The sequence below is a fragment of the Ferruginibacter sp. HRS2-29 genome, assembly GCF_024343615.1.
Lineage (GTDB): Bacteria > Bacteroidota > Bacteroidia > Chitinophagales > Chitinophagaceae > Ferruginibacter.
In genome coordinates this window covers 1-57,671 of sequence record NZ_RJUB01000006.1, presented here as the reverse complement: position 1 = coordinate 57,671, position 57,671 = coordinate 1, and the positions used below count along the sequence as shown (strand labels likewise).

The 57,671-nt window shown below is 43.3% G+C and carries 45 protein-coding genes (1 of these 45 running past the window's edge); 12 read left to right on the top strand and 33 right to left on the bottom strand.

Features of this window, described 5'->3' with window-relative positions; translation table 11 throughout:
• Both EGI32_RS03570 and EGI32_RS03565 read left to right on the top strand, forming a co-directional pair.
• A protein-coding gene (locus EGI32_RS03570) for an alpha/beta fold hydrolase (protein WP_255153996.1) crosses the window boundary here: on the top strand, positions 1 to 784 show its 3' portion. 38 nt of this gene lie to the left of the window's left edge; only the last 784 of its 822 coding nucleotides appear in the window; its start codon lies beyond the left edge, outside the window; its stop codon occupies positions 782 to 784.
• 154 nt (positions 785 to 938) lie between these two features.
• Positions 939 to 1,919: a GNAT family N-acetyltransferase gene (locus EGI32_RS03565; protein ID WP_255153995.1), complete on the top strand. Its 981-nt coding sequence runs from the start codon at positions 939 to 941 to the stop codon at positions 1,917 to 1,919.
• A 224-nt stretch (positions 1,920 to 2,143) separates the two neighbouring features.
• Here the strand turns inward: EGI32_RS03565 and EGI32_RS03560 are convergent, their stop codons facing one another.
• Complete coding sequence (locus EGI32_RS03560) at positions 2,144 to 2,542, bottom strand: hypothetical protein (protein WP_255153994.1); 399 nt, start codon at positions 2,540 to 2,542, stop codon at positions 2,144 to 2,146.
• A 149-nt stretch (positions 2,543 to 2,691) separates the two neighbouring features.
• Here EGI32_RS03560 and EGI32_RS03555 point away from each other — a divergent pair, with 149 nt between their 5' ends.
• Complete coding sequence (locus EGI32_RS03555; protein ID WP_255153993.1) at positions 2,692 to 4,794, top strand: dipeptidyl peptidase 3; 2,103 nt, start codon at positions 2,692 to 2,694, stop codon at positions 4,792 to 4,794.
• 566 nt (positions 4,795 to 5,360) lie between these two features.
• On the opposite strand, the gene EGI32_RS03550 is transcribed toward EGI32_RS03555, so the two are convergent.
• The 6 genes from EGI32_RS03550 to EGI32_RS03525 form a co-directional block, all read right to left on the bottom strand.
• Positions 5,361 to 5,636, bottom strand: coding sequence for a hypothetical protein (locus EGI32_RS03550; protein ID WP_255153992.1), 276 nt, complete (start codon positions 5,634 to 5,636; stop codon positions 5,361 to 5,363).
• Between the two features lie 2 nt (positions 5,637 to 5,638).
• Positions 5,639 to 7,861: a hypothetical protein gene (locus tag EGI32_RS03545; RefSeq protein ID WP_255153991.1), complete on the bottom strand. Its 2,223-nt coding sequence runs from the start codon at positions 7,859 to 7,861 to the stop codon at positions 5,639 to 5,641.
• Positions 7,862 to 8,345: 484 nt separating this feature from the next.
• Positions 8,346 to 8,897: a hypothetical protein gene (locus EGI32_RS03540; RefSeq protein ID WP_255153990.1), complete on the bottom strand. Its 552-nt coding sequence runs from the start codon at positions 8,895 to 8,897 to the stop codon at positions 8,346 to 8,348.
• A gap of 11 nt (positions 8,898 to 8,908) precedes the next feature.
• Positions 8,909 to 10,366, bottom strand: coding sequence for an RHS repeat-associated core domain-containing protein (locus tag EGI32_RS03535; protein WP_255153989.1), 1,458 nt, complete (start codon positions 10,364 to 10,366; stop codon positions 8,909 to 8,911).
• Between the two features lie 290 nt (positions 10,367 to 10,656).
• Positions 10,657 to 11,268, bottom strand: coding sequence for a hypothetical protein (locus EGI32_RS03530; RefSeq protein WP_255153988.1), 612 nt, complete (start codon positions 11,266 to 11,268; stop codon positions 10,657 to 10,659).
• Position 11,269: 1 nt separating this feature from the next.
• Positions 11,270 to 12,862: an RHS repeat-associated core domain-containing protein gene (locus EGI32_RS03525; protein WP_255153987.1), complete on the bottom strand. Its 1,593-nt coding sequence runs from the start codon at positions 12,860 to 12,862 to the stop codon at positions 11,270 to 11,272.
• Between the two features lie 108 nt (positions 12,863 to 12,970).
• Here EGI32_RS03525 and EGI32_RS03520 point away from each other — a divergent pair, with 108 nt between their 5' ends.
• Positions 12,971 to 13,297: a hypothetical protein gene (locus EGI32_RS03520; RefSeq protein WP_255153986.1), complete on the top strand. Its 327-nt coding sequence runs from the start codon at positions 12,971 to 12,973 to the stop codon at positions 13,295 to 13,297.
• A gap of 68 nt (positions 13,298 to 13,365) precedes the next feature.
• On the opposite strand, the gene EGI32_RS03515 is transcribed toward EGI32_RS03520, so the two are convergent.
• The 6 genes from EGI32_RS03515 to EGI32_RS03490 form a co-directional block, all read right to left on the bottom strand.
• Positions 13,366 to 13,752: a hypothetical protein gene (locus EGI32_RS03515; protein WP_255153985.1), complete on the bottom strand. Its 387-nt coding sequence runs from the start codon at positions 13,750 to 13,752 to the stop codon at positions 13,366 to 13,368.
• Positions 13,753 to 13,910: 158 nt separating this feature from the next.
• Positions 13,911 to 14,315, bottom strand: a complete 405-nt coding sequence (locus EGI32_RS03510; protein WP_255153984.1) for a hypothetical protein — start codon at positions 14,313 to 14,315, stop codon at positions 13,911 to 13,913.
• An 11-nt stretch (positions 14,316 to 14,326) separates the two neighbouring features.
• Positions 14,327 to 18,820: a DUF6443 domain-containing protein gene (locus EGI32_RS03505; RefSeq protein WP_255153983.1), complete on the bottom strand. Its 4,494-nt coding sequence runs from the start codon at positions 18,818 to 18,820 to the stop codon at positions 14,327 to 14,329.
• Positions 18,821 to 18,847: 27 nt separating this feature from the next.
• Complete coding sequence (locus EGI32_RS03500; RefSeq protein ID WP_255153982.1) at positions 18,848 to 19,378, bottom strand: hypothetical protein; 531 nt, start codon at positions 19,376 to 19,378, stop codon at positions 18,848 to 18,850.
• An 11-nt stretch (positions 19,379 to 19,389) separates the two neighbouring features.
• Positions 19,390 to 23,055 carry a hypothetical protein gene (locus tag EGI32_RS03495; protein WP_255153981.1) on the bottom strand — a complete coding sequence of 1,222 codons (3,666 nt, stop codon included), beginning with the start codon at positions 23,053 to 23,055 and terminating at the stop codon, positions 19,390 to 19,392.
• A gap of 542 nt (positions 23,056 to 23,597) precedes the next feature.
• Positions 23,598 to 25,055 (bottom strand): hypothetical protein, encoded by a 1,458-nt coding sequence (locus EGI32_RS03490; protein WP_255153980.1) that lies wholly within the window; start codon positions 25,053 to 25,055, stop codon positions 23,598 to 23,600.
• Positions 25,056 to 25,440: 385 nt separating this feature from the next.
• On the opposite strand from EGI32_RS03490, the gene EGI32_RS21260 reads away from it, so the two are divergent.
• Positions 25,441 to 25,668 (top strand): GxxExxY protein, encoded by a 228-nt coding sequence (locus EGI32_RS21260; RefSeq protein ID WP_369681621.1) that lies wholly within the window; start codon positions 25,441 to 25,443, stop codon positions 25,666 to 25,668.
• 85 nt (positions 25,669 to 25,753) lie between these two features.
• Here the strand turns inward: EGI32_RS21260 and EGI32_RS03485 are convergent, their stop codons facing one another.
• The 5 genes from EGI32_RS03485 to rimO form a co-directional block, all read right to left on the bottom strand.
• On the bottom strand, positions 25,754 to 26,680 hold the full coding sequence (locus EGI32_RS03485; protein WP_255153979.1) for a hypothetical protein: 927 nt from the start codon (positions 26,678 to 26,680) through the stop codon (positions 25,754 to 25,756).
• Between the two features lie 117 nt (positions 26,681 to 26,797).
• Entirely contained in the window at positions 26,798 to 27,376 is a 579-nt protein-coding gene (gene def, locus EGI32_RS03480; RefSeq protein ID WP_255153978.1) for a peptide deformylase, read from the bottom strand.
• A 111-nt stretch (positions 27,377 to 27,487) separates the two neighbouring features.
• Complete coding sequence (ruvX, locus tag EGI32_RS03475) at positions 27,488 to 27,898, bottom strand: Holliday junction resolvase RuvX (protein WP_255153977.1); 411 nt, start codon at positions 27,896 to 27,898, stop codon at positions 27,488 to 27,490.
• A 20-nt stretch (positions 27,899 to 27,918) separates the two neighbouring features.
• Complete coding sequence (bshC, locus tag EGI32_RS03470; protein ID WP_255153976.1) at positions 27,919 to 29,517, bottom strand: bacillithiol biosynthesis cysteine-adding enzyme BshC; 1,599 nt, start codon at positions 29,515 to 29,517, stop codon at positions 27,919 to 27,921.
• Positions 29,518 to 29,636: 119 nt separating this feature from the next.
• Positions 29,637 to 30,947, bottom strand: coding sequence for a 30S ribosomal protein S12 methylthiotransferase RimO (gene rimO, locus EGI32_RS03465; RefSeq protein ID WP_255153975.1), 1,311 nt, complete (start codon positions 30,945 to 30,947; stop codon positions 29,637 to 29,639).
• A gap of 247 nt (positions 30,948 to 31,194) precedes the next feature.
• On the opposite strand from rimO, the gene EGI32_RS03460 reads away from it, so the two are divergent.
• The 3 genes from EGI32_RS03460 to EGI32_RS03450 all read left to right on the top strand — a co-directional run bounded on the left by EGI32_RS03460 (position 31,195) and on the right by EGI32_RS03450 (position 34,633).
• A complete protein-coding gene (locus tag EGI32_RS03460; protein WP_255153974.1) occupies positions 31,195 to 32,040 on the top strand; it encodes a type 1 glutamine amidotransferase in 846 nt (281 codons plus the stop codon).
• Positions 32,041 to 32,264: 224 nt separating this feature from the next.
• Positions 32,265 to 33,392 (top strand): hypothetical protein, encoded by a 1,128-nt coding sequence (locus tag EGI32_RS03455; RefSeq protein WP_255153973.1) that lies wholly within the window; start codon positions 32,265 to 32,267, stop codon positions 33,390 to 33,392.
• Positions 33,393 to 33,643: 251 nt separating this feature from the next.
• Positions 33,644 to 34,633: a hypothetical protein gene (locus EGI32_RS03450; RefSeq protein WP_255153972.1), complete on the top strand. Its 990-nt coding sequence runs from the start codon at positions 33,644 to 33,646 to the stop codon at positions 34,631 to 34,633.
• A 187-nt stretch (positions 34,634 to 34,820) separates the two neighbouring features.
• Here EGI32_RS03450 and EGI32_RS03445 read toward each other — a convergent pair whose 3' ends face one another.
• From EGI32_RS03445 to EGI32_RS03425, 5 genes are all read right to left on the bottom strand, one after another.
• Positions 34,821 to 35,648 carry a hypothetical protein gene (locus EGI32_RS03445; protein WP_255153971.1) on the bottom strand — a complete coding sequence of 276 codons (828 nt, stop codon included), beginning with the start codon at positions 35,646 to 35,648 and terminating at the stop codon, positions 34,821 to 34,823.
• 143 nt (positions 35,649 to 35,791) lie between these two features.
• A complete protein-coding gene (locus EGI32_RS03440) occupies positions 35,792 to 36,334 on the bottom strand; it encodes a heavy-metal-associated domain-containing protein (RefSeq protein WP_255153970.1) in 543 nt (180 codons plus the stop codon).
• Positions 36,335 to 36,420: 86 nt separating this feature from the next.
• Positions 36,421 to 36,813 carry a hypothetical protein gene (locus EGI32_RS03435; protein WP_255153969.1) on the bottom strand — a complete coding sequence of 131 codons (393 nt, stop codon included), beginning with the start codon at positions 36,811 to 36,813 and terminating at the stop codon, positions 36,421 to 36,423.
• Between the two features lie 244 nt (positions 36,814 to 37,057).
• Positions 37,058 to 39,052 (bottom strand): putative porin, encoded by a 1,995-nt coding sequence (locus EGI32_RS03430; RefSeq protein WP_255153968.1) that lies wholly within the window; start codon positions 39,050 to 39,052, stop codon positions 37,058 to 37,060.
• A 7-nt stretch (positions 39,053 to 39,059) separates the two neighbouring features.
• Positions 39,060 to 39,872, bottom strand: coding sequence for a purine-nucleoside phosphorylase (locus EGI32_RS03425; RefSeq protein ID WP_369681619.1), 813 nt, complete (start codon positions 39,870 to 39,872; stop codon positions 39,060 to 39,062).
• Between the two features lie 210 nt (positions 39,873 to 40,082).
• Between EGI32_RS03425 and sucC the strand changes: the two genes are divergently transcribed.
• Positions 40,083 to 41,294, top strand: coding sequence for an ADP-forming succinate--CoA ligase subunit beta (sucC, locus tag EGI32_RS03420; RefSeq protein WP_255153967.1), 1,212 nt, complete (start codon positions 40,083 to 40,085; stop codon positions 41,292 to 41,294).
• A gap of 213 nt (positions 41,295 to 41,507) precedes the next feature.
• Positions 41,508 to 41,792, top strand: coding sequence for an RNA-binding protein (locus tag EGI32_RS03415; RefSeq protein WP_255153966.1), 285 nt, complete (start codon positions 41,508 to 41,510; stop codon positions 41,790 to 41,792).
• Between the two features lie 174 nt (positions 41,793 to 41,966).
• On the opposite strand, the gene EGI32_RS03410 is transcribed toward EGI32_RS03415, so the two are convergent.
• The gene (locus EGI32_RS03410) at positions 41,967 to 43,535 is read right to left on the bottom strand and encodes a serine hydrolase (protein ID WP_255153965.1); all 1,569 of its coding nucleotides are present in this window, start codon (positions 43,533 to 43,535) and stop codon (positions 41,967 to 41,969) included.
• A gap of 115 nt (positions 43,536 to 43,650) precedes the next feature.
• On the opposite strand from EGI32_RS03410, the gene EGI32_RS03405 reads away from it, so the two are divergent.
• Positions 43,651 to 44,121 (top strand): DUF4251 domain-containing protein, encoded by a 471-nt coding sequence (locus EGI32_RS03405; RefSeq protein ID WP_255153964.1) that lies wholly within the window; start codon positions 43,651 to 43,653, stop codon positions 44,119 to 44,121.
• Between the two features lie 180 nt (positions 44,122 to 44,301).
• Here the strand turns inward: EGI32_RS03405 and EGI32_RS03400 are convergent, their stop codons facing one another.
• Positions 44,302 to 44,868, bottom strand: coding sequence for a YceI family protein (locus tag EGI32_RS03400; RefSeq protein WP_255153963.1), 567 nt, complete (start codon positions 44,866 to 44,868; stop codon positions 44,302 to 44,304).
• 220 nt (positions 44,869 to 45,088) lie between these two features.
• Positions 45,089 to 47,395: a GH92 family glycosyl hydrolase gene (locus EGI32_RS03395; protein WP_255153962.1), complete on the bottom strand. Its 2,307-nt coding sequence runs from the start codon at positions 47,393 to 47,395 to the stop codon at positions 45,089 to 45,091.
• A gap of 261 nt (positions 47,396 to 47,656) precedes the next feature.
• Here EGI32_RS03395 and EGI32_RS03390 point away from each other — a divergent pair, with 261 nt between their 5' ends.
• Positions 47,657 to 49,531, top strand: a complete 1,875-nt coding sequence (locus tag EGI32_RS03390) for a M1 family metallopeptidase (protein WP_255153961.1) — start codon at positions 47,657 to 47,659, stop codon at positions 49,529 to 49,531.
• A 92-nt stretch (positions 49,532 to 49,623) separates the two neighbouring features.
• Here the strand turns inward: EGI32_RS03390 and EGI32_RS03385 are convergent, their stop codons facing one another.
• The 7 genes from EGI32_RS03385 to EGI32_RS03355 form a co-directional block, all read right to left on the bottom strand.
• On the bottom strand, positions 49,624 to 50,781 hold the full coding sequence (locus EGI32_RS03385; protein WP_255153960.1) for an esterase-like activity of phytase family protein: 1,158 nt from the start codon (positions 50,779 to 50,781) through the stop codon (positions 49,624 to 49,626).
• A 120-nt stretch (positions 50,782 to 50,901) separates the two neighbouring features.
• Positions 50,902 to 51,375 carry a DUF4920 domain-containing protein gene (locus tag EGI32_RS03380; RefSeq protein ID WP_255153959.1) on the bottom strand — a complete coding sequence of 158 codons (474 nt, stop codon included), beginning with the start codon at positions 51,373 to 51,375 and terminating at the stop codon, positions 50,902 to 50,904.
• 83 nt (positions 51,376 to 51,458) lie between these two features.
• Positions 51,459 to 52,565, bottom strand: coding sequence for a cytochrome c peroxidase (locus tag EGI32_RS03375; protein ID WP_255153958.1), 1,107 nt, complete (start codon positions 52,563 to 52,565; stop codon positions 51,459 to 51,461).
• A gap of 92 nt (positions 52,566 to 52,657) precedes the next feature.
• Positions 52,658 to 53,104 (bottom strand): hypothetical protein, encoded by a 447-nt coding sequence (locus EGI32_RS03370; RefSeq protein WP_255153957.1) that lies wholly within the window; start codon positions 53,102 to 53,104, stop codon positions 52,658 to 52,660.
• A gap of 22 nt (positions 53,105 to 53,126) precedes the next feature.
• Positions 53,127 to 53,744, bottom strand: a complete 618-nt coding sequence (locus EGI32_RS03365; RefSeq protein ID WP_255153956.1) for a cupin domain-containing protein — start codon at positions 53,742 to 53,744, stop codon at positions 53,127 to 53,129.
• 84 nt (positions 53,745 to 53,828) lie between these two features.
• Positions 53,829 to 55,379 (bottom strand): M20/M25/M40 family metallo-hydrolase, encoded by a 1,551-nt coding sequence (locus EGI32_RS03360; RefSeq protein WP_255153955.1) that lies wholly within the window; start codon positions 55,377 to 55,379, stop codon positions 53,829 to 53,831.
• A gap of 55 nt (positions 55,380 to 55,434) precedes the next feature.
• Positions 55,435 to 56,349 (bottom strand): alpha/beta hydrolase, encoded by a 915-nt coding sequence (locus EGI32_RS03355; protein WP_255153954.1) that lies wholly within the window; start codon positions 56,347 to 56,349, stop codon positions 55,435 to 55,437.
• Positions 56,350 to 57,671: the final 1,322 nt, after the last annotated feature.

Sequence of the window (57,671 nt, the reverse complement as noted above, 5' to 3'; positions counted from 1 at the left end):
TTACAAGGATTGGGGCACAGGCCAGCCGATCGTTTTTCATCATGGCTGGCCTTTGTCCGGCGACGACTGGGATAACCAGATGATGTTTTTTCTGCAAAAAGGATATCGCGTGATCGCCCATGACCGCCGCGGGCATGGAAGGTCTTCGCAGGTTTCCGAAGGACATGAAATGGATACTTATGCTGCTGATGTGGCAGAACTGGTACAGGCTCTCGACCTCAAAGATGCCATCCACGTGGGCCATTCTACCGGCGGCGGCGAAGTGATCCGTTATGTTGCAAAATATGGAAAAGGCCGCGTGGCAAAAGCCGTGCTCATCAGCGCCGTTACTCCACTGATGGTAAGAACCGACAGCAACCCCGATGGAGTACTTCCATCCGTATTCGACGATATCCGCAACGGGACTGCATTCAGCCGTTCACAAACCTTCCAGGATTTTACCTTACCATTTTATGGCTACAACCGCGAAGGGGCAAAAATATCCCAGGGTGTACGCGACAACTGGTGGCGCCAGGGGATGATGGGTTCTGTAAAAGCACACCACGACTGTGTAAAAGCCTTTTCTGAAACAGATTTTACCGAAGACCTGAAAAGTGTGGATATCCCCGTGCTGGTGCTACATGGCGAAGACGACCAGATAGTTCCCTATGCGATCACTGCACCGAAAGCTGTGGCATTGCTGAAAAATGGCAAACTGATCTCCTACCCGGGCTTCCCGCATGGCATGCCTACTACCGAAGCTGCAACGATCAATAAAGACCTCTTGGAATTCTTTCAGAGTTAGTTTAGGGTTTAGAGGTTTAGGGGTTTAGAAGTTTAGGGGTTTAGAAGTTTAGGGGTTTAGAAGTTTAGGGGTTTAGAAGTTTAGGGGTTTAGAATTTTAGGGGCTTAGGAAGCAGTAATATTTTCCTAAACCCCCTAAACCCCTATTTTTGGGTATGAAAATTTTTGCAGAAACCCCCAGGCTTATTCTTCGCGAAATAGAAATGACAGATGATGCTGACATGTTTGAAATGGACAGCGACCCTGAAGTGCACTTATATATCGAAAACAAACCGGTGGATTCTATTGAAAAGATCCGTGAGGTGATTGGTATGCTCCGATCTCAGCAGCAACAATTTGGTACTGCCCGCTGGGCGGTTGTTGATAAAAAAACGAATGAATGGCTTGGCTGGTGCGGATTGAAATATTTCAACCAGCCATTGAATGGCCATATCAACTTTTACGAATTAGGCTATCGCTTTAAAAAGAAACATTGGGGAAAAGGCTATGCTACGGAAGCTTCCCGGGCGGCCATAGATTTCGGCTTTGAAACCTTTGATGTTGAATCCATTTATGCCATCACCGATCCCAAAAATGAAAACTCTGTAAAAGTGCTCCGCAAATCGGGTTTCGAACTCGTGGAGGTATTTGATTACGAAGGTGCCCCAACGAATTGGCTTGAATTGAAAAAAGCAAACCGTCCCGGTAATTTCACTATTATCAGAACTGAATCTGCCAACCCTGATTTCAAAAAGCTGGTAGCTGAACTAGATGCTGATCTCGCCATCCGCGATGGGGATGAACATGCATTTTATGCACAATACAATCATGTCACCCATATCAAACATGTGCTGGTCATGTATTATAAAGGCATGGCTGTTGGCTGCGGGGCCATCAAGGAATTCGACGATTCCTGCATGGAAGTAAAACGTATGTATGTGTTGCCCGCTTACCGTGGCAAAGGGATTGCAGGTTTGTTACTGGCAGCTCTTGAAGCTTGGGCAAAGGAATTAGGTTACTCTACTTGTGTACTCGAAACGGGCATCCGGCAACCCGAAGCCATCGCGTTGTACAAAAAAAACAACTATTCCGTGATCCCAAACTACGGTCAGTATGCAGGTGTAGAAAACAGTGTATGTTTTAAGAAAAAATTGTAATTCAAACACTTAAGTATTTTCCTGAAAGTGATGATGTGGTCATTGGCAGGCCTTCTATGAAGACTTTCTTTTTGGCAGAACGGCTTCTTCTTCGGGTGTGTCATTTACCTTCCGCTTTAATTAATTACGAATTGTCAATTACGAATTACGAATGAACTCTACTAATTGCATTTCCTTATCGCATCCATCAGCATTCTTAATTCTTAATTCTTAATTCTTAATTTTTAATTCTTAATTTCTTCTTTTACTTCTTTCAGCTCCACTTCCTTTATATCCGCCTCCATCTTTTCCCGCTTCATACCCACTCTTACAAGCCCGAAGAGACTCATGTAAATATTAGCTATCCATACAAGCGCAAAGCCGCCTATAAGATAACCGCGCCAATCCTCAAACAATAGATGATAGCCGCTGATGAAAAGAAAAGCCAACGTTACATAATGGCTGAAACAATATTCGCAGGTAAAAACATAAAAGAATTTACGTTGCAGAACATTCCTGCAATCTTTTGATTTTTTCACACAGAATTCCCGCGGCTCGCGGAATATCTCCTCATGCGTAACCGTCCAGGCAATGCAGGCTATCGGTAATGCCAGCAAAAAAAGATCCGCTACTTGTTTCGTCATATCCATCATCCTTCAATTTAAACATTTTTTTTTGCCGGGAAGACGGGAAGAAATTAATATTATTGAACTTTTCTTCCCGTCTTCCCGGCAAAATTCTTACTGGTTCTGCTTGAATAGCTTATTTTTATCATCCACTTAAATCGTTTTGTATGCCAAGGATATTCAAAATTTCCGGCAGCCGTTCTTTCCTTTTGCTGGCTGCCTTTGTTGCTATTTTTTCCTGCAACAACAATAACAACAAAGACGCCAAACTTACAGACACTGCTGATGGCGCTTCCGCCATCTCGTACGACACCAGTTTTAACGTAGAAGCCGAATCATTTGCCGACCTGCAGATATTACGTTACCAGGTGCCCGGGTTTAACCAGCTTACACTGCAACAAAAGCAGCTGGCTTATTACCTGTACGAGGCCGCACTGAGTGGCCGCGATATCATTTACGACCAGAAAAGCCGCTATGGGCTTCTGTTGCGCCGCACGCTCGAAACAGTGTACGGTACCTATAAAGGCGATAAGAACAGCAGCGATTGGAAAAAATTTGAAGAATATTGTGGCCGTGTGTGGTTCAGCAATGGCAACCACCATCATTATGGTAACGAAAAATTCATCCCGGAAGTAAGTGTCGATTATTTTTCTCAGATTGTTGCCGCCAGCGATACCGCAGCCCTGCCAAGGGATACTTCGGAATCGGTGAAAGCATTCCTTACACGAATACAGCCGCTGGTCTTTGATCTTAAATTCGAACCAAAACTGGTAAACCTTGCCGCTAACATCGATAACGTAGCCGCATCGTCTGTAAACTTTTACGAAGGGGTTACACAAAAAGAAGTGGAAGCCTTTTATTCAAAATTCAACTCGAAGGGCAATGCGCCGCTTTGGGGGCTCAATAGCAAACTCATCAAAGAAAATGGTGTACTGGTGGAAAAGACCTGGAAAGTTGGCGGCATGTACAGTTTTGCGATAGAACGCATGGTAGGCTGGCTGCAGAAAGCCGCTGAGGTAGCAGAAAATGCAGAGCAGAAAAGAGCATTGACCCTTTTGATAAAATATTACCAGACGGGCGACCTGAAAACTTTTGACGAATACAGCATAGCATGGGTAAAGGATGTGAACAGCCACCTGGATGTGGTGAATGGTTTCATTGAAGTGTACATGGACCCTATTGGTAAAAAAGGAAGTTTTGAAAGTGTGGTTTCTGTAAAAGACATGGAAGCTACCAAACGCATTGATGCCATCGCCAAACAGGCACAATGGTTTGAAGACAATTCCCCGCTGATACCGGAGCACAAGAAGAAAAATGTGAAAGGCATCATCGCCAAAGCGATCACTGTCGTGGTGGAATCTGGCGATGCGGCACCTAACACCCCTATCGGTATCAACCTGCCCAATTCTGACTGGATCAGAAAAGATTCCGGATCGAAATCGGTTTCGCTGAGCAATATCATTTATTCTTACAATGTAGCTTCTTCCAAAGGCGGTGTGCTCAATGAATTCGCCCTGAACGATTCCATCATTGCAAGGGCAAGAAAATATGGCAGCCTGGCCGCTGATCTCCATACAGACATGCACGAATGCATAGGCCATGCCAGCGGGCAACTGAATCCAGGTGTGGAAACGCCTGAAAAAACGTTGAAAAATTATGCCAGCTGCCTCGAAGAAGGCCGTGCCGACCTGGTGGCATTGTATTATATCATGGATCAGAAACTGGTAGATATCGGTGTTACGCCTTCCACGGAAGTAGGCAAAGCGGAATATGATAACTACATGATGAACGGCCTGATGACGCAGCTTACAAGGCTCAAACTCGGTGACCAGGTGGAAGAAGCGCATATGCGTAACCGTCAGCTGATAGCAAAATGGGCTTTTGAAAAAGGCAAACCGAACAATGTGGTAGAGTTGGTGAAAAGAAACGGCAAGACTTATGTGCAGATCAATGATTATGCACAGCTAAGGACATTGTTTGGCCAGTTGCTGAGAGAGATACAACGCATCAAATCAGAAGGCGACTTCAATGCCGGTAAAAACCTGGTAGAAACTTATGGGGTAATGGTAGATCCGGTATTGCATAAAGAAGTACTAGAAAGATATGCAAAACTGAATGTGAAGCCATATCGTGGATTCATACAGCCAAAGCTGGTGCCGGTAATGGATGGAGATAAGATATCGGATGTAAAGATCGAATACCCGACCAGCTTTTTTGCACAGATGATGGAATACGGAAAAAATTATTCGTTCCTGCCGTTGAAGAATTAGAAGGTTTCCCGCAGATAGACGCGGATGTATAACACGCAGATTTTCGCAGATTTTTTTGTGAATGTTTGCGTGTTTTTTTGTGTCATCTCGAGCGGAGCATGGAATCTCTTCCGATTCTAAATGAATGCGGGCAGATTGCTTTAGTTCATGCCTCGCAACACCTCTCCGTGAAAGACCTGATTGGGCTCTTCCATGGAATGCCAGATTTTTTCGATAATAAACTCATTATATCCTTCCTCCAATGAGTTATATTCATCCAGATGTATATGAGACCCAATAGGCACGTCATTCTGAGCAATATTTAGTAAATGGTTGGCGAGAGATATTAAACCCGCCTGATTCGCTTTTAGGCATACAGTGTCGCTTTGAAGGATAACCGTTATTTCGAAATTATCCTTCCAGTTAAGTAGGATGCCTGTTGATGCATTATAAGGTGGGACGTCTAAATTTATTTTTCGCCGTTGTTGGTGTTTTCACCAACGACATCTTGAGGCTTGATAGAAGTTGTTGGTGAAAACACCAACAACGGCGAAAATGACCGACTTTGGTTGATAAGTTATGGTTATTTAATGATTTAGATCATAGTCGCTCATATACAACATTGTTTGATATGCTATGTCTTGTATGTGTTCAGGCTTCCATAAATTAGAAGCATAAACTACCTTTTCAGCAACTTCCATTTCAATATTTAAGGCAAAATGTAATGCTATAATAGCTTCTGTAGACGTTGTGCCTGCATTATTCAAAATCCCTAGAATTTCCAAATCTCGCTCCTTAAAATCTTCAGCTCTTAAATCGCTAAGTAAATCCATGTATATTTTGATTTTGGGATGTATTCTCATTTTTATGGGTTTGGTGTTATATCAAATAAGGTAATAGTTCTTGTATCTGTGTCTGGAAGATTTGAGCCTGGTGGTCTCAGTCGTGAAAATTCAACTGTGGCCTTATTAAACCCACCCGCCTTACTCAGTTCGGTAATTTCCTTCGTTAATTTGCTAAAAGAAGTAGCCCCTATAGAACCTTGTTGCCCAATAGTTCCTAATCCTCCTTTGGCATTAATTATTTCGATATCACTAAACTTAATTGCATTGTTATTAATATTGACTTCTCCGGTAATAATCCCGGTTTCTGAACCTGTAGTTAATTTTATGTTGAAAAATCCTGTTTTTGCGTCAACTACTAAGTTTGCAGTTCCGTCCATCATTCCTACTTCTCCTCCAGCCGTAAGAACTCGTGCTTTATCTGCTAATGAAACTCCTGAAGCTGTTGCTCCTCCTTCTGATACAACTTGAGAGGCGACTGATTCGGCCATCAATTGTGGAGATCCATTAAGAGGTACTCCGCACATGTAAGAAGCGATAAGAAGCTGCCCAAGTTCAGGAAAGCAAATCCCTAATGAAACCCCTAATGCCAAAGCCATTCCTTTGCCTTCTTGAGTTTGACGTGCAACTAATTTATCCCTATCTCCATCATAAATATTTAGCCAATCTTGGTCTTCCTGCATCGACTCCATTAAAACAGCTTCCAAGCATTCTAACTCAACATGAGAAGTAACTTTATTTTCTGAAAAAGCATATGTGCTGTTGTAAACATATTTATCAGCAAGGGGATCGATTTCTATAAATCTGCCGATCTGGGGATCATGATTCCGCCATTTGAACTGCACCCAGTTCAATCCTAAATCATCATCAAAACGTTGATCCTGAAAAGTCTTTTCTTTATTAGGTGTCACTCCTGCGGCCTTCGAACTTATTCCCGCCATCGTCAACCCGAACGGATAATAATGAGTTTCTTCCAGTATAGGACTCCGCTCATGCTTCAATGTCAGGTTATCAAAGTAAACCATGTCATTGGTTTCATTGCTGATGTAAATATAGCAATATCCGTTCTTCTTTGCCTGTTTAGCACTGCCTAATGCTACCACTATTTGTCCAGGGTTCGTAGTGCCGATCTGTTCACTGTAGCTGGCTGTGGCATCGAACTTAAATTGCTCGTCAAAAAACAAAATATTCAGGTATGCCTTAGGACGGGTGGAACCCGAAGCATTGTTAACGTTTGTAAAGTAAGTGGCTGCTGCAGGATCCACATTTACCGCAGAAGATAGTGCCGCCGCGTTGGATTTTACTACGCCGGAACTAGCTACGCTGTTAGTCAATATATTGGTCAGCGCACTCACAAGCGTACTCAATCCGGTGCCGGAACCTCCGGTATTGGCACTGAAATAATATTGCACGGTGGCATGTATCTTGTCTCCACTCATCACTTTCAGCAACTTTCCTGCGCCGATCTTACCAGTACTGCTGCGCACCAGCAAACTGTAAGTACCTGTTGCAGGCACTAATGTAGTAACTGCCTGTAGTTGCGCATTAGTGGTACGGCTACCCGTTACATCAAATGGGGTACCATCGGCTTTTTCCCACATGGCCGATTGATTAGTTACTTCCGTACTTCCGGATGCGCCTTCGAAACTTAATGCAGGGTAGGTGTCGGCGTTCGCTTCTTCTGTCAATACCATCCGCACATTCCCCAAGTGATCCTTCAAAAAATAATCATAAAACAAGGCCGGTGTAGTGCCTGGCTTAAACCGTACCCTCCCTTCTTCCTGCGGTAAATACTGCAGCACATTGCTGTAATCGTCATTAGGGCTATTGGCCGGGCTGGTGGTCTTGCTTTCGTATACCAGGCCGCCGATGTAATGGGTGGTAGTAGTAATGGTTTTATTGCCATTGGCGGTAGACGGGCTTTCGGTAGTGACTTTTTTTAGCTTGTTACCTGCCGCATCATAGGTATAAGCGATGGTACCTTTACTGGTTATGGTGATGTTTTGTGGAAGGTTCAGGTAATTGTAAGCGATGGCACCGATAGCTTTGTTATTGTCTAAAGCAAGATTACCATTCACATCATAAGTATAGTCCGTTATCGCATCAAACTGTGCCTGCGTGCTGGAAGTAGTAAGGGCGGCTTTAGTGGAATTTTGCGGATGTGTAGTATTGGTTTTAAAGTCTCCCAGCTTTGTAGTGGGATCATTTTCGCCGTTGTTGGTGTTATCACCAATAACATCTTGCAACTTAGAAAGAGAAAGAAAGTTTTATTATTCGGCTATTGATAACTTTAACATGCTAACTCACCTCGCTGAGTGACTCAATAGGGGAAAATCTGGGAAGTTGTTGGTGATAACACCAACAACGGCGAAGGATAAAACTAATAAATAGGATTATTGCAATTTTACTATATTTCATATGCTAAAACCAATTGAATGAGAAAATAGCTTTAGCTGCCTCGCGTAACGAATTCATAGAATCTTGTGCATTACTTCCCGACAATTTCACACCATTTTAATTTGCTCCATTACCAATAGCTCTTTGATCTGCATCCGTGTCTTTACCAAATTCATTTATTTGCGCTCCGAATTGGGTGGTGGTACCCGACATCCCAACTAATATAAATGCTAACCCAGTCATAAAATTTCCTGCATCTTGTACATTATACAGCACATCTTCACCTCCGAATTTAAGTAATCCGCCCCTGGCGCAAGAGGGGAGAACTTTCTATTATTTACAGGCTACTTTAAATACACCAATTACACCATCGCCGTTAGCGACTAAATAATTCATCGTAAATAATCTTTCATATACGAAATAGTAATTTTTAATATTCGCAGATACATTTAGATTAAAATATTTTTTATTTGGAGCATAATCAAATAAATATGTTTTTAAAAAAAAGTCTCTCTTTTTTATTGTACTGATATCAATTGTATTTTTCTCATTCAATACTTTATATTCTGCTAACCCGAAATTAGTAGTGTAAAATATCTCATGAAAAAACAATTTTTCCTTTTTATCTAATAATTCTTTTAAATAATTTTTTAATTTATCATTGTCTGAATAGGATGAATCAAAAGCAATCATATACTTTCTAAAGTTTTCTTTTAAAATCATCAACCTCGCGTTCCTATATTTTGAAGTTTCGACAGGAATAAAAAGGAAGTAATCCGCTTTAAATTTTGGATCATACGCCTTATCAACCAAAGAAGTTGTACAAGTATGGGTCTGATACGATGGATTCATCCAAAGACAGAAAATTAACGTTAGTAGTTTCATAATTATTAATATTAGCGCCTGTAATTAGGTGGTTTTTGAGATTCACTATTTGTTAAGAGATAGCCTCGAGGAATTACGTGAAATAGCCGTTGTATTGGAGTGCCATCCGGCCGTTTTGCGTCTTCAATGTAAACAGGCTGTCCCATTTGTGGTCTACCAGATGCCTCTGCTGCTCTTGTAACGATAGTTGCAGCATCAGCTTCAACTTTTTCGGGCCAACCAATAAGTCTGCCATTTTCCGTAAATGGGAGTATTCTATCATGATTCAACATTCCTTTTGAATATTGAAAACCATGACCTAGCCATTCATGAATAAATTCTAAATCAGAATCCCGTGTAACTTTAGTAAATGGTCCATCTTTCTCTATATTACCACCATTATTGCTCATTATTCTATTTCCAGCTTTATTATCGAACCAGGACAAATCACCTGTTTTTCCATCAAAGTTTTGTAACCCGTCCATTACAGTAATCATCTTTGTGCCACCCAAAACTTCAGTTAATCGAGATTGTACTTCCTCATCTTTAATTCCTGCGATAGAATTAACGGTTGTCAAAACACTCTGAGAAAACTCGTCTAGTTTTCCATTGTACATTTTCCCGTTATTATCATAAAAGGAAATTCCTCCATCCTTATTTCTTTGTAAATTGTAATATTGATCTCCAATCATAATTCTTGTCGTATCACCTAAAGGATCATTTAACAAAATCGGATTATTGCCCATAGAACAATACGGGCTCATCTCCAAATTTGGCCTAGGATCTATTTGCCAAAATCTTCCCAATTGAGGATCCAGACTTCTAAATTGTGTTTCATACAGATTTATATCAAAATTTGTATTTAATTCGCTGCCTGCATTCCATTTCTTATTATTTGCCAAACTACCTTCACTTTTTGAACTTATCCCCCCCATCGTCAACCCAAACGGATAATAATGCGTTTCCTCCAATATCGGCCCCGGCTTGTGGATCACCTGTAAATTATCAAAGAACACATCTAAATTACTTTCGTTGCTTACGTACACAAATATATATCCATTTTTGGGTGCTACAAGATTTTGTAGTGCAGGATCATTTTGCCAGTGATCCCATACTGATCCACTCGTTGCACCCACCCGGCTAAAGCCACCCCCTTTGTAATTGAACTGTTCATCAAAAAATATATAGTTGATATACGCTTTAGGAATGGTAGTGGTTGGTTCACTATTGTTACCCCTGAAAAAAGAATTGGGGATAACACCACTATTTGCGGTATTCAAAATGCCTGCTGTAAACCCTTTGCCCGCAGCTGCATTGGCAGGAGCAGTTAAAAAATTGGTCATCAAACCCAATACATCAAGGGTGGTAGAATTGGCATTGGTAATGTTGGTAGTATTGACGTAGTATGATTTACCCATAATGTCGATCACATCTCCTGCCATCACTTTCATTACAAACTCCAGCCCTGTTTTGTTAGTGGTCGCATTCAATTTATATACTTTGCTGCTGCCATCTGTTTGGGATTATTTTACAAATGAAAAAGGGCACATCGATATTGAACATATTTACGGTTAACTATCTTTTAAGAAAAAAATTGTTGGATGACTTAAGATCAATGGCGGGTGTGGCTTTCTGTTGCACATTGATTATTGCAGTGATTTTGGAAGTGTATTGGTTCTTATCCCGGTCACAGACCTGCCACCTTGAAGAGACACGAGTGATCCTGCGGAACACTCGCCAGAAAGGGGGAACACTCGCGCCAGAAGGGGGGAATTATTTATCAAAGCTGAAAATTTTGGAACACGGCAGTATCAATAAAAACCTGATATGTTCCAGAGCACTTATTTTCTACTTCGTAAGTTGTGAAAAGAGAAAGTTTATTAAAAGATTTTACAACTGGTAATTGAAATGTTAAGAAATGAACATTCGTAAGTAATTTGTAAGGTTGTATTTCCTCAAATGATTGATTACTCCCTATACTAGATCTGATGTGAATATTTCTATAATTTTTATTGAGTGAAAAAAATAGAAAAGTAAATTCTACGTTTTGAGAATCTGCTTTTCTGAACAGGTGCGCCATCAACGATTTACCCTCTGTTTTAAATTGATTACCTAAAGAATCAAATTCTTCGTTATATACATAAGTTGGTGGTGACATAAAAAATTTATAGGACTTTAATTCTCCAGATGGATAAAAATAATAAGCGCCGAAAACAGAAGATGTTTTTTTATCAACCATCATAGAAATCGCACCGTTGCTAAAACTATCATTCACCTCTAACCTATCACTATTTTTTTTCAAAAGGTTTTTGATATTCTTGTCACAATTTTCAATTCTTGCTGGCGATTTACAGGAGAGAAAAAGTAATATGTATATATAACAATATTTCATTTTATTTTTTTAAATAGACAGGACTTGTATCGGTAGCTGGTAAATATACCTGCTCCCAGGTCGAATCATCTATTTTTAAGTAATTTATAGTACCAAAGTTTACAACGGTATTTGCTTTAATTCCAGGTTTAGGATAATCATTCCATCTACTTTGAGTTTCCGACGTGGAATTTTGATCTTTCATCATATCTGTCGCTACCTGTTTCCCAACCTTAATAAACATTTTTGTCGCATCCCAAAGATCTGTAAAATCAGGCTGTTTTAAAGGACCGACTTTACTAGTCATTGAAAAAGTTTGCATAAGAACATCTATATTCTCAACTTTTGAATCAGAATTAGGTGCATATGGAGCTCCTCCTTGGCCAGAACTTGATGTAAATACAATTCCTCCTCCATCACGAGGTTCCTCTTGATTGATAGTATAGATATCACTTTTAGCACCTGTTGTTATAGTATGTCCTCCTTCTGTCGAAATACTTGCACCACCGTAGTAGGCCACTCCATTTTTAGTTGCAGTTCCATCAGAATTAAGTCGATATGAACTTACCAGTTCTTTTTCGCCATTATATTCTGTGTAAGAATTGAAGCTTCCAGATTTTCCTACATTCTGATATCCAATATGATTACGACTCCCTTCAAACCATGTTAAATCTCCACCCTCATTTTTATACCAATCTCTTGCTTTCATTCCATCTGGGTCAATAAATCTTATCGGATTGTCAAAAGCATAATTATAAGATGAATGCCTTCTCATTTTGTCGGCCAAAGGATCAACATGATTCCACCTCCCTATCTGATTATCATACATCCTCGCACCATAATCCAACCACTCCAAACCGCTGCCATCACTGAACTCCTTGTTCTGTTCTTCTTTGCCATTGTAATTGAACTTATTTGCCATGCTGCCTGCGGCCTTGGAAGATATCCCGGCCATAGGTACCCCAAATGGATAATAATGCGTCTCTTCAAGAATAGGACTCCGCTCATGCTTCAATGTCAGGTTATCAAAATACACCATATCATTGGTTTCATTGCTGATGTAAATATAGCAATATCCATTCTTCTTTGCTTGTTTAGCACTGCCTAATGCTACGATTATCTGACCGGGGTTCGTAGTACCGATCTGTTCAGTGTAGCTGGCTGCGGCATCAAACCTGAATTGTTCATCAAAAAATAAAATATTCAGGTATGCCTTGGGACGGGTAGAACCCGAAGCATTGTTAACGTTTGTAAAGTAAGTGGCTGCGGCAGGATCTACATTTACCGCAGAAGATAGTGCAGCCGCGTTGGATTTTACTACGCCTGAACTAGCCACGCTGTTAGTCAGTATATTGGTCAGCGCACTCACAAGCGTACTCAATCCGGTGCCGGAACCTCCGGTATTGGCACTGAAATAATATTGTACCGTAGCATGTATCTTATCGCCGCTCATCACTTTCAGCAGCTTCCCTGCGCCGATCTTACCAGTACTGCTGCGCACCAGCAAACTGTAAGTACCTGTTGCAGGCACTAGTGTAGTAGCTGCCTGTAGTTGCGCATTGGTGGTACGGCTACCCGTTACATCGAATGGGGTACCGTCGGCTTTCTCCCACATGGCCGACTGATTAGTTACTTCCGTACTTCCGGATGCGCCTCCGAAACTTAATGCAGGGTAAGGAGTGTGGCTTTCTGTTGCACATTTGTTATTGCAGTAATTTTGGAAGTGTATTGGTTCTTATCCCGGTCGCAGACCTGCCACCTTGAAGAGACACGAGTGATCCTGCGGAACACTCGCGCCAGAAAGGGGGAACGGGAGCTTTCTGTTACCGCCCTGGCTAAAGTGGCAAAGCATTTTGGTATGACACTTGATGAACTGGTGAACTTTAAAGGCAAAGTTCCTACCGAAGAAAAAATAGAAGATAAAACAGCAATGGAACAATTACAACTTATCAGCACGCTGCACGAAGAAGATAAAGCAATGGTGTTCCGTTTGATTGATACCATTATAACTAAAAAGACGTTCAAAGATTTTGTTGCAACTATGCAGTAATAAAAAAGCCACTCAATGATGAGTGGCTTTTTGTATTTTTTATGATTATTGAACTGAGTAAATAATATTTATTGATTGAGTGCTTTATTTGTAAATAATATTGCCAAAAGCAAAGGAACCACTAAGATTAATATGATGTAAAAAATATTTATAGGCCTAGAAAAACGGTCATTTTCTTTCTTATTTAAGACCACTTCGGATTTTCTTCTATAGTAAAAAAAATAAACAATTAGAAAGATTCCAATAACAAAAGGTGAATACAGGAGTTTACGATCTGTATAGCTTCCGTTTAACTTACCTAAAGTCGTATTGGTAAAATATCTGATAACAGCATAGAGTAACAAAAGATGTATTAAAACAGTAAGTCCTACCATAGCAGCAGATAAAAAGATTGATTTAAAACCTTTTCGCCATTCAAAGAATTTATAAAAAAACCAAAACACAAAATTATACATGCTTTAAATTTTATGGATCAAATATATTTTCAGTTATACTCTTACCGGTTACTCCTTTTGTAATAATATCTCCAATTGTCCAAGCTAATCCAATACCCCAACCAACAGGGATCACTCCCGCCAGAAGGGGGCAGAGGGGGGAAAAGCTGTTTTGAATGTTATCTATGAGATAAATTACTTGTGGTCTTTTGAAGATAGATTTTTCTTATTATATTTTTTGCAAGACCCGAATCGTTTTTAGATTCATGCGTTATGTAATAGTACGTGACTTTATCTAAACTTAAAGTATCTGATTTTTCTAAAGAATCAACCAAGACTTTCACAACATGGATTCCCTTTTTTAAACCAAACCGAAATTGTGAATAACTGGGACTTACAGAAGATGTACGAACATTTTTATCTATATAGAGTGAATCGTCGATAAAAACTTTCATCTCAACTTTTTCAAAATCATTTCCGATATTTTCTAAATAAAAATAAACATACTTACTAGAAGTACAACTACTATTAATAATAAGTATCAATCCAATTATTATTAGTATTGAAAAGGGTAATGTTTTCATTATGATTTATTTTAAAAACTATCTACAGTTGCTGGAATTCGTTGTCCTTGTTTGACATTAAAATCATAAGGCTCCGTATTTGTTGAATTATGCCAAAACCAATTGTTAGATGCTCGAATGGCTCTTTCACTATTAGATCCTTTATTAAGTTTTCCTTGCATTGAATTGTTGAAGGCTGTTTTGATTTGTGTACCTGTAAAATTTTGTCTATCACTTTTAGCGTTAGACATATAGTTATCAGGATCATCACTATGGCCTAATCCAAGATTGTGTCCGAACTCGTGAGTCATTGTATTTAAGAGCATACCGAATGAAGTTTTTTCAGCATAAGCAATTTTCCCATTAAGCCTAGCCATACCAACAGTTTTATCACTAAATATATCAGTCATTGACTCAACATCATCCACTATTGCTAACAAATGGTCACTATCAAAAACATCATCCATAGAATTTGCCACAGATACTTGAATATCCGTACTAAATATATCTTTCGAGTCCCAACCTGACAAGGCTCCAGACAATTGATTTTGAAAATCTGAAGCCAAAGATTTTATATTTAATTCGCCATCGGCCAAATTAAGAACTTTGATGGTCGCATGTAATGTATAATTAATTCCTGTCACTTCTCCCTTATTGTTATAAATATTTTGAGTAGTGACCCATACACTATCGCCGTTAACATCAATATTTTTTACGGGGTCATTGGCCGCATATTGATAAAGGGACAAATGATTATATTTTATTGCAAATCGATCCTGGGTAAAAAACCTTCCCACCTGCCCGTCATACATCCTCGCTCCATAATCCATCCACTCCAGCCCACTTCCATCACTAAACTCCTTCCGCTGCTCTTCCTTACCATTATACTTCAGTTTATTTTCCAACTGCCCCGCTGCCTTCGAACTTATCCCCGCCATCGTCAACCCGAACGGATAATAATGCGTTTCCTCCAATATCGGCCCCGGCTTGTGGATCACCTGTAAATTATCAAAGAACACATCTAAATTGCTTTCATTGCTAACGTACACAAATATATATCCATTTTTGGGTGCTACAAGGTTTTGTAGTGCCGGGTCATTTTGCCAGTGATCCCATACCGAACCGCTCGTGGCACCCACCCGGCTAAAGCCACCCCCTTTGTAATTGAATTGTTCGTCAAAGAATATGTAGTTGATGTAGGCTTTAGGAATGGTAGTGGTCGGTTCGCTGTTGTTACCCCTGAAAAAAGAATTGGGGATAACGCCATTATTTGCAGTATTCAAAATGCCAGCTGTAAAACCTTTACCCACTGCGGCATTAGTAGGAGCGGTTAAAAAATTCGTCATCAGTCCAAGTAAATCGAGCGCAGTAGAATTGGCATTGGTAATGTTGCTGGTGTTTACGTAGTACGATTTGCCCATGATGTCGATCACGTCTCCTGCCATCACTTTCATTACAAATTCCAGCCCTGTTTTGTTAGTGGTCGCATTCAATTTATATACTTTGCTGCTGCCATCTGTTTGTGTAGGGGTACAACCGGTTGGGTAACTCGGATTGCCCGGCGGGGATACATTGTAATTATAATACAACTTTGTATTTGCGACCGTTTCGCCTGTCCATGGTTCAGTTACAATTTTCGTGTTGTCGATTTTATAAAATTGATTCTCATAGTTGACCATGCTATTGGTAGTGCCTCCGTAAGTACCTTCCATGGTGGCAGCAGGATATACATTTTGTTGCTTTTCTTCTGTCAGCACCATCCTCACATTCCCCAGGTGATCTTTCAAAAAGTAATCGTAAAACAGCGCCGGTGTAGTGCCTGCTTTAAAGCGCACCCGTCCTTCTTCCTGCGGTAAAAACTGCAGCACATTGCTGTAATCGTCATTGGGGCTATTGGCCGGGCTGGTAGTTTTGCTTTCGTATACCAGGCCGCCGATATAATGGGTGGTAGTAGTAATCGTTTTATTGCCATTGGCGGTAGAAGGGCTTTCGGTAGTGACTTTCTTCAGCTTGGTGCCGGCCGCATCATAGGTATAAGCGATGGTGCCTTTACTGGTCACGGTGATGTTTTGTGGAAGGTTCAGGTAATTGTAAGCGATGGCGCCGATACCTTTGTTATTGTCTAAAGCAAGATTACCATTCACATCATAAGTATAGTCCGTTATCGCATCAAACTGTGCCTGCGTGCTGGAAGTAGTAAGGGCGGCTTTAGTGGAATTTTGAGGGTGCGTAGTATTGGTTTTAAAATCTCCCAGTTTTGTAATGGGATCATTGTTAAAATCTTTTACGCTTTTCAGTTTATTGCTGTTGGTATTATAGGTGTAACGAAGGTTATCTATCTGCCCGCTGGTATTGACCAATAAGCCCCATTGCTGCATCTGCTTGATGTTCCCATTCGCATCGTATGCAGAGGTATAGGTACTGCCATCTCCCATTTTCATGCTAAAATCAACGTTGGCAGTTTTATTGAACGAGCTTCCGGTATATTGATTAAAGTCTGCTGACATCAGGCGGTTTACAGGATCATAAGTAAAATCGTATTTTCTTTTTTGCTGGTCGCCTTCACTTTTCCAGATAGTACCGCTGATATTACCATTGTATTGCGCCGCAAAAGTTCCCTGCGAAGCATTTTTATCATACCCGAGCTCATACCCAAAATATTGATCGTTGTTGGTCGTAGCAAGGTAACCTTTGTTGGACGATAGCAGCCAGCCACGGATATTGTACTCATAGTCCTGCTTTGCCAGCGGATCTGTCGGGGAAACCGCTTTGGAGCCTACGTTTTTATTCTTCACCTGGCCCAGGGCATTGTAAGCCACAGTACTGATGGTACTATAACCCGGCATCGCGTCGCCGTTTACCAGCGAGTTTTTGATTCTCTTCTGTGTTTTTACCACCCGGCCCAGGTCATCATAGGTCATCCGCGATACGGTCACACTGGTTTGCGCATTGGTACCGGATATATTTGTTTTGGATACGGTTACCAGCGGTTGCCCCGCCCAGGTATATTGCGTGGTATTGATATCCACGCCGCCTAAATTATTGGTGCTTTTAGCCTGGATCACCCGTCCTTTAGCGTCATAAATAAGTGCCGTGTACAACCAGCTGGTAGTACCCAATATTTTTGTCCGGCTGCCTGTTACCATATTTTTCAGCAGTGTGCTAGCCGTGTTGGATTGGCCGTAGGGCCAGGTGGTATTGCTCACCGGATCAAAATAAGTATCGAAGCTGTTATCATAACCGGCGGTTAGTCCTGTTGTATAGGTCGATTGCCAATTGTAATTATCGTAAAAAGTGTTGGTCAGCACTTCATAACCGCTGTAATTAGCCAGGTTGGGGTAAGCCGTGCTGGAGTAAGCTAAGGCTGTATGATAGGCCAGGTTATTGAAATTTACATTATCCGTAATGAGCCCGGTAGCCACCGGGCGGTTAAGTTCGTCGTATTGCGTGTACAACCATTTTTTTTGTCCGCCACGCAGGCTGGCATCCTGGGTCAGCACCACCCGGTCGAGCGCATCGTATACCATCCAGGTTTCACCGCCACCCGGCACCTGCTTACGGTTCATCCGGTTGCGGGTATCATATTCGTACCGGAAGCATTGCTCTGCCATGAAGGTGGCATCATCTAACAACCAGGTAGAACTAATCAACTCCACTCCCCGCGGCTGGATCACACACCGCAAATTATTAAGGTCGTCATACAGGAAGTAGGTACACAACCAGCCACTATGACCACTGCCACCACCAAGATCTGGTGAAGCGGTCAGCTGTACTTTTTTCAGGATCACTTTGCCTTCCTTATCCTTAAACTCGATCACCTGGTTACCTCTCTCATCAGTTGTGATATTTTTATACAAAGTGCCGGCTGGGTAAGCTCCCGGGCTGGTATAACTCCCGAACGCATTAGACTGGTTGGCCACGTTCCAGATACGCACCGCATCTGTCGGCGTATTCATGGAATACTGCATACTCACACCGCGGCCAGCTCCGACCCAGTTATTGCCCGGTGCCATAGTTTTCAGAACACGATTCAATGAGGATACTTCATAATCAGTTTGCCCATAATACCAGCTATCCCCCTGGGTAGTATTGTATTGGGCATTCATAAAAGTAGCCTGCGCCGCAAAAGGGTTTGTTTTAAACGCTCCGTCTGCTGAAGACGCTTCCGCGTAAGGCAAATATTGAAACCGTGGCCTGCCAAACTCGTCGTACTCCACCGGGCTCACCATATCAGTTGGGCCAGATCCGCCAGTAACCAGTGAGCCTTGTTTGATGACGGTCTGTAAGGGGCGGCCAAGCCCGTCGATGTATTGGGTAGCCGTCTTCACATCCTTCAAAAGACGTGTGGTGAGGATATTGCCGTCCTGCTCGGGAGCAGTGGCATCCCAGGTGCGGACAAAATTTATATTGGTACCGGCCGGATAAGCTGCCGGAACCGCTCGTTGGGCATAAGCAGCTTCGCCTGCGATTGATAACAAACAAGTAAAGAGCAAACCTGCCCGTATATAGCTATTCAAAAATTTCATTGGATGGTATTTTTACAATGCATGTAATTATTGTCGGATCAATTTATCTACCAGCGAACTAGTGATGCGGGTCTGGCTTCGGAGTACCCCGTACAGTTCCCCGTCCTTATTTACAAAATATTTATAGCCCGGGCCATCCACATCAATATCCAACACAGTATTTTTTGATACCTGCGTCAACCACTGGTAAAAATCCTGCTGGGCAGTGCCTGAGGTTTTTCGTGTATAAATCCCATCGGTAATGATCACGGCATTACTAAGTTTTATCCTGAGCCGGTTTCTAAGGCTATCTTTTTGTGCCGTTGTATAACCATCTTCGTAAGACGGGGATGCTATTACAGCAAGGCTATCGGAGTGAAGGGTGGCGATAGAGTCAAGGCTCGATAACATCGAATCCGAGGCGTCGTCTTCCGTGATGGGCAAGGTGACAAAGAGCATCTTTTTGCCCTGCATAGACGACAACGCAACGGTATTTCCCTCTATGGTAGGGATAGTATAATCATATATACTTCCCACCAGTATGTTTAGCACCAACAGTACTAAAATATTTTTGATCATAATCATTGGTTTTATAAGGCGTTATAGCTGATTGAAATGGAACGGCTCGAGATCCTCCCGATATTGACATTATTGAATATAGCAGATGTTCCCGTAACAGTGGTTGCCCCACAGGATATGGCCAGGAACGGCGCGATACCTGATACTTTGTGAATGTCTACTGTATAAATACCGGAAGGAAGGCAACCCAATGTACCTGTTCCGGAAGGGATCGTGAAGGTAGTTACCACATTGGTGCTGGTATTGGTATACACCGCTACATACCCTGCAATATTATCCGTATTGGAATAAGAGATATTTATACCCGCTACCGGCACACACACCGAAGGATTATTACCCGCCGTTACCCATTGGTACTGACCATAGGTAGGGCTGCAGATATTCACGTCCTGTTGCTTTTGCTCCTGGTAACCGGTGTTGCCGCAGCTATTGGTTTGGCAACGCAATGGATCAGTCGTGTTTTGCCAGCTGGGAGAAGTATTTACACAAGGGCTGCTGCAATCAATGGGTTGGCCTGCGTAATTGTAGCAGATCTTTTTAAGGATGTTTTTGTCCTGATCCCGAATAAGCGTCAACCTGTTAACAGCATCATATTCGTAATAAGAGATGCGGTTGTTGGCATCGCATTGCGACGACATACCTACCAATGGGGTGTAAGTATACGTCATCATGCGGGCGTTCAATGGGTAGAGCCTCACTTCATCTATAGATCCGGAGGTGGCGGATAAAGAAACCTGTGTCTGTCCGGTTACCTGGTGTTCGAAATAGGTCCACCCGGCAACTGTGCGGCCCTGTAGAGGAAACCCTGCCTGCGTCCCCGCAATACTTAAAGCTGCGCCGGTATTGGTCCAGTAAGATACTATGTATGAATTTGCGCTCGTTAACCCGGTTTTACTGATACTATTGCTTCCATTGAATGTATAAACTTTTTTCCCGGTAATAGCCGTTGTATTTACAACAGGTGTACCTGAATAAGCCCAGTTCCCTGTTTCCGTTGTTTCGAAGGACGTGTAGGCAAAAATTCCGTTTTGACTATTGGAAATTTCAGCTACCGGATACATTTTGGCATAGTCCCAGATATAATTGACCTTTTGGTCGCTCTCTTTATTTGCAGCTAATAAATTTCCTTTTGTATCATACGAAGTAAATCTCATTCGATATTCGTAAGCGTTCGTCAGAAACTTTTGCTGTATATCCAGCGGGGCGATGATATTATTGCCCCAATCGAAAAAGTTAGTCCTGGATGCATTCATCAATAGAGAGCCTTTAGAGTTCAATTGCTCTACCGGGGTATTCAGTATATGCCGCGTCAGCATTGTATTGTAAGGTGACGTAGTGGAAAAGTCGAAAGGATACTTTGTTTCAGACTTGATGGTTTGGTTCAGGCTGTTATTCGTTTCGGACCGTGTCAGCTGATGTAAATTGGGTGTCCTGTCATAGAAATAATTTTCAGTTTGAACGATACTATTATTATTGTCATCAATAGTTGTAATGGTTTTTGTTTTGGGTTTATCGAAAGCTGTGTAATGTAAAACGTAGGGCACATGCACCGCATTGTTGCAAAAAAGCTCTCCGGGTGGATTGGTCTGAGTATAATCGTCCGCACCGTAGTACCAGTACATGCAATCGTTATTTACATCGTAAAAATCAGCCTGGTAGTATGTTATATTATTACTGCCGGCCTGATTCATAATTCGTTGGAAGTATTGAAAACTTATCAGGTCAGTGTTAATATCCTGAACATAGTCTTCATTGGTGCCATTGGAAAGATGTGGGGACCAATCGTAGTAAGCATAATCTTCTTTTCTTATGATAGTATTATTTTTATAACTGTATTTATAAAGTAATTTTCCCCGCATCCACTCCTGGGGTTCTGTAATAGCTCGCCCAATATAATTATATAGCTGGCCGAAATAAGGCATATTGAAAGAAAAATGATACCCTGTCCGCATATTATTGGATGGATTATTATAATCAATATCATACTCATCCACATATTCATATCCACTATACCCACCACCAGTAGTTTCAAGCGGATCAATAGAATTTGAACTGAAAAATTCTATAAAGTCTGTTACGTCGGGTGGTGTTTTTATTACAATTTTCTTTTGATAATAATTTGGAAATGTTATTGCTCTGCCCGATGTAAAATTTGGGAGGTTCGCGTCTGCATAAGGATTAGTGTACGAATAGCTCTTTTTCTTTGCCAGTATTCCTTCGGAACTATAGTAATTGATATCTTTTATTCTTAATCCACCTGCGTAAAGGGCATTGGTAGCGGGATTCAATTCCCGCCAGTACAAATTAAAATACAGGTTGTAAGGTTGGTTTTCTGCAGCAGATCCTACAGGGTTAGCATACACCAGGGCCACAGTCATTTCATAATTGCCTGCACGTAACGCGATTGATTGGTTGTTAGAGGATGTACGGGTATAGGGAGATATATTCTGCGTATTATTCCATTCTTTTATGGTAGTACGGGTTCCGCCGGAACCTATCAACTCCAACTTAAAGGTCACATTGTTGGTATTGTAAGGCATGGTGGTTTCTAAAGAAGAAATGCCAAAGTTTGTAGAGCATTGCCATCCAAACCCATCCATCACAAAACCGTTTGCCACTGTAAATTGTTTTTTAAAAAAACGTGTTCCATTAGCGTCGGTATAAGTCGGGGCCGGATTAGAGGTACTCCGGCTATAACTTGAAATGGTCATAGCAGAAAACTTGTTTACCAGGTTGTCATCCTGGTACATGTCCATCAGGTATTGGGGTGTATTCCAAACACCCGTCAGATTATTTTCGTAGACCAATTCTGTTTTTCCACCTTCAGGATAAGTGATAGATTTTAACGCAAAGGCATTGCTATAATCCGGTTTTACCCTTCTGTCGCCCCCGGTAAAAAGCTGTGGTATTATATTTGGCAAATAAGAATTGGCAGAAGTATTCGCGATTCCATTATAAAATCCCCAGTGATCTTGTGAAAAAGTATATTTTGAAGGGAGAGGATTATTTGTATAATAATTGAAACGGTAACGTACCGGTAAATTTTGCCCTACGCCCATACTTACCGAGTCCAATTTTAAGCGTTGAAACTTATACCCTGATGGAATGTTGCCATTAGCAGTGGAATTGACCATTGGCAGCACATCATAATTGTTCCCATAAAAATAACTGTAATAAAACTTTATCCGCTTTACAATAACTCCTTCAGTATTTTGAACCGTAATTTCATCAAGGGCTTTTGTGGGCATATCATCCCTGGAGATGGTATAAAAATTTATGACACCCCCCGGAAAATTAATGGATTGCAGCCGCGTATCGTAATAATTTATTTTTGAAACGGTTGTAGAAGGAGGATTGCTGGCCTGGGCTGAATGAAACTCATATGTTTGACCGAACATTTTATAACTCCAATAATTATAGCTTTCATAATTATAGGTGATACTGTCGTTGTAGATATTTCGGATGGTTTTGATCTGCCATAAATTTCGTGTACTCGAGGATCCGTTTGGATCAATCTGGTAATTTGTTGCATCGCGGCCAAAGTCAACGGCATTTCCTTCGGGTAATTTGGCTGTAAAAGAATATAATGGTATTGAATTAGAAGGATGAAGAGCCTGGGTAATTTCAATATCTTCTTTTGGAAACAGGATGAATTTGTTTTGTTCCTGGCTAAACATAAACTTGCCAGAGTATCCTAATGCGGAATAATAAAATTCGTCCGGCCTGTAATCGGCATTCCCAAACTTAGCAGGCGCGAGATAACTGAATCTCTGAACAAGGTAAGGATCTGTTGAGTTATGCGGTAACTGTCGAAAAGAATTTATACTATTCGGGGAAGCCGATGTGGTATTCACAAAAGCGGTTTCATCTTTAATGCCATTTACCTTTCTGGTAATGCTTCCCCCGTAGTCCAGACTCCATCCCAAACCGACCCATGTCGCCTCCTGATCTACTCTGATCCCACCAGAATGATAATTTAAAACTACAGGAACCTTTACTCCTTTAATTTCTATCTCATAAAGTGGAATACTCATCGAGGCAGTGCCGCTATACATGGACACTGGCGTTTCTACAAAATGATTGATCGACGCAACTTCTGGAGCCTTGAACGCGATATAATTGGGCAGTGTCTGTGCGTTAGAAACAATTCCTAACGACAATAAACAGAAAAAAATAACATAAAAACGAGCCTTATAATTCATAAAACACTATTTAATTTTTAGAATCCATACCCAACCCTGAACACCACCGGCTGGCTAACCGGTATATGTGTACGGAATAGTATATCGTATAATAATTGTACCTGCGTATTCTTCACCAGCTTCGTTTTCATCGGCAGCTTCTTCTTCAGGCCGATCAACCCGCTCTGTTGCCAGCTGGCCTTATCTTTCAGCTCGTTGATCTTTTTAAAGGCGGCATTATGGTTCAGTTCAAATCCTCCGCTGATAAACAAGCCCCCTCCGGCTCCCCCACGGGGGAGAGTAAGTTTCCAATCCAAATAACTCCGCAGGCCAATACCCTGGTGCGTAAAGCTGATATGTTGTATACTACCCATGCCGAGTTTGTAACTCATGCCCACCCCCGCGCTGCTTTTGTCATTGATCTTGTAGCCGATGCCCAGCCCGATATCGGCGGTAGATGGCAACAAGTTGGATTTAGCAAACTGCAGGTTGAAGTTGTATTCGGTACGCTGGGCGAAAGTTTTGCTGCGCTGGTTGTTAGGTTTAAAATCCGGCAATTCTCCTTCGCCGTTGGAGGGAATATTTTTGAGCAGCTTGTCTTTCATTTTGTTCATCTCCGCCTGCGCCAGCTGCATTTGCTCTTTCATCATTTGCTGGGCATTGGGGCCACCTGCGGCCAGCCTGTCTTGTATAAGGCTGTTCACACTGCTGCGGGTCTGCAGGCCAGCCAGGCTTTGCGGTGTACCGTAATTTGCAGGTGTGCCAAAGAGTGAAGCCAGCATACTGTTTTGTTGGGTGAACTTCTGGAAAGCAGGTATCTTGTTCAGGATCTCTCTGGCAGTTTGCTCAGCCTTCTTAGGATCCGAGAAAAGTTCTTTATAGTTCTTCAGCGTTTCCACATAGTAATAACTTTCTTTATTGATCTTAGTGAGGTATTTGCTCTTGCCGATGTATTTGATGGATTCGCTGATGAGTTGCTGCTTTCTTTCTTTGATGAATTTTTGCACCGCTTCTGTTTGCGCCATTTCCTTTTCCAGCTCCTCCATCTTTTCCCTGGTGGCTTTCACCGGTTTTACTATGTTGCTATCTATCAATGCTTTTTGTTGTTCCAGGTATTTGAGGCTGGTGGTAAGTTTATCGCGGTAGTCGTTGTACTGTGCTGTGGTGTTAGCGGTGATGGCTTTGCCTTGCTGAAGTTTTTCGAGCAGCCCCGCAAACGTGAGGTCTTTATTGGCGAACAATCTTTCGGCTGTTTCAGGGCTTGCTTTCTGCAAAAGCTTTTGCACACGGTTTTCCCAACGGCAGAGTTTGGTGAGCGTCTTCTCTGTTTTGGATGTAAGGCGATGGGTGTACCGGTCAATTTTTTTATTAACCTGGCCAATGTATTTACCGGGGATCTGCTGCAGCGTGGCCATAGTACTATCAGCCTGCGCCAGTACGGAGTGGCAAAGGAGTGTGAGAAAGATACTAAAGATTATGAGCTTAGGGTTGCTCATGCTGCTGGTTTAAGGGTAATGATGAATACACCCCCTAACCTAAAGAGATTTAGCTTTATGAAAAAGGGGTGAAAGAAAATAGGGTATTTTTCCCTTACTGATTTTATGTGTAATACCGAACAGATAATATTTATTAAAATAAATAATATATGAATACGCATTTACAAATCGTAAAAATACTGTGCTATTGATGACTGCATTTTAATTTTGCCCAGGTCACTTCGCCGTGATTGGCGTCAACTTCCACCCTCACAACGCACCGGCCTGTAGGCCACGCCAGCCGGTCCTCTTTAAAGTCGTGCCCGCGGCGGGCCATTAAAAAGTGTATAGATTGCACGATTAGATTCGCCAGCCTGCATGAAATAGAAAATCGCCATTGATCGGCGTGCCATTCATTTATAATGAAATAAGATTAGATGTAGGATACCGCATGGATTTGTTGGTTGAAGATAAAGTCGTAATTGAAATAAAATCTGTAGAACACCTGGCTGAACTTCATCATAAGCAATTATTAACCTACCTCCGGCTGGCCGATAAACGACTGGGCATATTGGTCAATTTTACCAGTGATAATATTGCAACTTCCATTTTTAGAAAGGTAAATAAGTTATAAAAACACGCATGCTTCACAACAAAATCTGCGGAAATCTGCGTGCTACCCATCTGCGAAAATCTGCGTGCCATCCATCTGCGGGAAACTACTCGAAGTTGTACAACGTAGCCGTAAACACCCCCCGCTCCCGCTTCTTTGTGACAGCTTTCCAGTTGCCATTGTATTTTATCAGTGAAGGAACAGTAAGGCCTTTGAATGTGGTCATCTGCACTTCCATGCTCACTTTAAAATCGTACACACCGGCATCATAACTCAATACATAGTTCCTTGCCACCACTTCCATAGTAGAATCATTGAACCAGGTGGTCATTTCATCCACTACCACCCCATCCTCATGCCCGGGTTTTACTTTCTGGTGAAAAACATAACAGCTGGTTTTGTTGTACACATCCATATCGATGCTCATGTCGTAGCGGTCAGCCATATCATCTTCGTATATGGCTGTTTTGTTGCTCATGAAGGGAATGCCATTGATCCTTTTTCCAGGGTTAAAAAACAGCATTTTCAATTGTTCTTTGTGTTTCTCCAACCCGCTTTTGCCTTGTGTGCTGAACTCCCTGCCGGCCACAATATTATCTTCTCCGCAAACCGAGCCTTTGGTGAAAAATAAAGAGGCATACATGCTGGCGGTGTAATAGTTGAATTGTTTGTCGTCGGTGTAAATATCGCCACTGGTGGTTTCTTCCAGCGTTTCCATCGAGCGGCAATTATCTTTGCGCACCTGTTTGGTTTTGCTGCTGAGGGAGGCGATCACCTGCCCTTTTTTATCCGTCATGCGGATATCATTCAATGCCGTGTAGCCAATGATATGCAGGTTGCGGAAAGCTTTGTAAAAACTTGTATCGTTTTTGATCTTTTGAATAAATGCGGGCACATTCAGTTTATTATCCAGCACAATGTTGCTGAGTGTGATGACCTTCTTTCCATCCACCAACGTACTGTCCGACACTACCTGGCTTTTCCCCGCCAGGGATAACAGCATAAAAAAAGCAGGTATGAACATCCGTTTCATACCTGCAAAATAATCGTAACTTTTCAGAACCCGGCTGTTAAAATTTAATTCCAGGATTTTTCAGTTGCTGTAGCCGCCCCTTCCTTCGTGCATCCATCCGCGAAAATCTGCGGGAAACTATTTTGGAAATACCATCCTGTAATCCACGTTCACTTTACCTTTTGTGATGTCATCGAGTTTACGTTTGAGCAACGTCCGCTTCAGCGGCTTGATATGATCGATGAATAATTTACCATCGATATGATCATATTCGTGCAGTATCACCCTGGCGGTAATACCGTTGAATGTTTTAGTATGCGGTTTGAAATTTTCGTCCACAAAGTCCAATGTCACAGTCTGCGGGCGCATCACATCCTCCCTCACTTTCGGAATGCTGAGGCAGCCCTCGTTGTATGACCAGTCGTCACCTTCCAGCTTTGTAATGTGAGCATTGATGAAAACACCTTTGTAACCAGGCTCATCCGGGTATTCACCTTTTTCATCTTCCTCCTGGTTTTCAAAAATCTGTTCGCTGTCCACCACAAATAAACGGATCGCTTTATTGATCTGCGGGGCAGCCAGCCCCACACCATTGCTATTGTACATGGTTTCCCACATATCCGCGATCAGCTTTTCAAGACCCGGATAATCAGGGGTAATGTCCTCGCTTATCTTGCGTAAGATGGGGGTACCGTATGCTACAATTGGAAGTATCATGATTCTAATATTTGGGTTGCAAAGATATAATCAATTGGCAATTAAAAATTACGAATTACGAATTGACCCGATGAATGTATCTCGTAATTCGCAATTCGTAATTGTTAATTGTTAATTGTTCTGCATGTATTCCTGCAATAATATAGTTGCTGCTATTTCATCCACATTTCCTTTTACGCGCCGATCCTTTTTTTTCATGCCCATTTCTATCATGGCGTCTTTCGCCATTTTGGAAGTATAACGTTCATCAACCGTCTTGAGCGGCATAGACGGAAATTCCTTTTCGATCTTTTTGATGGCAGCTCTTACCAACGGCGTACCATGTGTATCACTTTCATCCCAGTTTACCGGCAACCCAATGATGATCAGTTCTACTTCTTCCTTTGCAAAATATGTTTTTAGAAAAGGGATCAGTTCTTTGGATTCAACGGTGGTAAGCCCCGTAGCGATGATCTGCAAAGGATCTGTAACGGCAATGCCTGTACGCTTTCCTCCATAATCGATCGCCATTATCCGTGCCATGTATAAAAATTAAATGAACATTATTGCTCCGTAATGATGCAAAAAGTTTGCTCGAATGTATTGGAATGCTCATACAATACGTTGAAAAATTCTCTTCCGTAATTGCTGTAATAAGGCAGCATATTATCTACCCGTTCCTGCAGGTTTCCGGATGGATATAAATTCGCTTTTACTTTCTGCACCTGCCTCAGCTGCGCATCAAATTGTTTTTTTGCCGCCTTCAGCATTTTCTTTTCAAGCTGCTCCAGTTTTTGCAAGGCATGCGATTGCAGTGCCCACACGTGTCGTTCCAATGTACTGTCCACCTTAGTGGCATCTGAACGAACCTGTTTATACAACTTAATGAACGACAGTTTTTCTTCGCTCATATTGAGTTTCACTTCCGCATCACGCTGCACGATAGTGTTGATGAGTTGCTGTTCGTTGGAAAAAAAATCTTCCGCCGTAAGCTTCAACCCGTTGATCAGTGCATCCGTTTTTTTATTTATCCATGAAAAAGAATTGCGCAACACCAGCACCGGGAATGGTACCGCTGCCGCTTCAAAAACTTTTTTCAGTTCAAGCCAGTAAGCCAGTTCGCCGCCACCGCCTATGAATGCGATATTCGGCAATATCAATTCCTGGAAAACGGGGCGCAGTATAACGTTGGGGCTTACACGCTCGGGGTTGGTATTGATCTCATTCAACAGGCTTTCTTCTGTAAAAGGTATATCCGTATTGGCGACAGCATACCCGTCTTTTACGGTTTCGATCCTTTCGCGGATATTTTCTTTCAGGTAAAATAAATTGATATCACGCCCTGCCGCCTGCACTTTATATTTTTCCGGGAAAGCCGCGATGGTTTCTTTTACCGCAAGGCTCGAAAATTGCTCTTTCAATTCCCTCACCGCAATACCTTTGAATTCATTTTTCAACGCACTGCAATCCGGTATCAATATGATCAACCCAAAATCTTTAAAAAGCTCGTTGCAAAAATCGAATGTTGCCTGCTGGATCGTTTTGCCCAATGAATACGCATCTTTCACCAGTTCCATGATCTCTGTACCAAATGGATCAACTGTCAGTTGGCCATCAATCCCCTGCACGATCTCCATGAAAGCCTTATCGATCACCATTCGTCCTACAGCACCTTTCTGATCCGTGTGCCACTCATATTTTTTTCCCTTTACCACCACTTCCCCCAGCTCTTCCAGGTCGGCATCTTCGCTGCCCATATAATAAACAGGTACGAATTTATTCCCCGGTAGTTTCGCGGAAAGCTGATCCGCCATTTTGATGGCGTGAATTATTTTATAAATGAAATATAAATGACCGGTGAAAATATTCGGCTGATGCGCCGTGGTGATCGTAAAGGTATTTTCTTCCAAAAGGGCGTCGATATTGGCTTGCAGCTTATCGGATACCGGGGAGTTATTGTATTGTTCATTCAACTGGTCTACCAATACTTTACGATTGGTGACAAAAGACCTTCTGGCTTCGATCGCTTTTTTTACGCCATCGAGGTCAGGTGAATATGCATAAAAATCTTTCAGGTCGGTTGCGCCGGAAATGTAATCAAGTACGAGGGCTGAAAAAGAATTGGTCTGTTTGTATCCGACTTGTTGTGCTTTAAAATTCATAACTGTAATTTCCTGCCTTAAGTTATTTCCCAACCGGAATGTCAGGCTGAGCTTGTCGAAGCCTTCAGAAACAGTCAGCTATTTGCCTTCGACAAGCTCAGGCTGACATTGGTAACGGATCAGCCAACCACTTCCCCTTCGATATCAAAATCGTATGCTTTAGTGATCTTCACATTTACAAAATCGCCGGGATGTAATTTTTTACTGCTGTTGATGATCACTTCATTGTCTACTTCCACACTATCAAATTCTGTACGCCCAAGATAACGGCCCGCTTCTTTTTTGTCTACGATCACTTTGAAAGTCTTGCCAACCTTTTCTTCATTTTTTTCGAGCGAAATTTCCTGCTGCACTTCCATGATCTCCTGCGCCCTTTCTTCCTTCACGTCAGCCGGCACATCATCCACCAGGTCGAATGCGCTGGTATCTTCTTCATGGCTGTAGGTAAATGTACCCACCCTGTCGAACCGCATTTTCTGCAGGAAGGTTTTCAATTCTTCCACATCATCCCTTGTTTCGCCCGGGAAACCGGCGATGAGTGTGGTACGCAGACAAATGTCCGGTATCTTATAACGGATGTTGCCGATCAGGTCTTCCATTTCCTCGCGGGTGATCTGGCGCTTCATCGCTTTAAGCATATTGTTGCTGGCGTGCTGCAGCGGCATATCCAGGTAGTTGCAGATATTCGGACGATCTTTGATCGCATCGATGATATCCATCGGAAATTTAGACGGATAGGCATAATGCAAACGTATCCACTCCAATCCCTGCACATCTGCCAGGGCATTCAGCAATTTTGGAAGCTCACGTTTTTTATAAATATCCAATCCGTAATAGGTCAGTTCCTGTGCTATCAGCATCACTTCTTTCACCCCACGCTGTACCAGTTGTCTGGCTTCTTCTACCAGGCTTTCTATGGAGCGGCTGGTATGTTTTCCCCGCATCAGCGGGATGGCACAGAATGAACAGGTGCGGTTACACCCTTCGCTGATCTTCATGTATGCGTAATGCTGCGGCGTACTGAGCAATCGTTCGCCGATCAGTTCGCCTTTATAATCCGCTTCAAAGCGTTTGAGGATCAATGGCAATTCCATCGTACCAAAAAAAGCGTCCACTTCCGGTATCTCGGCTTCGAGGTTGTTGCGGTAGCGTTCGCTCAGGCACCCCGTTACGTAAACCTTGTCCAGTTTACCGCGTTTTTTCAGCTCTACATTATCCAGGATAGTATTGATGCTCTCTTCTTTGGCTTTTTCGATGAACCCGCAGGTATTTATGATGACAATATTATGATCGCGTTTACCGCTTTCATGCACCGTATCTATCTCATTGGCAAGGAGTTGCCCACTCAGCACCTCGCTGTCAACCATATTTTTGCTGCACCCCAGGGTGATAATGTTTACTTTGTCGCGTTTGATAGATTTTGTCTTCATAATTCAGGACGCAAAGCTAAGGTTTTATTACACGAATTTTGGCGAATTACACGAATTACACGAATTGTTCGTATAGTTTTATGAGTTCGTTAAATGCCGGTAACACTGTTTAAACATTGATATTCCTCATGAAAGCACGTTTGAAGCGTAAAGCGCAGGTCAACTATTTAACCACAACGTGTTAATAATTCGTGTAATTCGTGTAATTCGCCAAAATCCGTGTAATCAAATCATGTAATTTTGCAAAATGAGTTGGACAGAGAAAAACCATTTAAGAGTAGCCATTCTGGACTTATATGAAGGTGCGGAGAACCAGGGGATGCGTTGTATCCGGGAAATACTGAACCAGTTTGGCGAAATGAATAACCTGTCAGTAAACCGGGAGGAATTTGATGTGAGGAGGAATATTGAGTTACCGGGACTGGATTTCGATGTGTATATTTCCAGTGGCGGCCCGGGCAGCCCGCTCGATAGTGAAGGATCCGCATGGGAAAATGCTTATTTCAAATGGATCGCTTCGGTGGAAGATTACAATGCCAGCCAGGCCCATGTGATCAAAAAACAGGTATTTTTTATCTGCCATTCATTTCAACTCGCCTGCAGGTATTTTGATGCTGCGGTGGTGTCCAAAAGGAAAAGTACCGCGTTCGGGGTATTCCCGGTGCACTATATGGGCAATGCCGAGAACGAACCCATTTTCGCGGGGTTGAAGGATCCGTTTTATGCTGTCGACAGCAGGGATTACCAGGTTACCCGCCCCAACCACAACCGCATCCACGAAATGGGCGGCCATATCTTAGCCATCGAAAAAGCGAGGGCACACGTTCCGCTGGAAAGGGCCATCATGTCGATGCGCTTCAATGAAAATATGATCGGCACCCAGTTTCACCCCGAAGCGGATGCCGTGGGTATGTCGCTGCACCTCCAGAAACCCGATAAAAAACAAACCGTGATCGAGAACCATGGCGAGCCGAAATGGCAATCGATGATCGATCAGCTCAACGATCCCGATAAGATCATGCATACTTACGCTCACATACTTCCCAATTTTTTGAACAATGCTGTTGAAAAAATGCAGCTAATAGAAGCATAGCCAATTACGAATTATCAATTACGAATTACGAATGGGTTCATTGTAGTCGAAAGCCTTTATGTAAAATAAAGGCTTTTCTTTTGACGATCATTCGTAATTCCTAATTCGTAATTCGTAATTAATTAGTTATTTTAGCAGACATTAATTTTCAACGCATTATCATGGAAAAATCTTTAAGAGAAAATTTCAATAAAAATTTTACAGCGGATAAGTACGAGATGTATATGGACAAGATTCAAGGCCTGCACCCGGGTGCGCTCGACTTCAGGAATGCGGAAACGCCGGTGTTTATCCCGAAAGATTTTAAGAATAAAATGCTGGCCGCCTGCGAAGATATCATCGATGTGATCGTGGCGCCCAATTTTAAAGAACTCACCCAACGGAGCATTCCGAAAGATCTGCAGGTGCCTGACGAGGACGCCCACACGCAATTCCTCGTATTCGATTTTGGTATCTGTCGTAATGCCGAAGGTGGACTGGAGCCGCAACTGATAGAAATGCAGGGCTTCCCTACTCTTTTTGCTTTCCAGGCTTCGCATACGGAGATCACCGCTGCTTATGCAGAAGTACCGTCCAATTATTCGGCTTATCTGAATGGGTACAACAAAGAGAGTTATTTGAATTTACTGAAAGAGATCATTGTGGGCGATCATGCACCGGAGAACGTGATCCTGCTGGAGATCTATCCTGAAAAACAAAAAACCCGGATTGATTTTTACGCAACCGAAGAAGAATTGGGCATCCGCACGGTTTGCCTCACCAAACTGACAGCCGAAGGGGATAAATTATATTACGAACATGCCGGCGAAAAGATACAGGTGAAAAGGATCTACAACAGGTTGATATTCGACGACCTGAACCAGCAGGAAGGATTGGAAAACATCGTAGACCTTACCAAACAATACGATGTGGAATGGGTGCCGCACCCAAACTGGTTTTACAGGATCAGCAAGTTTACCCTGCCCTTCATCCACAACGAATATGTGCCCGAAACTTTTTTTCTCAACGAAGTAAAGTTGCCGGTAAACCTCGATGAATATGTATTGAAGCCTTTGTTCTCCTTTGCGGGCATGGGTGTGGTGATCGATGTAACGCAGGCAGATATTGACAGGATCACCGATCCGGAAAACTGGATATTGCAACGCAAGGTAAATTATGCCCCTATCATCGAAACGATGGATGAACCGGCCAAAGCGGAGATCCGTTTATTTTATTTCTGGAAAAATGAATGGAAAAGACCGGTTGCGGTGCATAACCTGGCCCGCCTGAGCAAAGGAAAAATGATCGGCACACGTTACAACAAAGACAAGACCTGGGTTGGCGGCGGAGTGGCATTTTTTGAAGAAGGTTAAAGGAAACACAGAGTTAAAGGAGGAAACACAGAGTTTTACGGAGTTTGTGTTATACCGCTCGTTGACTCTGTGTTGCTCTGTGATCAAACTCTGCGCAACTCTGTGATACATTCCACATCACACATCACACATCACACATCACACATCACACATCATACATCATACATCATACATCATACATCATACATCATACATCATACATCATAGATCATACATCTCACATCTTACATCTCACATCATACATCTCACATATGAAGAACGGTTACTCAAGGTTTGATTTTTACTTAATTCAGCTGGAAGAACTTTTAGCAAAGGCATCCAAAGAAAAGGATCCCGGCGCTTATTTATATGCCAATGATGCACGAACAGTGATGTTCATGCTGGAGGGGTTGGCAAAATTGTATGAAGGCATCCACAATCCGAAAAAGTTTCACAAGATAAGGGAACAGGCAAAACAGCTGGAAGATGCGCTGGGAGCGATCGACTACTATGATGCGTTTGCGAAAGAGTTCATCAATAACGCTTCTATCCCGGTTACCATTACTGCATATTTCAAAACCCAGGCTGCTGAAAAAACAGCTCTTTTCAATAAGATACTCATAGAAGAAGGCTGGCTGGGAAAAGATGCCGACCGCATCAGGAAGATCCGGAAAAAATTATCGGAAGCAGCATGGCTGAAAGAAAAACAGGAAGTGAAAGGGATTGAAAATTTTTATCATGAGAGTATCGAATCGATCAAAGTAATGGTGCTCGAATCGGAAAAAGGCTTTACCGAACTGGAAGAAGAAGTACATGAGTTGAGAAGGGAATTGCGCTGGCTGAGTATATACCCGAAAGCTTTGCAGGGTGTGATACAACTGACGGACAGCAAAACGGTAGATGCCCGCATCGACCGTTACCTCACACCGGAAATAGTGAACTCCCCTTTCAACAAAATGCCGGAACCGGGCGACAATACTGTTTTCCTTTTGCTTGAAAAGAATAATTTCCTTGCGCTCAGCTGGATGATCTCGGCACTCGGCAAACTCAAAGACTCGGGATTGAAATTTTATGCCCTCACGGAAGCGCTTGAGCAGACAGAATCCATGGAAAACGCTACGGCACTAAGGATTGCAGGCGAGCTGCTGGGCTCCGGCGAACATACAATAGACAGGATATTGTTGCAGGCTTCTGATATCTGCAAGGATTATTTTGAAGGAAAATTTCTGGATTATATCGTACATGGAATAAAGAATGTATGATGTATGATGTGAGATGTAGGATATCTTACGATTTGTAAGCACTTCCCAAAAATAGAAAGATGTTTCAATTATAAAGACATCATACATCTCACATCATACATCATACATTTTACTTGCAGCAATCTTTTTCTCTGACAAAAATTGCCTTTAGAATTCTTTTGAGTATTTCTCCTGTCTTTTTCATCATTTATTTATAGGCATTAAAGATGTTGTATTCCAGCCTCACCAGGAAACCGTCGTTGCTCATCCTGTAAAGATCCTTTACTACCGGGAACCTGTACCCGAGATCGAGCCGCATTTTGCTGAGCAGAATAAACTGAACCGAAGGGGCCAGGTCGATGTAGCTTTTTCCTGAGGAAAGATTGGTTTGTCCAAGTACTTCCAGCATAAGGTTCATATTGGTTTGCTCGTAGCTGGTATATTCTTTCGGCAATACCAATTGTCCTATTGAAAGGGAGTATCCTGCTGCGTGCTGATTTTTTAACGGGGTTTCAAATACAAACTTTTTTGTGCCGGTATTGTTCATCGCCTGCACGAAGCCGGCACTTGCCGAGATAGCGGTTTTGTTAATTAATTTGGTAGCAACAACCCCTGCTTCATAACCGCTGTTTTGCCCGTTAAGATCCACGGCCGGCGAAGCAACAATACTGTTGTTCACCGCAATACGGCCATAGGCGGCCATCCGGAAATGGCTGTGCACTTCATCTTCGCTGTAGAAACGGTATTTCCCATACAATGCCGCTCCATTAAAACGAAAAATATTGAGCTGATTGCTGAAAAAGGTCTCCGCATGCAGCATCAGTTTTTTGGACACCCCTACCATGATCTCCGGCACCAGCCGGTATTGATATTGATCAGTCGGGCTTACCCGCATGAAATTATTGGCCACCCGAATACCGATGCTCTTCATAGCCATGTTGCTGGCAGGCTCGGTGTAAACGAATAATTCCTGGGCTGAAATGGTTTTTGAGAAAAAGAAAAAACACAACAGTGCTATTGAATATTTTGGAAACATAATAAGTATTTTGGTCGTGAAAATGTATGATCTATGATGTATGATCTATGATCTCTTTTGGGTGAAAGCCTTATCAATTATTCGTAAGAACTTACTGTTGAAAGAAATCAAGATCATAGATCTTACATCATAGATCATAGATCTTAGATGGTTACATGGTATATCCTTGCCCCCTTAGCCATTCCGCCTTTGCTGCAGCAGGTTCCGGCAACACCGGTCTTGTAACATTCCATTTTTGTATACAGCTCATTTTTTTTGAACTCTTTCGCGGAGACATAGCCTTTATCCAGCACCTGGATGGTTTTTGTTCCTGACAGGGTCTGATCCTTCACATTCAGAAAATGCAGTGTAAGCCCGTTTGACTGAATGTGTTCATCATTCTTTATCGCCTGGTTGTTGAACTGGACAGTAGCGGTCAGTTTTGCCACAAAAAAACCGGCATCTTCCACTTTGTTTTTCAGTTCATCAAAGTCAATGTTGGCGCCGGGTTTGAAGGTGATGTCAAAAGATGAAGTGCGGATATTTGCCATCACTTTTTCAACAGAAGGAAGGGATTGCAGGGCTTTGTTGATAGAATTGCTGCACATGCTGCAGGTGAGCCCGCTGGCCTGTAAGGTTACTTTGGTTACCTGTGCAGAAGCGCTGAAAGAGAAAAGGATAGCTATCGCTAAAAATATATTTTTCATTGTAGATTTTTTTTGAATAAAATAATATGCGTACACGCGTGCCCGTTACACATGATGTGTGACGGCCTGTTGTTATTCAAAAAATCCTATAGCCTGAAATTGCAGTTACGGATATAAATCGGGGTACCCGGTTTATATGGCGGAGAGTTATTGTGAAGTGTGCTCCTGTTCAGCGAAAGCAAAGAGCCTTCCGACTGGAAACTGATATACTCGTGTGGTATGGCGACGAATGGAACGTCGTAATGAAAATCGTTGACAGATGATTCGTGATCGGTTGAGAGTTTGTAAAACTTATGCTCGTCTTTACAACAGCCCGATTTGGTATCCTTCATCCCGCAGCGGCCGCATTTGCTATTGCTGTCTGCTTTGTAGATATCCACGCCGGCTTTCTTGCCCATGCAGTAATGTATCTCCATGGCCACGCCTGAAGAAACAAACAGGTAGAAAAAGGTCAATATGGACAGGAAGATTTTTTTCACAGATACAAAAATAGGATTAAACCATGAAGGCGCAAAGAACCCTAAGTCTCACAACGCAGCTTGTCATTTTTTTAACAGATAACCGCGTTTAGGGGTTTAGAAGTTTAGGGGGTTAGTGGTTTTATGATTTGCGAAGTTCAATCAAAATGTAAAAGCTCATAATTTGACTATTCACTATTGACCATTGACCATTGACTATTCACTATTCACCATTCACCATTCACCATTCACTATTCACCATTCACTAATTCACAAACCACCACTGTATACCGAACCTGAGTACATAACCCTGTGTGGGATAATGCGGTGCGGCAAAATTATTGTTGATAAATCCGAAGCCATTTTTGAAGCTTACCGTATTGAGATTCTCGGCACGGATGTAGGCCGTAAACCCTTTTATCCTGAAATGCAGAAAAGCGCTTACGTCCGGAAGGTTCTTTATCGTCATGGTATCCTGCGGCATGAACTGCCCCACCACCGGAGAATAGTTATAAGCCTTGTAAGGCGTGTAATACCTCACTTCAAGCCCGGTGCTGAGATTCAGGTTTTTGAAAAAATTCCCTTCATAAGAAAACCTGCTCCGGGTAAACACAAGCGGCACCCTTATTGGCGCAGCCTTGTCTGTCTGCTGCACCACCACATCGGCATACCAGTTTATTTTTTTCGTCAGCTTTATCTTTTTGGAAGCAGACAACTGCACCAGGTTGATGATCTTACTGTACTGCGCCGTATGGAAATAATCGGTGAAATAAGTGTAATTGGTGATGATATGGTTGGTGAAAGACAATGCAAAAAAAGGATTGACGGCCCTTGCCCCAAAGGAAGTGATATTTTCTTTATTAAAATTATTGTTGTTGCCCAGATTGAAAGAAGAACGATTGTCGAAAATGAATGAGGGCGTACGGTTCACGTTGTTGAAGAATATCTTCACATCCCCCAGTTTGCGGTTGAGGTAACGGCCAATGGTACCCGAGGCGCTGTAATCGCCGCCATTAAGGCCGTTGAGGTAAAACTCACCTTTCAGCAAAAGGTCCCATTTGCGGTTGCGGGTCCTGTTGCGGTACTCACCATGCAACAGGACGTTGTAAAAATTTTTATTGCCGGTGCTGAGTTTCGCAATTATATTCTGTATGGTAGCGCCGGCAAGGAAAAACTCGGCAGAATTTTTTGTATCAGGAAATTGCAGCAGGGAAAAATCATTGCTGATCACTGCCCATTTTTCGGCTACTTTAAATGTGTCGACTTCTTTCTTCAAAGTAGTATCGTACCATTGTTTGTAGATCGCCGAATCAGCGCCAAGATCATTGAACGTATAATTGTAGGAACTAAACGTAAACGTATGCTGCATGCGGAGTTTGGGGTAAAATAAATATTCCGTGGTGGAATCGTTTATCTCCAGCGAATCGCGTTTGCCAATATCGTAACTCTGGCGCAACATGGCCGTAAAATCCTTGTAGATATTGCCTGTAGAGATCGTTGTAATAAATGGGTTAGGCGTGTAATTGGCAGCATTACCCAGGTTCACATCAATGGCGTAGCGCTCTTTTTTATTGGGGTCCATCAAGGAAGAATCATTTTGTATGCCGCCGTTTTCAGAAGCCCTTATTACATTATTGATGAGTATCAGCGATCCGTTGTATCGTTTACGCTTACCCTGGTAAGTGGTAAAAAAACGGACATTGTTGTGGCTGGTATTTTGTGTAACAAAAAGCCCCGGTGCGCTGATCAACCGGTAATCAAACCCGAAATTGAGATTGGGCCTCGGGTTCTGTGTATGCATGGCTTTTATCATCTGCTCTTTACCCGAAGCAAGCTGATAACCCAGCATGGAGAAAGGCTTGGTGGTGCGGTATAACTTCGTTTCTTCCAATTTAAAACGATATACATCAAATGCGTGAAAACCCGCATCCCACCCTGCTTTTGCATAAGGGCGAAATATCAGGGAAACAGCGGCAGCGCCATTGTTGCCCAGATATTGATAGCTGGAAGGAACAGAATAATAATTGTCAAAATCGTTTACCGACGAATCGATGCGGTAACGGCTGGTCGAGTCGAGGTAACGATAGGTAATAGTGATGGAATCTTTGAGATCATCGCGGTGTTCGAAGCCGATGGTATCTTTCCGGGCAATGCCTGAACCCCTGTTGCCGGCATTATTCAATCTGCGCAACACTTCCTCTTGTCCGAAAGTTAATTTCGCAGACAGGAAAACCACTATAAAAAAAACAAGATGCTTCATGCAAAAATTATAACTGCGCCACCAGCTCTTTAAATATATGTGTCAGTTTTGGTTCCGCTTCTTTAGCGGCTTCCAGCACTTCTTCATGGGTGATCACATTTTCTTCTTCCCGGATACCCAGATCCGTTACCACGCTTACCGCAAAAACATCGAGCCCCATGTGCACCCCGGCGATCACTTCCTGCACTGTGCTCATCCCTACCACATCGGCACCCAGGGCCAGCACCATGCGGTACTCTGCTTTGGTTTCAAATGTAGGCCCGGTTACACTGATGTATACGCCGTGCTTGATATCATACCCGGCGGCGGCCGCTATGGCATCCGCTTTTTTGATCAGGTCTTTTTTGTACGGCTCGGTCATATCCGGAAAACGTGTACCCAATTCCTCCTGATTTTTACCGATCAAAGGATTGGGGGTGAGAAAACTGATATGATCATTGATTATCATGAGGTCGCCGACCTTAAAAGTACGATTGGTTGCGCCAGCCGCATTGCTTAATAGCAAAGTTTTAACACCCAGGAACTTCATTACCCTTACCGGAAAAACCACTTCCTGCGGGGTGTATCCTTCATAATAATGAAAACGGCCTGCCATGGCCAGTACTTTTTTGCCGCTCAGCTCGCCATAAATCAATTTTCCGCTATGCCCTTTTACGGTACTGACAGGAAAATGCGGGATATCCGCGTAAGGGATTTCCTTTTCAATATTGATCTCTTTTGTAAAACTCCCCAATCCACTTCCCAATACGATCCCTACCTGGGGTTCTGCACCGATCAGCCCTTTTATGTAGCTGACAGCTTCTTCAATTTTTTTCATCATAAGCATTCATTGATAATTTGTAAACAGCAAAAATAAGGGAAAGAGGATAATGGATAATGGATAATTGGTTAATGGATAATGCTTCCGGCGGCAAGGTTTCAATGTTTGTGGATGGTTAGAAGGGCCAAAAAATATCTTTAATCAAAAACATTATCCATTATCCACTAATTAATTATCCATTAATATTATCTTCGCAAAAAATTTTTCTATATGAACCTTCACGAATACCAGGCGAAAGAATTACTGAAAAAATACAATGTTCCCGTGCAGGAAGGCATTGCGTGCAATACTCCCGGCGAAGCTGAAGAAGCTTACCGCCAGATCAAAACCCAATACAATAGCAAGTTTGCTGTGGTGAAAGCCCAGATCCATGCCGGTGGACGCGGAAAGGGAAGCATCGTAGGTAAGGATCAGCGTGGTGTGGCGGTAGCGAAAAGTGCGGAAGACGTATTGGAAATTGCTAAAAACCTCCTGGGTGGTACGTTGGTGACTATCCAGACCGGCCCTGCCGGAAAGGTGGTGAACAAGATACTGGTAGCCCAGGATGTATATTATGAAGGGCCGAACCCGGTGAAGGAATTTTACCTGTCGGTATTGATGGACAGGGCCAAAGGCCAGAATGTGATCATGTACAGTACCGAAGGTGGTATGAATATCGAAGATGTGGCACACGATACGCCTGAACTTATTTTCAAGGAATGGGTACACCCGGGCGGCCCGCTGCAGGGTTTCCAGGCACGTAAGATCGCTTTCAACCTCGGATTGAGCGGTGAGGCTTTTAAGAATTGCGTAAAATTTGTGACCAATCTTTACAACGCGTTTGTTGGGCTGGATTGCGATATGCTCGAGATCAACCCATTGTTCAAAACCAGCGACGATAAGATCATCGCGGTAGATTGTAAGATGAATGTGGATGAGAACGCCCTGATGCGCCACCCTGATGTGGCTGCTTTGAGGGATATCAGTGAAGAAGATCCTACAGAAGTGGAAGCCGGAAAATTCAACCTGAACTTTGTAAAACTGGATGGCAACGTAGGTTGTATGGTAAATGGCGCCGGACTGGCGATGGCTACCATGGATATGATCAAACTCAGCGGCGGCGAACCGGCCAACTTCCTGGATGTAGGTGGTACGGCCAATGCTACAACTGTGGAAGCAGGTTTCAGGATCATCATGAAAGATCCGAAAGTGAAAGCTATCCTGATCAACATATTCGGAGGTATCGTTCGTTGCGACCGTGTGGCGCAAGGTGTGATCGATGCTTACCAGAGCATTGGCAACATCGAGATCCCGATCATCGTTCGCTTGCAGGGTACCAATGCCGATGTGGCGAAAAAACTGATTGACGAAAGCGGACTGAAAGTTCAGAGCGCCATACTTCTTAGTGAAGCGGCAGCGTTGGTGAATAAAGCGGTTGCTTAGAATGGATAATGGATTAATGGATAATGGATAATGCGTTAAATTGGAAGTATTTTCACTAGTTGAAAGCACTTCCAGTGAAAACATTATCCATTATCCATTTTAGCATTATCCATTATTTACTTATCAATTATCAACTATAATAAGAAATTAAATATGAAAGAAACCATTAAATAACCGTTAAGAATACTACTTTTACAAAAAAACTAATATCACATGAAAATTTTTGTTGCCGGCCTGCCTTATGATCTGGATGATGCCGAACTGATGGAAATATTTGAAAAATTTGGCACCACCTTATCTGCCAAGGTAGCTATAGACAAAGAAACCGGCAAAAGCAAAGGTTTCGGATTTGTAGACATGCCTGACGCTGCTGAAGCCAAAGACGCTATCGAAAGCCTGAATGACATTTCTCTCGGCAAAAAACCTTTGGTGGTGAAACAGGCTGAAGAAAGATCGGGGCCTCCTCCAAGAAATAATAACAACTTTAACAGACGATAATAAAAAATCCCGCTTTGCGGGATTTTTTATTATCGTCTGTTGGTCAATAGTGAATAGTCAATAGTCAAACCTTCGGAGGTTTTAAATAAACTCAAAGTTTTTAATTTCACCGCGTGATGATACAAATTTCCAGGTTTATCATCACACTTCAAAGGTTTGACTATTGACTATTGACTATTTCACTTTGGTGAAATTCAAATGCTGAAAATCATAGCTGAAATCCGTCAGCGGTGAAATGGGTTTCATGGTGATGGTGCTGCCCTTTCCTTCGCTGTCGAGGCCGAATACCACGAATGCATCAGCATCCATGCTCCGGTTGGTCCAGCGCACCACGAATGTATTTCCTTTGTAGGCAAACATTTCGCCGGTGAGTTTCGGGCTGCGTTTGCTGTCGAACCATGGTTTGCCGTTCTTCAGGCTGATGGTGATATCACCGAGCCATTGGTCCCTGTATGTTCCGATGAAATTATTGATGTCTGGCTTTGGCCCGCTTGCTTTCTGCGCTTTCGCGATTTCTGCGACAACATCGTCCAGTATCTTTTTGGCTTCTGCTTCGTTTGCCACTACCCCATCATGATATTGTTTTACACGGTCTTTGTAAGGCATCCCAAAATAACTATCCTTGATGGTATTGGTAATTGCGCTGAAAGCCGCACCCGACTGCTGATTGGTGAAAACGATGATACCGAGTTTCAATTCCGGCAATAAAGTCACCTGCGTTACTATCCCGGCCAGGCCACCGGTGTGCGATACCTGCTTGTATCCTTTTACATCTCCCAGGAACCAGCCGAGCCCGTAACCGCCGAAGTGGGTATTGTATGTATTGGGAAAAGTGGGATTGATGATGGTTTGCAAAGACCACATTTCATCATGCTCTTTTTTGCTGAACAACGTTTTGCCATCCCCATATTTTCCATCATCCATCTGCATGATCGCCCATTTGGCCATGTCGGTCACGCTGCTGTAAATGCCGCCTGCCGCATTGGCCACTTCTTCCCATTCACGGTCGATCGGCTGCACTTTTCCATTTACAGGCGCATGCGCATCGATCACGTTGCTGGTATCTTTCAATCTTGAAAAGGAAGCTGCTGTTGATCTCATATCCAATGGTTGCAGGATCTTTTTCTCGATAAAATCTTCCCAGCTCATGCCACTCACCCTTTTGATCACTTCTCCGGCAACGATGTACAGGTTATTATCATAATCGAATTTTGTGCGAAAGCCGGATTCCTGTTTGAGGAAACGGAGATTGTATAAAATATCCTTCATCCCAAAATCGCTGCCATCGGGGAAGAACATCAGGTCGCCTGCGCCCAGGCCCAATCCGCTGCGGTGGGTCAGCAGGTCGCGGATGGTAAACGCGTCTGTCACATACGGATCATACATCCTGAATTCGGGGATATGATCGATCACTTTATCGTCCCAGGTGATTTTCTTTTCATCCACCAGCATGGCCAGCGCTGCGGCTGTAAAGGCTTTGCTGTTGGATGCCACACCAAATAAGGTATTCGCATCCACAGGCTTTCGGGAAGCGAGCGAGCGTACCCCGTAACCTTTCGCGTGAATGACTTTGCCATCCTTGATGATGGCTACCGCGATGCCCGGCACATCAAAGGTTTTCAATGTGCGCTCCACCAGCGAATCTACCTGGCTGGAAGTGATGACCTGCGCCGGCAGGCTGAGAGAAATTAAGCTGATGGCCGTTGCGAGAAAAAAACGCCGGATATGTACAAGTGATTGCATGATGATTATTTTGTTTAAATATATTGAAAACACCGAAAAAGGAATAGTATTAAATGATAATTGGCAAATGATGGCATTTATTTTGACCATTTGTTACATAAAGGAAATCATGAAAATGTTACAAAGGACCGCGATCCTGTTTACCATCATACTGACATCACTATCCACAAAGGCCCAGCTGAGCAAGGACTCTGTAGCTGCCCTGGTAAAATCGGAATCGTTTATATTTTATGCCAGTTCCGTTGATCCTCTCCGCGGCACCACGCGTTTTCTCACCGGAAATTATGACCTTAAAGTAAAGGGTGACAGCCTAGTGAGTTACCTGCCGTATTTTGGCAGGAGCCAGAATGCCCCCATCTCGCCGGACGAAACGGGGCTGATCTTCACTTCCACCGATTTCGACTATAGTTTTACGCCACGCAAAAAGAATAGCTGGACGGTAACTTTTAGGGTGAAAGACTATACGAACCTGTCGAAATATGTACTTACTATTTACAATGATGGAAGCGCTGATTTGATGGCTACGAGTAATTTTCGGGACCAGATAAGCTTCAGGGGGTATGTGAGGGGGATAAAGGAAAAATGAGTTGACGACTCGTGGGAGTTGTCGACTCGTGGGAGTTGACGACTCGTGGGAGTTGTCGACTCAGGGGAGTTGACGACTCAGGGGAGTTGTCGACTCGTGGGAGTCGTCGACTGTAAAAAGCCAGCTTCTGCAGGAATTTTTCCGCAAAAGCTGGCGTTCTTTATTTCTACGATCTAAATCTTATTTTCCAAACTCCCCGTCGGCCTTGATCCACACATCGTTGCTGATAGCAGCCGCAGGAAATTTTCCCCCGATACCAAAATCAGAACGATCGATCTTACCGGTCAACTGAAAACCAGCCACTTCCTTTTTGCTTTGATTAGCAGCAGTTCCACGGTACCACAGATCAAGGGTTACCGATTTTGTCACACCATGCAACGTAAGATCACCGGTCAGCTGGTATTTATCTTTCCCTACATTTTTAATGGAAGTACTTTTGAAGGTCATTTTTGGATAGGTTGCCACATCAAAAAAGTCGGCACTTTTTAAATGATTGTCACGCATCTCCACTTCTGTATTGATAGAAGCCACATCTGCAGTCAGTTCGAATACTGCATCGCTGAAATCCGGTTTGGTGGTAGTAGCTTTCACCGTAAAGTCTTTGAACAACCCGAATATGTCGGATATGCCAAGATGATTTACCGTAAAGGTCAGCTTCGAATGCATTTTGTCATTTGTCCAGGTTGTCTGGCTAAAACCAGTAGCAGTAAGGAATACCGCCGAAAGGATGAGGATGATCTTTTTCATGAATGATAATTTTATTGTTTAAACATTGATCGAATGTACTACTTTTTTTTAAACCACTAAGACACAAAGACCACAAAGTGGCACAAAGGGAACAAAGAGAACATTTCCACTCAATAAAGAATGCAAAAGAATACAAAGTTGGACACAATGAAACGCAGTCCATTTAAATGAACCCTTTAGCAGTTCCCTCTCCCTGGAGAGGGGTTGGGGTGAGGCCTCTTTATTCCAGGTAAACAGCATTCGCTTTATCCGTACTGAACGAATACGGGAATGCATCCGTTGTTGTTCCTCTTTTCCGGTTGGGGGATGCGTTCATATCAATATCAAAATTCCCTCCTTTAAAAATAGCCTCATGGCTGATCCAGTTGGTATTGAAAGGGTTACCGTTCAATTTTATTCCCTGTATATATTTATTATCCGGATTATTTGCCGGTGCATTGATCACAAATTTCTTCCCATTGGCAAGGGAAAGGGTGATCTTTTTAAACAAAGGCGCCCCCAGTACATACTGATCGGTTGCCGGGCATACGGGGTAAAAACCCATCGCCGAAAATACATACCAGGCCGAAGTCTGGCCATTGTCTTCATCACCACAATACCCATCCGGTGTGGCTTTGTACATCCTGTTCATGGTTTCCCGTGCCCAATACTGCGTTTTCCAGGGTTCGCCTGCATAGTTGTAGAGATAGATCATATGCTGTATCGGCTGGTTGCCATGTGCATACTGTCCCATATTGGCTATCTGCATTTCGCGGATCTCGTGGATCACGCCACCATAATAACTTTCATCAAAAATTGGCGGCAGGGAAAATACCGTATCCAGCATCTGCACAAAATTTTTCCTTCCACCCATCAGGTTCACCAGGCCATCGATATCATGAAAGACGCTCCAGCTGTAATGCCAGCTATTGCCTTCGGTAAATGCATCGCCCCATTTAAAGGGATTGAAAGGCGACTGAAATTTGCCATCTTCATTTTTTCCCCGCATCAGTTTTGTTTCCGGGTCGAAAAGGTTTTTATAATTCTGCGAACGTTTTGCATACAAAGCGATCTCAGCCGCCGGCCGGTTAAGTTTTTTCGCCAGTTGAAAAATGGTAAAATCGTCGTAGGCATATTCCAGCGTACGGGCCGCATTCTCATTGATCTTCACATCATACGGCACATACCCCAGCCTGTTGTAATACTCCACCCCCTTTCTTCCCACAGCCGTCATCGGGCCTTCATTATTGGCGCCATGCAACAATGCTTCATACAAGGTATTGATATCGTATCCACGCAATCCTTTGATGTAGGCATCACTCACCACCGACGCAGAATTATTCCCGATCATGATATCCGCGTAACCGGGGCTGCTCCACTCCGGCAACCAGCCGCCTTCTTTGTAATCATTGATCAGGCCTTCCTGCATTTCTTTATTTATTTCCGGGTAAACAAGATTCAGGAATGGATACAAAGCACGAAACGTATCCCAGAAGCCGGTCCCGCCAAACATATAACCCGGCAACACTTTGCCATTGTACGGACTGTAATGAACAATATTTCCGGCGGCATCTTTTTCGTATAATTTATTGGGGAAAAACAACGTGCGGTACAGGCAGGAATAAAATGTACGCAGCTGATCGATCGTTCCGCCTTCGAGCTGGATGCGACTCAATGTTTTGTTCCAGGTTTGTTTAGCTTTCGCTTTCACCTGGTCAAAATTATCGTTCCCCAGCTCCTGTAAGTTTAGCTCCGCCTGTGCTTCACTGATAAAAGAAGAGGCTACGCGAACGTTCACCTGCTCCCCTTTTACGGTAGCAAAACCAACGATGGCGCCCACATGATCCGATGAATATTCCAAGGTATCCTTTGCCAGTACTTTGCCGTGCCATGCGTTCGAAATAGTAAATGCCTTATCAAATTGCAGCACGAAATAATTTTTAAAACCAGGCATTTTACCGCGGCTGTATTTTGTACTGTAACCGATTATCTTTTTTTGCGAAGGGATGATCTTTACGTAAGAGCCTTTGTTGAAGGCATCGAGCACCACGAAGGAACTGTCGGATCTCGGGTAAGTGAACCGAAAGATCGCCGCTCTTTCTGTAGGCGTTATCTCTGCTGTCACATCATGATCGGCGAGGTATACGCTATAGTAATATGCTTTTGAAATTTCGGATTTGTGGCTGAACCAGCTTGCCCTGTCGTCCTGCTCAAAGCGCATGGCACCGGTGAGTGGCATGATGGCAAACTGTCCGTAATCGTTCATCCATGGAGAAGGCTGATGCGTTTGTTTGAAACCCCTCAGTTTATCGGCGGCATACTGGTATTGCCAGCCGTCGCCCATCTTGCCCGTTTGCGGCGTCCACATGTTCATCGCCCAGGGTACGGCCACGGCGGGATAAGTATTGCCATTGGAAAGATCCGGTTTGGAGTCGGTACCCATCAACGGATTGATCCACTCTACCGGATCGGTTACTTTATCAACGAATTGTGCGGAAACGGCTTTGGAGAATACCGGAAGGATGAGGAAAAGGAGAAGTTTTTTCATGCTGCAATTTAATTGATTACACGAATTCTTGCGAATTACACGAATTATGGACGACGGACGACAGACGACTGACCACCGACGACAGAAAATGCAGTCTATAAAGACTTCCGGCCAGCTCAGGTACTTCAAGCGTTTTACTATTGACTATTGACTATTCCCTATTGACTATTCCCTATTCACTTATTGACCCATTTTACCAATCATCCTTTCTTATTCAGCTAAGATTTACTGATAATATACCTTCGGTTCACAAACATGATCATGAAATTATATTTATTCGCAGCGGCACTGCTGGCTGGCTTTTCCGGTTTTTCACAACAGACATTATACACTCCCCGCGATGTACAAAAAGCTTATAAGAACGGCACCCGTTCGCCGGATGGCAAGCCAGGGAAAAACTACTGGCAAAACAAAGGCAGGTATAAGATCGATATCACCGCCATGCCACCGTCGAGGTTGATCAAAGGATCAGAAACGATCAGTTATATCAACAATAGCCCTGATACCATCAAAAACCCCAACATCAAGCTGTTCCTCAATATCCATAAGCCTGGTGCTGCCCGCGGGCAAAGCGCTTCACGGGATTATCTTACTGACGGTGTATTCATCGACAAAATTGCCGTAAATGGACAGACAAGGCCTTATGATAACAACCCGGGTACATTCACTAACTTTCGCCTGAGATTGCCGGATGCATTGCTGCCGGGGGATTCGGTGAAGTTGTCGTTCGACTGGCACTATGATGTATCGGTGCAAAGTGGCCGCGAAGGCATGATTGATTCCACCACTTATTTCCTTGCTTATTTTTACCCGAGAGTAGCGGTGTATGATGATTACAATGGCTGGGACAGGATGCCATTTACTGACGATCATGAAATGTACAGCGACTTCAACGATTATGATATAAGCATTCATGTTCCTGCAAACTATGTGGTGTGGGGAACCGGTACCCTGCAGCAACCGGAAAAACTGTTGCAGCCTGCTATCCTGGCCCGTTTCATAGAATCCTTCACTTCGGATAAAACCATCCGTGTAGCTTCAAAAGATGAATTTGCAGCGAACCAGGTCACCACACAAAACAATGTAAATACCTGGCAGTTCAGGGCCAATCATATCCCGGATATGGCATTTGGCCTGAGCAATCATTTTGTATGGGATGCCGGAAGTGTGATGGTAGACACGGTCACCGGCCGAAGGGCGAGTGTGCAGGCCGCCTACGATAACAAATCAAAAGACTTCACTTATATAGTTGGCTTCGCGAAAGAAGGACTGAGGCTGCTTTCGACCACCTGGCCGGGTATTGCTTATCCATACGAAAAGACCACGATCTTCCAGGGTTTTGCAGGCATGGAATACCCGATGATGGCGAATGATGAAAGTTATCCTGATACTACCTTTTCGAAATTTGTAGCCGAACATGAGATTGCGCATACCTACATGCCTTTTTACATGGGCATCAACGAAACCCGTTATGGGTTCATGGATGAAGGATGGGCTACGACTTTTGAGCTTTTGCTCAACAAGCAACATATGGGTGATAAAAAAGCTGCGGAATTTTACAAACAATTCAGGGTGACCAACTGGATCAATGACCCGAATGCGGAAGAAGATATTCCGATCATTACCCCGGGCAATGTGCTTACCGGCGTGGCTTCCGGCAACAACCAATATGGCAAAGCCTCACTCGGTTACCTTGCGGTAAAAGATATGCTGGGGGATGTTTTATTCAAAAAATGCCTGCATGCCTACATGGAACGCTGGAATGGCAAACACCCGCTTCCGTGGGATTTCTTTTATACATTCAACGGTGTGAGCGGCAAGAACCTGAACTGGTTCTGGAGCAACTGGTATTTCAGCAATGGATACATTGATCTTGCGATAGAAAAAGTAGCGAAAGCAAGTGGCGGTTATGCTGTCAACCTCCGCAATATCGGCGGTTTTGCGGCACCGGTGAATGTGATCGTAACCTACGCCGATGGTCAGACGGAAACATTCCACCAGACTTCTGCTATCTGGGAAAAAAATCAGCAGGTTACGAAAGTATTGATCAGAACTTCCAAAGCAATCAGCTCTGTAAAACTGGATGGAGAAATTTTTATGGATGCGGATCTGAGCAACAACAAATACAATCTATGATTCTATGATCTCTTTCAGGGGAATGTATTACCTGAAACGTAAAAGACCTCCACCAGAAAGAGATCATAGATCTTACATCATAGATCATAGATTCATTCTATTTCAAACAAAAACACCTGCGATTTTTCTTCAGCGTTAAAATTGTTATCCGCAATAAAAATCAGGCTGCGATGGCCATTGGGCAGTACCGGACCTAACGTTACCCCTTCTACGTTATCGACATAAATACCCAGATCGTCCATATTGAGCAATAGTTTTTTGCTGGCGGGAACAAAATTTTTATCAGTGGACAAAGAAGCGATGTGCCTGATATCGGTAGCCCCCGAAAAATCAGTCAGGAATATTTTGATCGTGCACGCCAGCCTTCCGGTAGAATAAGAACGCTCGATCACGATGAAACGATCGGGGCCGATGGAAAGAAGATCAGGGATACCATTTATTTTATACCCATCTTCGGGAACCGCCGGATACGCCACCGCATCAGGCTTGTAGGCATATTGAGCAATATTATTTTTTGTTTCCGTGTCAAATTTCAGGATGCGGATATAAGTATCCTGGTCTTTCACGTCCACTCTCGGCCCGTCTTCGTACAATGGTTCTTCAACATTTACAAAAAGGGTTTTGTAATTATCCGCGAATGTCATCCCTTCAAAAACACCGTTTTGCCTCGGCCCTTTTTCGAATGAATTCATTTTAAGATTTGCCGGTAAATTGTAACTGCCCACATAGTAACCATCACGGGAAACTACATAGATCGCAGGATCCTGTACGATCGTATCTTCCACCGACACGATGCGCTCCCCTTCGCTGCTCCACACCAGCTGGCTGTTCAGCGGATCATACCGCATAGCTTCCGGATCAACCGTTGCAAAAGGACGGAATAATTTTGTCGGGTACACCTGGCCGTTAGCTTGCAACATCGGTTGCATATCCACAAACCTGAAGCTGTCGATGCCGGCGGCAGAAATAAAGATCTTTGCTGTGTAAAAACGTGCCGGGTTGATATTGCTCCTGTCGTCGCAAACCATGTAATACAGCTCATTCGCCGCATCATAGTCTATGCCCGACAATCCACCTACGGTAGTTTTTTTGAAAGTCAGGTTATAAGGGATTTCGTATTGTCCCAGTAATTTCAATGAAGAAATTTTGCTTACGACGGGCTGCTGCGGGCTTGCCAGCTTCTTTGTGCTGCTGCACGAAACTGTCATTAACAACACCAGACTCAACGACAAAAAAGATAGTTGTTTCATACCTGAATTTAGAAGATGATCGGTAACGCAATATCCGCAAATTGCCACAATAAAAAAAGCCGCTTTGAAAGCGGCTTTTTTCTATACAGAACGCGCCACAGGCACGTTTCCACAAAACAATTAATTTACTACTAAAATTCCTTTAGCGGTGAAACGCACTTCTGTTTCAGGTTTGGTGATCGCTGCAATTTCTTCTTTAGACTTTTTAGCATCTTCCGCGTAATGCTGCAACTCTTCCACTGAAGTAGTTTTCAGTTTTGCCTGGCCATCCAGTACAACTGTCTTACCGATCATTTCTGTCGGAACGAAGAAACCATAATCTTTCATTTTTACGAACACTTTTGTTTTATCAGCTGTTTCGAGTGTCAGCCAGCATCCTTTTTTAGGACAAACTCCTGTTACCTTACCAGTGATCTTTGTATCCAGTGTATTGTTTGTAGTAAGTGCTTTTGGCAAAGCATCTACCGGGATGGCGCCATCAGGCTGAATTTTTTCTCCGTAAGTATCACCCGGATTTACAGGTCCGGCAGGCGGTTGCGCAAAAGTGATCTTGGTGGCAATGAAAAGTACAGCTATAAGAAATATTTTTTTCATATCGGTTCTTTTAAATTTTGACAAAAATAGATTTTAAAGCCGGGAATATTGCTATTAAGGCATAAAAAATTGATAAATGGATATTATTCAGGCTTTTTTGGCAAGGTGAAAGGAAGCGGGGCGGAAGAAATGCTTTGTAAAAAGGCGAGCAGATCCGTTTGCTCCCTTGCAGTAAGCTTCAAAGGCCGGAGTATTTTATCTGTATTGAACGCGGGCGGCATTTCATTGTAATGTGTTATGATATCTGCCAGGGCTGTCGCTGATCCGTTGTGCATCCATGGCCCGGTAAAGGTCACGTCACGCAAAGAGGGGGTTTTGAACCTGCCCTTATCCTCCTCTTTTTTTGTAGCGATGAAACGCCCCATATCTTCGCCCTGCTGGCCTATACGGGCAAACCCCGTGTTGTGAAATTCATTGTCGGAAAACAAAGGCCCGTTGTGGCAATTGATGCACCTTGCCTTCGTGCGGAACAGGTTCAGTCCGCGAAGCTGCTCATCGCTGAGTGCATCTCGCTGGCCAAGCAGGAATTTATCGAATGCAGACTGATCACTCACAATTGTGCGTTGAAATATTGCCAGTGCTTCTGTGAGTTGTTCGGGTGTTACCTGGTGGTTGCCAAACGCCGAATCAAACAACGGCCGGTAGCCTTTGATACGGCGAAGCTTACCCGTTACCTGCGGCATATCGCTGCTCATCTCGCTTTCGCTGTTGATGGGCGCAAATGCCTGGTCTTCGAGGCTGTGGCTACGCCCATCCCAGAATAGTTTATGATAGAACCAGGCATTCTGTATCGTCGGGGAATTGCGTTTGTTTACCAGCCCTGCGTGCCCGATAGACTTTGCTCTGCCATCCGTCCACGAAAGTTCGGGTTTATGGCAACTGGCACAGGATATCCGGTTGCTGCCGCTCAATCTTTCATCAAAAAATAATGTTTTACCCAGTAAAATGATATGCCTGATAGAATCGGATGGTGAAGCGTACGGCCCCCGGGGTAAAACGCCTAATTCATGCAGCTCCTTTCCCGGATCCATAAAAGCCGCGGGCCATTTTTCGGGCGCAAGGCTGTATAAAAAACGCAGCGTGTCTTCAAAACTTCCTTTGGGGATTTTCGCCTGCTGCCCATCCCCTATCCTGGTAACAGAGCATGCTACCAAAATGACCAGGGTAAATAAAATGGAATAAGTTTTCACTATTTAAGAGTTTCATCCTGCCAGTGGCGGAACAAAGATAAAATACAAAAGTTGCAAATCCCAATACAGCAAAGGCTTTGCAGATCCAACCTCTACTTCCTTTTCATTCTTGAAAAAGGGAAACCGCCACAACCTTTTTTTGGATCCTTCCGGTCGGCCACGGCTTTTGTTTCTGCGATGGAATCTGTTGGTGCATCATACACTGTAAGACAGAATCCCCACCTGAAAGGCTCCATGCCACTGAATTCCATGAAATCGATGCGGCTGTAAAGGTTTTGCTCGGAAGGGTTTGCCCCATCATTTTTTGCGATGAAATAATTGTCCTTCAGGTTCCATTTTATGATATGATATTTCACATTGGGATGTTGGGTAAACAAACTATCCGTCAGCGTGTAGGCGATACCGTAATCATCCTTGAAATCGCCGATCAACATCGAAGGACTGGTGTCTTTCCATGACGGCGAAGGGATATTTTTTCCATCCTGTTGCGAAATAGTGAAAGAAGAGAGTATCAATAATATTATTCCGAAGCGGATCATAAATATTTTTTTAGATAAAACTTCAGGCGGCCAGCGCCAGTCGTTGCAAAATAGCCTTACAGGGAATAGTGGATGTGACTACCACCTGGTGCGGTTGAAACAAAGGTATGGCAAGATAATCTCCCGCGGATAACAGGTGCCTTTCTGTACCAATGGTGATGATGCAGGTTCCTTCCAGCACGAGGAAACTCTCCAGTTCATTCTGGTGCGTTTCCCACGGCGTTCCTTTCCTGATCCACAAGATAGCCTGTGATGAAGTTGGTGTTAACCCGATAATTTTTAAGGTAATATTTTCCTCCGGCAAAGGTTCACTCATTCCCGGCAAGGCAAGCCATTCCGCATAATCTGCCGCCCGGGAATCTTGGTGTAACCCAGGCGGCGCCTTGATCTTCTGCCCGTTTTTCAGTCGTTGCTTATATTCAATGATTGCCATGATCATCGGCTTCACCTTCATGGATGGTGGTACCGCATTCTGCTGCAGGTATCCTTCCATCTGGATAGAAAAATCGTCAATAGCCTGCTGTATTTCAGGAAAAGAACGGGCAAGCGTTTCTATTTCTGCCGCATGGTTGGCATCAGCCAGCCCCATCACATAGAGTTCGATCATGCCTGATTTAAGCAGCGCTTTTATTCTTTCCATTGAGTTTAGAGATTAGGGTTTAGTGTTTAGAGTAAAGACCAGAAGTTCTAAACCCTGATCCCTAATCTCTAAACTCTAAACCTTTTATGGTCTTGGTTTTGGTAATTCTTTCCTGGGTAATTTGTCGTCCCGGTTAGCGGTATTGTAAACGAATGCAGCTACGATTGTTGCTGCCTGTTTCAGGTCTGCCGCCGACAAATGATCGTAACTGTCCATATTGGTGTGATGCGTACGGGTATTGTATTCCAGCTCGTCCTGTATGAACTGGAAACCGGGAATGCCTATCTGGTCGAATGATAAATGATCGGTACCGCCGGTGTTGGAAACGGTCACCGTTTTAGCACCAAGGCTGTTGAAAGGCTCGAGCCATTGCGTGAACACAGGCATTACGGCTTCGTTGCCCTGCGTGTAAATGCCCCTGATCTTTCCGGAGCCATTATCGAGGTTAAAATACGCGGATACTTTTGCCTGTTCAGGCTTCAGCTGCATAGTTGCCGGATCACCGAAATGTTCTTTCACATATCCACGCGAACCGAGCAGCCCCTGTTCTTCCCCACTCCACAAAGCAATGCGTATGGTACGTTTCGGCTGCAGGCCGGATTGTTTCAAAATGCGGACCGCTTCCATCATTACGGCGCAGCCGGCAGCATTATCAGTAGCTCCCGTAGAAGCCTGCCAGCTATCGAGATGACCGCCCAGCATCACCAGTTCATCTTTTAATTTCGGGTCGCTGCCTTTTATTTCTGCCACCACATTATAGCCTTTCACATCTTTGGTGAAAAATTCTGTCTGCACATCGAGGTCTAACTGTACCGGGTAGCCGCTGTTCGACAGCCGTACGATGCTCATGAAATCCTCAAACGCGATCGTTACATCCAGGGTATTCTCCGGATCGGTAGCGCCGTAAGCCCCTCCACCGGAAACGAATACCGTTCCGTCCCTGCCCGAAGGGCTTGCCGTAAGGATAGCGAGTACCCCTTCTTCGGTAAAGAAATTACGCGATTGCCTGCCGAATTGCGGTTGATTGGCAAACTGCCTCCTCCTGCGTTCTGCCGCAGTATCATTGGCTTGCGTGCGAACCGGTTTCGCTTCTGCCATCTTTTGCAGGCGCTCGTCATCATAACGGTTAGCATCCGGCTTGTACGATGGTTTCAATGTATCTGTCCTGTCGAGCAACACGATCATCCCTTTCAGCTTCCCGCGATATTGCTCAAGCCCGGCAGAATCTTTCGCTTTTATCACGATCACTTTTGCATTTTTCAAACCGCCGCTTCCTTTCGTCCAGGTTTTTGGGAAACCGATCAGCGGACGATAATAGGGCGCAGTCATCGCGATGTAAGATCTCTTCAATTCCCATCCTTTACCAAAATCGCCCCAGGGTTCCAATGCTGCATTTACCAGGCCCCACTTCTGCAATTCGGCTTTTGCCCAATTGGCCGCTTTGAAATAACCGGGCGAATTGGTCAATCGTGGCCCGTTTACATCCGTCAGTTGAAAGGCGATGTCCATCACTTTTGAATGATCGAGGCCTTGCGCCTTTATTTTGTTGATGGCATTGGTATCAATCTTTTCCTGGGCGGTAGCAAACGTAGTGGCAGATATGGCCGCCAGAAGCAGAAGAGGGATTTTTTTCATGTACCTGTTTTTTTGGGAAGCGGAAGTTAAGAAAAATTCATGACCAGGACCTGTATCATTTCAGGTATTTGTCAAACCAGGCAAGGCATTGTTTTTCTTCTGCCGTAGCATCCACCCAGCCGTGTCCGCCACCGGGTTTTATCAGCAGCTGACAAGGTACTTTTGCTTCTTCCAGTTTTTGCAGGAGCGATTGTGATTGCTGCAACGGAACCAGCAGGTCCTTATCGCCATGTACAATGAATACCGGCGGATCATCGCTGCTGACTGCATATATTGGAGATACTTCCTTCGCCAGTTCCAGGCGCCTTGCGGGTGTAACAGGTATCATCAGTTTCACTGAGTCGCTCCATATTCTGAAATCAAATGCACCAGCCACGCCAGCCTGCCGAAGCAGGAGATCGGATTTGGCGGCATTGAAACCTTTTTGCCCCCAGTTCAGGAAATCTGTCGGAGAGAAAAATACGGCGACAGCCTGCACCCTCGCTGAAACACTATCGATGGGGTCTTTGGAATCTTCAACGGGTGTATTATCGGTAAGCGCCACATTCAATGTAAGGTGACCGCCGGACGAATAACCTGTGATACCGATGTGTGCCGGATCGATCTTATAAGTTTTTGCATTATAACGGATGAAACGTACGGCCCTTTTAAGATCGCTGACCTGTTCATCGATCGCATACATCGGTTGTGCCCCGTGCATGACCGCAAAAACCGTATAACCTGCATCGAGATAGACCTGCGACGTTTCGGCAAACCGCTGCGCCCGTTTGTAAGAAGAAACCCAATTGCCACTCACCACTTTGATGATGGCTTTACCATTGGCATTCGACCGTGGCGTTACCTGGAGCATCGTGAGTGCCATACCATCTTTGCGGCCATAAATAATCTCGGTAGAAGTGTATTTGAGGGTGTCCTGCGCATGGGCAGAAATTCCTGCAATGAGGAGCAGGAATGCGGATATAAATTTCATATCGAAGATTTAAGGATAAGATTTCTAAATATAGTCAGATTTTTTCAAGGGGTAAAAGGGAGCGAGGAATGTGATCACGGATTTCAGATTGATTAGGCGATTGCACGGATTATTTTGCTGGCACAAAATAGAAATGCAGTTTATAAACTAATTGAACTTTTTACTAACTGGATTTCGTTTTCTGCGAAGCAGAAAAAATCTGTGTAATCCCCTTCATCCCTATAAAATCTGTGATCCTTTTTCTATCTCATTAATCTTATCCCTTCTTCTGCCACTTGTTTTTTGATCACGGATTTCAGACTGATCAGGAGATCGCACGGATTATTTTGCTGGCGCAAAATCAAAATGTAGTTTATAAACTAATTGAACTTTTTACTAACTGGATTTCGTTTTCTGCGAAGCAGAAAAAATCTGTGTAATCCCCTTCATCCCTATAAAATCTGTGATCCTTTTTCTATCTCATTAATCTTATCCCTTCTTCTGCCACTTGTTTTTTGATCACGGATTTCAGACTGATCAGGAGATCGCACGGATTATTTTGCTGGCGCAAAATCAAAATGTAGTTTATAAACTAATTGAACTTTTTACTAACTGGATTTCGTTTTCTGCGAAGCAGAAAAAATCTGTGTAATCCCCTTCATCCCTATAAAATCTGTGATCCTTTTTCTATCTCATTAATCTTATCCCTTCTTCTGCCACTTGTTTTTTGATCACGGATTTCAGACTGATCAGGAGATCGCACGGATTATTTTGCTGGCGCAAAATCAAAATGTAGTTTATAAACTAATTGAACTTTTTACTAACTGGATTTCGTTTTCTGCGAAGCAGAAAAAATCTGTGTAATCCCCTTCATCCCTATAAAATCTGTGATCCTTTTTCTATCTCATTAATCTTATCCCTTCTTCTGCCACTTGTTTTTTGATCACGGATTTCAGACTGATCAGGCGATTACACGGATTATTTTGCTGGCGCAAAATGAAAATCCAGTTTATAAGATAATTGAACTTTTTACTAACTGGATTTCGTTTTCTGCGAAGCAGAAAAAATCTGTGTAATCCCCTTCATCCCTATAAAATCTGTGATCCTTTTTATCGCATTAATATCGTCCCTTCTTCTGCCACTTGTTTTTTGATCACGGATTTCAGACTGATCAGGCGATTACACGGATTATTTTGCTGGCGCAAAATGAAAATCCAGTTTATAAGATATCGTCAACGTTTCAAAAACTGCATTTCGTTTTCTGCGAAGCAGAAAAAATCTGTGTAATCCCCTTCATCCCTATAAAATCTGTGATCCTTTTTCTATCTCATTAATCTTATCCC

What these genes read in the sequence shown, in the direction of transcription:
- EGI32_RS03385 (WP_255153960.1), bottom strand. Translation starts at nt 50,781, where the DNA reads ATGAAACAACTATCTTTTTTGTCGTTGAGTCTGGTGTTGTTAATGACA.
- EGI32_RS03505 (WP_255153983.1), bottom strand. Translation starts at nt 18,820, where the DNA reads ATGAAATTTTTGAATAGCTATATACGGGCAGGTTTGCTCTTTACTTGT.
- EGI32_RS03390 (WP_255153961.1), top strand. Translation starts at nt 47,657, where the DNA reads ATGAAATTATATTTATTCGCAGCGGCACTGCTGGCTGGCTTTTCCGGT.
- EGI32_RS03550 (WP_255153992.1), bottom strand. Translation starts at nt 5,636, where the DNA reads ATGAGAATACATCCCAAAATCAAAATATACATGGATTTACTTAGCGAT.
- EGI32_RS03495 (WP_255153981.1), bottom strand. Translation starts at nt 23,055, where the DNA reads ATGTTTAGCCAGGAACAAAACAAATTCATCCTGTTTCCAAAAGAAGAT.
- EGI32_RS03360 (WP_255153955.1), bottom strand. Translation starts at nt 55,379, where the DNA reads ATGAAAAAAATCCCTCTTCTGCTTCTGGCGGCCATATCTGCCACTACG.
- EGI32_RS03415 (WP_255153966.1), top strand. Translation starts at nt 41,508, where the DNA reads ATGAAAATTTTTGTTGCCGGCCTGCCTTATGATCTGGATGATGCCGAA.
- EGI32_RS03405 (WP_255153964.1), top strand. Translation starts at nt 43,651, where the DNA reads ATGTTACAAAGGACCGCGATCCTGTTTACCATCATACTGACATCACTA.
- EGI32_RS03380 (WP_255153959.1), bottom strand. Translation starts at nt 51,375, where the DNA reads ATGAAAAAAATATTTCTTATAGCTGTACTTTTCATTGCCACCAAGATC.
- EGI32_RS03485 (WP_255153979.1), bottom strand. Translation starts at nt 26,680, where the DNA reads ATGAAACGGATGTTCATACCTGCTTTTTTTATGCTGTTATCCCTGGCG.
- EGI32_RS03565 (WP_255153995.1), top strand. Translation starts at nt 939, where the DNA reads ATGAAAATTTTTGCAGAAACCCCCAGGCTTATTCTTCGCGAAATAGAA.
- def (WP_255153978.1), bottom strand. Translation starts at nt 27,376, where the DNA reads ATGATACTTCCAATTGTAGCATACGGTACCCCCATCTTACGCAAGATA.
- EGI32_RS03515 (WP_255153985.1), bottom strand. Translation starts at nt 13,752, where the DNA reads ATGTATAATTTTGTGTTTTGGTTTTTTTATAAATTCTTTGAATGGCGA.
- rimO (WP_255153975.1), bottom strand. Translation starts at nt 30,947, where the DNA reads ATGAAGACAAAATCTATCAAACGCGACAAAGTAAACATTATCACCCTG.
- EGI32_RS03560 (WP_255153994.1), bottom strand. Translation starts at nt 2,542, where the DNA reads ATGACGAAACAAGTAGCGGATCTTTTTTTGCTGGCATTACCGATAGCC.
- EGI32_RS03455 (WP_255153973.1), top strand. Translation starts at nt 32,265, where the DNA reads ATGGACAAGATTCAAGGCCTGCACCCGGGTGCGCTCGACTTCAGGAAT.
- EGI32_RS03450 (WP_255153972.1), top strand. Translation starts at nt 33,644, where the DNA reads ATGAAGAACGGTTACTCAAGGTTTGATTTTTACTTAATTCAGCTGGAA.
- EGI32_RS03510 (WP_255153984.1), bottom strand. Translation starts at nt 14,315, where the DNA reads ATGAAAACATTACCCTTTTCAATACTAATAATAATTGGATTGATACTT.
- EGI32_RS03395 (WP_255153962.1), bottom strand. Translation starts at nt 47,395, where the DNA reads ATGAAAAAACTTCTCCTTTTCCTCATCCTTCCGGTATTCTCCAAAGCC.
- EGI32_RS03500 (WP_255153982.1), bottom strand. Translation starts at nt 19,378, where the DNA reads ATGATCAAAAATATTTTAGTACTGTTGGTGCTAAACATACTGGTGGGA.
- EGI32_RS03490 (WP_255153980.1), bottom strand. Translation starts at nt 25,055, where the DNA reads ATGAGCAACCCTAAGCTCATAATCTTTAGTATCTTTCTCACACTCCTT.
- EGI32_RS03445 (WP_255153971.1), bottom strand. Translation starts at nt 35,648, where the DNA reads ATGTTTCCAAAATATTCAATAGCACTGTTGTGTTTTTTCTTTTTCTCA.
- EGI32_RS03355 (WP_255153954.1), bottom strand. Translation starts at nt 56,349, where the DNA reads ATGAAATTTATATCCGCATTCCTGCTCCTCATTGCAGGAATTTCTGCC.
- EGI32_RS03425 (WP_369681619.1), bottom strand. Translation starts at nt 39,872, where the DNA reads ATGATGAAAAAAATTGAAGAAGCTGTCAGCTACATAAAAGGGCTGATC.
- ruvX (WP_255153977.1), bottom strand. Translation starts at nt 27,898, where the DNA reads ATGGCACGGATAATGGCGATCGATTATGGAGGAAAGCGTACAGGCATT.
- EGI32_RS03370 (WP_255153957.1), bottom strand. Translation starts at nt 53,104, where the DNA reads ATGATCCGCTTCGGAATAATATTATTGATACTCTCTTCTTTCACTATT.
- sucC (WP_255153967.1), top strand. Translation starts at nt 40,083, where the DNA reads ATGAACCTTCACGAATACCAGGCGAAAGAATTACTGAAAAAATACAAT.
- EGI32_RS03410 (WP_255153965.1), bottom strand. Translation starts at nt 43,535, where the DNA reads ATGCAATCACTTGTACATATCCGGCGTTTTTTTCTCGCAACGGCCATC.
- EGI32_RS03540 (WP_255153990.1), bottom strand. Translation starts at nt 8,897, where the DNA reads ATGAAACTACTAACGTTAATTTTCTGTCTTTGGATGAATCCATCGTAT.
- EGI32_RS03400 (WP_255153963.1), bottom strand. Translation starts at nt 44,868, where the DNA reads ATGAAAAAGATCATCCTCATCCTTTCGGCGGTATTCCTTACTGCTACT.
- EGI32_RS03460 (WP_255153974.1), top strand. Translation starts at nt 31,195, where the DNA reads ATGAGTTGGACAGAGAAAAACCATTTAAGAGTAGCCATTCTGGACTTA.
- EGI32_RS03525 (WP_255153987.1), bottom strand. Translation starts at nt 12,862, where the DNA reads ATGTGGGAGAAAGCCGACGGTACCCCATTCGATGTAACGGGTAGCCGT.
- EGI32_RS03430 (WP_255153968.1), bottom strand. Translation starts at nt 39,052, where the DNA reads ATGAAGCATCTTGTTTTTTTTATAGTGGTTTTCCTGTCTGCGAAATTA.
- EGI32_RS03365 (WP_255153956.1), bottom strand. Translation starts at nt 53,744, where the DNA reads ATGGAAAGAATAAAAGCGCTGCTTAAATCAGGCATGATCGAACTCTAT.
- bshC (WP_255153976.1), bottom strand. Translation starts at nt 29,517, where the DNA reads ATGAATTTTAAAGCACAACAAGTCGGATACAAACAGACCAATTCTTTT.
- EGI32_RS03555 (WP_255153993.1), top strand. Translation starts at nt 2,692, where the DNA reads ATGCCAAGGATATTCAAAATTTCCGGCAGCCGTTCTTTCCTTTTGCTG.
- EGI32_RS03440 (WP_255153970.1), bottom strand. Translation starts at nt 36,334, where the DNA reads ATGAAAAATATATTTTTAGCGATAGCTATCCTTTTCTCTTTCAGCGCT.
- EGI32_RS03530 (WP_255153988.1), bottom strand. Translation starts at nt 11,268, where the DNA reads ATGAAATATTGTTATATATACATATTACTTTTTCTCTCCTGTAAATCG.